43 protein-coding genes are annotated in these 51,550 nt (G+C 38.9%); 29 read left to right on the top strand and 14 right to left on the bottom strand.

Annotated elements, in window-relative coordinates; translation table 11 throughout:
* Positions 1-190 precede the first annotated feature (190 nt).
* Positions 191-976: an MFS transporter gene (locus tag DNK85_RS06265; protein WP_235842391.1), complete on the top strand. Its 786-nt coding sequence runs from the start codon at positions 191-193 to the stop codon at positions 974-976.
* Here the strand turns inward: DNK85_RS06265 and DNK85_RS06260 are convergent.
* On the bottom strand, positions 934-1,530 hold the full coding sequence (locus DNK85_RS06260) for a transglycosylase SLT domain-containing protein (RefSeq protein WP_119328721.1): 597 nt from the start codon (positions 1,528-1,530) through the stop codon (positions 934-936). The genes DNK85_RS06265 and DNK85_RS06260 overlap by 43 nt on opposite strands.
* A gap of 197 nt (positions 1,531-1,727) precedes the next feature.
* Here DNK85_RS06260 and DNK85_RS06255 point away from each other — a divergent pair, with 197 nt between their 5' ends.
* Together DNK85_RS06255 and DNK85_RS06250 are read left to right on the top strand one after the other, a co-directional pair.
* Positions 1,728-2,951 carry an MFS transporter gene (locus DNK85_RS06255; RefSeq protein WP_119328720.1) on the top strand — a complete coding sequence of 408 codons (1,224 nt, stop codon included), beginning with the start codon at positions 1,728-1,730 and terminating at the stop codon, positions 2,949-2,951.
* Positions 2,952-3,095: 144 nt separating this feature from the next.
* Positions 3,096-3,545 (top strand): Sbal_3080 family lipoprotein, encoded by a 450-nt coding sequence (locus tag DNK85_RS06250; protein WP_119328719.1) that lies wholly within the window; start codon positions 3,096-3,098, stop codon positions 3,543-3,545.
* A 231-nt stretch (positions 3,546-3,776) separates the two neighbouring features.
* Here DNK85_RS06250 and DNK85_RS06245 read toward each other — a convergent pair whose 3' ends face one another.
* The 6 genes from DNK85_RS06245 to rpsT all read right to left on the bottom strand — a co-directional run bounded on the left by DNK85_RS06245 (position 3,777) and on the right by rpsT (position 8,365).
* Positions 3,777-4,532 (bottom strand): cell division protein ZipA C-terminal FtsZ-binding domain-containing protein, encoded by a 756-nt coding sequence (locus DNK85_RS06245; protein ID WP_119328718.1) that lies wholly within the window; start codon positions 4,530-4,532, stop codon positions 3,777-3,779.
* Between the two features lie 75 nt (positions 4,533-4,607).
* A complete protein-coding gene (gene lpxB, locus DNK85_RS06240) occupies positions 4,608-5,744 on the bottom strand; it encodes a lipid-A-disaccharide synthase (RefSeq protein WP_119328717.1) in 1,137 nt (378 codons plus the stop codon).
* Entirely contained in the window at positions 5,744-6,517 is a 774-nt protein-coding gene (gene lpxA / locus DNK85_RS06235) for an acyl-ACP--UDP-N-acetylglucosamine O-acyltransferase (protein ID WP_119328716.1), read from the bottom strand. The genes lpxB and lpxA overlap by 1 nt, the downstream gene beginning before the upstream one ends.
* A gap of 2 nt (positions 6,518-6,519) precedes the next feature.
* On the bottom strand, positions 6,520-6,972 hold the full coding sequence (gene fabZ, locus DNK85_RS06230; protein WP_119328715.1) for a 3-hydroxyacyl-ACP dehydratase FabZ: 453 nt from the start codon (positions 6,970-6,972) through the stop codon (positions 6,520-6,522).
* 22 nt (positions 6,973-6,994) lie between these two features.
* Complete coding sequence (lpxD, locus tag DNK85_RS06225; protein WP_162896560.1) at positions 6,995-8,017, bottom strand: UDP-3-O-(3-hydroxymyristoyl)glucosamine N-acyltransferase; 1,023 nt, start codon at positions 8,015-8,017, stop codon at positions 6,995-6,997.
* A gap of 72 nt (positions 8,018-8,089) precedes the next feature.
* Entirely contained in the window at positions 8,090-8,365 is a 276-nt protein-coding gene (gene rpsT / locus DNK85_RS06220; RefSeq protein ID WP_119328713.1) for a 30S ribosomal protein S20, read from the bottom strand.
* 402 nt (positions 8,366-8,767) lie between these two features.
* On the opposite strand from rpsT, the gene glpD reads away from it, so the two are divergent.
* Complete coding sequence (gene glpD, locus DNK85_RS06215) at positions 8,768-10,300, top strand: glycerol-3-phosphate dehydrogenase (RefSeq protein WP_162896559.1); 1,533 nt, start codon at positions 8,768-8,770, stop codon at positions 10,298-10,300.
* Between the two features lie 164 nt (positions 10,301-10,464).
* Entirely contained in the window at positions 10,465-11,706 is a 1,242-nt protein-coding gene (locus DNK85_RS06210; protein WP_119328711.1) for a pyridoxal phosphate-dependent aminotransferase, read from the top strand.
* Here the strand turns inward: DNK85_RS06210 and ettA are convergent.
* On the bottom strand, positions 11,696-13,372 hold the full coding sequence (ettA, locus tag DNK85_RS06205) for an energy-dependent translational throttle protein EttA (RefSeq protein ID WP_119328710.1): 1,677 nt from the start codon (positions 13,370-13,372) through the stop codon (positions 11,696-11,698). The genes DNK85_RS06210 and ettA overlap by 11 nt on opposite strands.
* Positions 13,373-13,726: 354 nt before the next feature.
* On the opposite strand from ettA, the gene DNK85_RS06200 reads away from it, so the two are divergent.
* Positions 13,727-14,110, top strand: coding sequence for a hypothetical protein (locus DNK85_RS06200; RefSeq protein WP_119328709.1), 384 nt, complete (start codon positions 13,727-13,729; stop codon positions 14,108-14,110).
* A 14-nt stretch (positions 14,111-14,124) separates the two neighbouring features.
* On the opposite strand, the gene DNK85_RS06195 is transcribed toward DNK85_RS06200, so the two are convergent.
* From DNK85_RS06195 to DNK85_RS06180, 4 genes are all read right to left on the bottom strand, one after another.
* Positions 14,125-15,309 (bottom strand): M20 metallopeptidase family protein, encoded by a 1,185-nt coding sequence (locus DNK85_RS06195; protein WP_235842390.1) that lies wholly within the window; start codon positions 15,307-15,309, stop codon positions 14,125-14,127.
* Positions 15,299-16,513 carry a cation:proton antiporter gene (locus tag DNK85_RS06190; RefSeq protein WP_119328707.1) on the bottom strand — a complete coding sequence of 405 codons (1,215 nt, stop codon included), beginning with the start codon at positions 16,511-16,513 and terminating at the stop codon, positions 15,299-15,301. Before DNK85_RS06190 ends, DNK85_RS06195 begins: the two co-directional genes overlap by 11 nt.
* Before the next feature lie 91 nt (positions 16,514-16,604).
* The gene (gene lolA / locus DNK85_RS06185; protein ID WP_119328706.1) at positions 16,605-17,306 is read right to left on the bottom strand and encodes an outer membrane lipoprotein periplasmic chaperone LolA; all 702 of its coding nucleotides are present in this window, start codon (positions 17,304-17,306) and stop codon (positions 16,605-16,607) included.
* A gap of 5 nt (positions 17,307-17,311) precedes the next feature.
* Positions 17,312-19,699, bottom strand: coding sequence for a DNA translocase FtsK (locus tag DNK85_RS06180; RefSeq protein WP_119328724.1), 2,388 nt, complete (start codon positions 19,697-19,699; stop codon positions 17,312-17,314).
* 344 nt (positions 19,700-20,043) lie between these two features.
* Between DNK85_RS06180 and DNK85_RS06175 the strand changes: the two genes are divergently transcribed.
* The 3 genes from DNK85_RS06175 to DNK85_RS06165 all read left to right on the top strand — a co-directional run bounded on the left by DNK85_RS06175 (position 20,044) and on the right by DNK85_RS06165 (position 23,829).
* Positions 20,044-21,237 carry a glycine C-acetyltransferase gene (locus DNK85_RS06175; RefSeq protein WP_119328705.1) on the top strand — a complete coding sequence of 398 codons (1,194 nt, stop codon included), beginning with the start codon at positions 20,044-20,046 and terminating at the stop codon, positions 21,235-21,237.
* Between the two features lie 14 nt (positions 21,238-21,251).
* Complete coding sequence (gene tdh, locus DNK85_RS06170) at positions 21,252-22,301, top strand: L-threonine 3-dehydrogenase (protein ID WP_119328723.1); 1,050 nt, start codon at positions 21,252-21,254, stop codon at positions 22,299-22,301.
* 115 nt (positions 22,302-22,416) lie between these two features.
* The gene (locus DNK85_RS06165; RefSeq protein WP_119328704.1) at positions 22,417-23,829 is read left to right on the top strand and encodes a peptide MFS transporter; all 1,413 of its coding nucleotides are present in this window, start codon (positions 22,417-22,419) and stop codon (positions 23,827-23,829) included.
* 122 nt (positions 23,830-23,951) lie between these two features.
* Here the strand turns inward: DNK85_RS06165 and DNK85_RS06160 are convergent, their stop codons facing one another.
* Both DNK85_RS06160 and DNK85_RS06155 read right to left on the bottom strand, forming a co-directional pair.
* Positions 23,952-24,836 (bottom strand): DMT family transporter, encoded by an 885-nt coding sequence (locus DNK85_RS06160; RefSeq protein WP_119328703.1) that lies wholly within the window; start codon positions 24,834-24,836, stop codon positions 23,952-23,954.
* 196 nt (positions 24,837-25,032) lie between these two features.
* Positions 25,033-25,824: an SDR family NAD(P)-dependent oxidoreductase gene (locus DNK85_RS06155; RefSeq protein ID WP_119328702.1), complete on the bottom strand. Its 792-nt coding sequence runs from the start codon at positions 25,822-25,824 to the stop codon at positions 25,033-25,035.
* A 132-nt stretch (positions 25,825-25,956) separates the two neighbouring features.
* Here DNK85_RS06155 and DNK85_RS06150 point away from each other — a divergent pair, with 132 nt between their 5' ends.
* The 20 genes from DNK85_RS06150 to DNK85_RS06055 form a co-directional block, all read left to right on the top strand.
* Complete coding sequence (locus DNK85_RS06150; protein ID WP_119328701.1) at positions 25,957-27,780, top strand: RNB domain-containing ribonuclease; 1,824 nt, start codon at positions 25,957-25,959, stop codon at positions 27,778-27,780.
* A gap of 3 nt (positions 27,781-27,783) precedes the next feature.
* Positions 27,784-31,641, top strand: coding sequence for an ATP-dependent RNA helicase HrpA (gene hrpA, locus DNK85_RS06145; protein ID WP_119328700.1), 3,858 nt, complete (start codon positions 27,784-27,786; stop codon positions 31,639-31,641).
* Positions 31,642-32,117: 476 nt separating this feature from the next.
* Positions 32,118-33,398: a 3-phosphoshikimate 1-carboxyvinyltransferase gene (aroA, locus tag DNK85_RS06140; RefSeq protein ID WP_119328699.1), complete on the top strand. Its 1,281-nt coding sequence runs from the start codon at positions 32,118-32,120 to the stop codon at positions 33,396-33,398.
* 53 nt (positions 33,399-33,451) lie between these two features.
* A complete protein-coding gene (locus tag DNK85_RS06135) occupies positions 33,452-34,054 on the top strand; it encodes a methyltransferase domain-containing protein (RefSeq protein WP_119328698.1) in 603 nt (200 codons plus the stop codon).
* Positions 34,055-34,087: 33 nt separating this feature from the next.
* Positions 34,088-34,585 carry a ribonuclease HI gene (gene rnhA, locus DNK85_RS06130; RefSeq protein WP_119328697.1) on the top strand — a complete coding sequence of 166 codons (498 nt, stop codon included), beginning with the start codon at positions 34,088-34,090 and terminating at the stop codon, positions 34,583-34,585.
* 43 nt (positions 34,586-34,628) lie between these two features.
* Positions 34,629-35,603 carry an asparaginase gene (gene ansA / locus DNK85_RS06125; protein ID WP_407919664.1) on the top strand — a complete coding sequence of 325 codons (975 nt, stop codon included), beginning with the start codon at positions 34,629-34,631 and terminating at the stop codon, positions 35,601-35,603.
* Positions 35,604-35,636: 33 nt separating this feature from the next.
* Positions 35,637-36,335 carry an SIMPL domain-containing protein gene (locus tag DNK85_RS06120; protein ID WP_119328696.1) on the top strand — a complete coding sequence of 233 codons (699 nt, stop codon included), beginning with the start codon at positions 35,637-35,639 and terminating at the stop codon, positions 36,333-36,335.
* A 233-nt stretch (positions 36,336-36,568) separates the two neighbouring features.
* A complete protein-coding gene (locus DNK85_RS06115; protein WP_119328695.1) occupies positions 36,569-37,009 on the top strand; it encodes a DUF29 domain-containing protein in 441 nt (146 codons plus the stop codon).
* A gap of 149 nt (positions 37,010-37,158) precedes the next feature.
* A complete protein-coding gene (locus DNK85_RS06110; protein WP_162896558.1) occupies positions 37,159-37,590 on the top strand; it encodes a DNA polymerase III subunit chi in 432 nt (143 codons plus the stop codon).
* Between the two features lie 221 nt (positions 37,591-37,811).
* On the top strand, positions 37,812-38,201 hold the full coding sequence (sdhC, locus tag DNK85_RS06105; protein ID WP_119328693.1) for a succinate dehydrogenase, cytochrome b556 subunit: 390 nt from the start codon (positions 37,812-37,814) through the stop codon (positions 38,199-38,201).
* Positions 38,189-38,530, top strand: a complete 342-nt coding sequence (sdhD, locus tag DNK85_RS06100; RefSeq protein WP_119328692.1) for a succinate dehydrogenase, hydrophobic membrane anchor protein — start codon at positions 38,189-38,191, stop codon at positions 38,528-38,530. The genes sdhC and sdhD overlap by 13 nt, the downstream gene beginning before the upstream one ends.
* A 12-nt stretch (positions 38,531-38,542) precedes the next feature.
* Positions 38,543-40,330, top strand: a complete 1,788-nt coding sequence (gene sdhA, locus DNK85_RS06095; protein WP_119328691.1) for a succinate dehydrogenase flavoprotein subunit — start codon at positions 38,543-38,545, stop codon at positions 40,328-40,330.
* A 10-nt stretch (positions 40,331-40,340) separates the two neighbouring features.
* Complete coding sequence (locus DNK85_RS06090) at positions 40,341-41,045, top strand: succinate dehydrogenase iron-sulfur subunit (RefSeq protein ID WP_119328690.1); 705 nt, start codon at positions 40,341-40,343, stop codon at positions 41,043-41,045.
* A 77-nt stretch (positions 41,046-41,122) separates the two neighbouring features.
* Positions 41,123-43,978, top strand: coding sequence for a 2-oxoglutarate dehydrogenase E1 component (locus DNK85_RS06085; RefSeq protein WP_119328689.1), 2,856 nt, complete (start codon positions 41,123-41,125; stop codon positions 43,976-43,978).
* 218 nt (positions 43,979-44,196) lie between these two features.
* Positions 44,197-45,717, top strand: coding sequence for a 2-oxoglutarate dehydrogenase complex dihydrolipoyllysine-residue succinyltransferase (gene odhB, locus DNK85_RS06080; RefSeq protein ID WP_119328688.1), 1,521 nt, complete (start codon positions 44,197-44,199; stop codon positions 45,715-45,717).
* Positions 45,718-45,928: 211 nt separating this feature from the next.
* On the top strand, positions 45,929-46,879 hold the full coding sequence (gene dgt, locus DNK85_RS06075; protein ID WP_119328687.1) for a dGTP triphosphohydrolase: 951 nt from the start codon (positions 45,929-45,931) through the stop codon (positions 46,877-46,879).
* An 87-nt stretch (positions 46,880-46,966) separates the two neighbouring features.
* Complete coding sequence (locus tag DNK85_RS06070; protein WP_456236543.1) at positions 46,967-48,265, top strand: IS701 family transposase; 1,299 nt, start codon at positions 46,967-46,969, stop codon at positions 48,263-48,265.
* 88 nt (positions 48,266-48,353) lie between these two features.
* The gene (locus DNK85_RS06065) at positions 48,354-50,075 is read left to right on the top strand and encodes an AAA family ATPase (RefSeq protein ID WP_119328685.1); all 1,722 of its coding nucleotides are present in this window, start codon (positions 48,354-48,356) and stop codon (positions 50,073-50,075) included.
* Positions 50,072-51,319, top strand: coding sequence for an exonuclease SbcCD subunit D C-terminal domain-containing protein (locus DNK85_RS06060; protein WP_119328684.1), 1,248 nt, complete (start codon positions 50,072-50,074; stop codon positions 51,317-51,319). Before DNK85_RS06065 ends, DNK85_RS06060 begins: the two co-directional genes overlap by 4 nt.
* 43 nt (positions 51,320-51,362) lie before the next feature.
* A partial coding sequence (locus DNK85_RS06055) for a hypothetical protein (RefSeq protein ID WP_162896557.1) occupies positions 51,363-51,550 on the top strand: 188 nt, incomplete at its 3' end.

The raw sequence follows: 51,550 nt of genomic DNA, 5'->3' as shown, positions 1-51,550 counted from the left end.
CTAAAATAATGTAAGTTAGGTATTCTAAAGTATGACGAGTATCGTTAAAATAATGCTTAAGTAGCTGCTGAAGTTCCTTTGCGTGTTCCATGCTTCTTTTTATTACGTTTTTAGCAAAACAAAAATGACATGAAAACACTTAAAAATAAAGGGCTTCAGTGGCTACTGTCCTGTAGTGTGATTAAAATTATTGAGTAATAATCAAATATTACAATGGGGTTGGAGAATCCCATTTGTTTTTGGATTTATAATTATACTCTCTGGTTTATACATCAGGTATAAATCATCAGAAACTCGAGAATTTTTGAATCTTAAAATAGAAAAAAACATAGTAAAAAACCCTATTAGTAATGCCTTTAAATATCAATGGAGGAATATGCTTGTTACCTTTTTTCTTTCTTCTCTCGTAGCTGTATTAGTATTTATGGGCATTTCATATATGCCCACCTATGCAAGCCATTATTTAAATTATGATTTTAAGAAAATATTATTAATTTGTACATTTAGTATTATAGGTCTTATGATCTCATCCGTCATATTTGGATATATTGCTGATAAAGTTGGAGGAAAAAAAGTTTTGATTTATGCCGCAATAGTTTTATTTATAACATCTTTACCAATTTATCAAGTCATTATAAATTATCCTCAATATGTATCCATTGCAATTTTTTTACTTATGCTTATCAGTGGCGCTGTTATTGGTCCAATATTTGCAAATACTGCGGGATTATTCCCAGTACAAAATAGAAATACAGGTTTTGGAATAAGTTTTAACGTAAGCGTTTCATTATTTGGAGGAACTGCTGCATTTATTATGACTTTATTAATTACAGCTACTGGGAATTATTTAATTCCAGCTTACTATATCATGTTATTATGTATCCCTTTTTTCATTGCATCATTATATATTCCTAAAAAACCACCTCAACATGATTACCACCAACTTTGTGATGGAATATTACAGCGTCTTAGTTGAGAAGCGTAGCGATAAGCCATGTCTTGCGTCTCTCGTGCATACTTTAATAAAAACTGATTATTGCGGTAGCTTTTTTTTATATAGCCGTAAATGCCTTGGTTATAGGCTAAATATAATTGGTAGGCATTATCTTTGGAAATGCCGGCAATGCGCTGAGCGCGATTGGCATACCAACCAATAAAGTCAACCGCATCTGAAAAGTTAGTACGACTTGCCCATGAATTTCCCGTTTCTTTTTGATATTCCTCCCACGTGCCATCTAGAGCTTGGGCATAACCATAAGCCGTTGATTGTCTTCCAGTTGGAATAAAGCCCAGCACGTATTGCATTGGTGTTTGCGCATCAGCAATAAAGCTCGATTCTTTGCGAATAAACGCCCACTGTACACTGATCGGCACACCCCATTTTTTATAGGAATCTAAAGAGTCGTAATACCAACCAGGGTATTGCTGTGCGATTAAACATGCGTTATTAGGATTGTTTGGTGGCGCAGTAATACATCCGGCAAGTGGTAAAACAGCTAAAATAGCTAAGAACTTAAAATCAAATTTCATTAAATTAAATAGCAATTTTTACGTGACATTGGGTCACAGCCTAACGGATTTTTTAGCGAACGCGAACTATTTTCAACAATTTTTTACTCTAAGTAGATGTACAATACAGTATCTTGGTGATTAAGATACTTTTGCTTGCCGTAAAATCTGATCTTTGTCACAATGCTTAAGATTGACTATTGTAAAGAGGGGGGCGTGTGAAGTCATACTTAAAAGCGCGTATTGCATTGTTTAAAAATAGCTCATTTAGCTGTGCGTGTGTTATGAGCTTTTTTTCTGCGATTGCCGTTGGTGTGGCATATGTCTCGTTTAGCTGGCACTTACTAGCAATTTATAATAGTGTCAATGCGATTATTATTTTTATGTTTAGTTGGTGGGTCTCGGGTGCTGTTTTATCTCCTGTAACTGGCTATGTTGCCGATCGATTTCCTCGGCAAAAAATCATTATTGCGACCAATAGTGCACGTGTTATTGTTATTGTGGCATTTTTAATGTTTGGCTACCTTGATACATTAATTGAGGTATACTTTTTTACTAGTTTTTGGGGATTGATTTTAGCATTTTATATGCCGGCAATGCTCATTATGGTGCGTGAGATTTTTAGTGATGATAGTTATCTGCTATACGCCAATAGCACCATGGATGGTGTTTTTGAAATCGGCATGGTTATTGGTATGTCATTGGGTGGTTTGCTGGTGGTATTTTTTAATATGCATCAAATTCTATATTTTTTATTATTTGGCACAGTAGTCGCACTTGTCGCAAGCTTTGGTGTTAAGTCTAAACGCTATGTTAAACGCAAAGACAGCAGTTTTATTGAAAATTGGCGCATGGTCTATCGTTTCTTACGACAAAAGCGCTTTGTATTTTGGTTTTATGTGGCAGAAATTGGCTTTACCTGTTTGTTTATGACAGTGCCAATTTTTATCGCACCCTATGCTAAGAATATTTTACAGGCAACATCATGGCAGTTTGCATTGATTGAAACCGGTTTTTCCATTGGTTTTATTATTGGTTGTATTATCATGCCATGGTTTGCTGATCATTATAGTGAAGTCAAAACAATTATTAGTGCATTATTGGTATCCGTATGCTTGTACTTTATGTTGGCATTAGTCCATAGTATTTGGCTGGCATTGATCTTTTATCTTATTATTGGGATATGTGTTTCATGCTGGGCGATTTCGGTGACCCTTGCCCAGCGACATACTGATATCAGCTTGCAAGGAAAAACCCAAGGCTTAAGTTATGGCTTATCTGGTTTAATGGTAATGGTGATTTATACGATGTTTTTAATCATCAATAGCCAAATGCACTTCCCCAGTAACTATTGGTTTTACTTTATTATCGTCTTAGCATTAATGATTATCTATCCGCTGTTGCGAGGTCAAAGTTTGCAAAAAAATAAGGATGAAATTTGATCTTTTGAAATATTCAGATTAGAGAAATCAATGTCAAAGCCGTTTTGGCAGATTCTTGTGCGCTTTTTCTATAATAAACTGGCGTTAATGGGCTTACAAACTAGACTTATTAAAAAGTAAATATGATTGCTTAAGGTCTCAAAAATGAATAAATGCCTTGTGATTCTATGTTGCATAATTCTGTCAGGGTGCTCCGCACCCAAATATTTTGTTCAGCCAGTACACAAAAAAATGACAAATACATGTGTTATAGAAAACCCAGAGGTAACAGTTTCAGGATTTAAGTATTTACTTATAGGGAAAATTCGTGAAAAGGGAATTTCAGTGAAAGACGTTAATAAGGTAACAAGCTGGTGCCAATTTAGAGTTGATTATACTGCTCGTAGATCTTGGGATATTGGGGGGACATTTTTATCATTTGCTGTGGTAAATGTGTTTCAAGAAAGTGGCAATCAGAGAGTCGGTTATATAACATTGAAAGTATCAAATAATTTTAGGTTTGATAAATATAAATCTGTTGCTTCAAAAATGGAGCCGTTGTTGGACAATCTATTAATGTATCAAGAGAAAAATAAGTTCAATCTTGATCAGTAAAAAACCTTACACTATAGCTCAAACAAAAAGTAAGGGTTATTAATTTGAATGTTATAAAGGGGCTTTTTAGTATTTGCCAAGTATGGTGATTGTTTTATTTTTTGTGTCTCAGGGGCGTATTTTGGGTACTAACTGCTGAGCAGCCACCGAATGAAACGATGAGAATGAAATCAAGAGTGTACTTGCAAGCTCGTGGATGCCGAAAGGTGCTTAAAGTTGTAAGATGATAACTTAGTTTTTATTTTCAAACTGCTTAACATATTGCTTATAGGTACTTTCATCATGACTGGTAAAGCGGCGTTTGTGTTCGTTGAGCAAGGTGCCACCAAGACGCGTGTTAATTTTCTCAATGCTTTTTGTGAAATGCTCAAAACACACTTGCGCTTCATAAAATTGTATAAGGTCAACAATCTCACAGGTACATAACAGGCGGGTATAGTCTTTTTGTGTGAAGTTCTCGGGGTCAAAACCTTTAATGGGAGCGTCAGCCTTGATGCTAAATAATACATCTTTGTCTTGTGTTAATAGCTCAAAGCTTTGTTCTTCAGCATTAAAACTTAGCCCATTATGTTTAAATAAAGTATCTAAGTCTTCACCATTAAACACATAACCGCGGGGTGCACTAATAAAGTAACTAATAATGCCTTTTTCTAGCTGTGGATAGTCAGCGTGTGATTCCTCTAATACGCTAATAGGTGTATCAGATAGAGGGTCAACTTTGATATCGGTATCAAGTTCAATTTTTTGTGCGACATCTATCGCTTTTTTCTCAGGGGTTGATGTATTTTTGTACGGTTTTTTGGCTTCAACTTTTTGTTTGGTTGTTGCTTTTTCTGCTTTTTTTATGGTTCTTTCTTTTTCCTGAATGGCTTCTAGCTCTGCCATCTTACGCTTATATTTCTTGCGTTTGCTGCGGCGAAATGCATCAATCAACAGTAAAATCACAATAATAATACTAAGCAATAAAATCAATTGAACTTGCGTCATGTTTATAATCTATTAATCGTACTTCAATAGAGGCTTATTCTAATCAATGCATGCCTAATTAAAAAGACATATGCGCTAAGAATCTAATAAATTTATAATTTCATCCGTGACTTTATGATCAGTGTCAAGCATTAACAGTTTGTGTAAGGTGTAAAAGGTTGATTTAATTTGTTGGATATAAAGTTGATCATCAAAAAAGCGTTGCAACTCAAGGGTAAGCATATTTGCGGTGAAGTTTTCCTGTAATAACTCAGGTACTACCTTCCTGTCCGCAAGGATGTTGGGTAAGCCAACAAATTTGGTTTTTAGCATGTGCTTAACGATGGCAGCAGTAAGTTTTGACATTTGATAGCCAATAATCATCGGTTTTTTGTAGAGCATGGCTTCTAGTGTTGCCGTACCTGAAGCAATCATTGCAAAGTCACAGGCTTGAAGTACGGTGTGTGCATTGCCATCAAATTTTTGAATATTGAGTTTATCAATGAGCTCTTGATGCTTATTAACCTCGTGATATAAGCTTTTTTTAGCAACAGGTAGTAAGGTATCAAAATCGTAACCTTGACTTTTTAACTGGGCAATACTTTGCAAAAAAACAGGTAAGATGCGTACAATCTCTTGTGTGCGACTACCAGGCAGCAGTGCAATAACTTTTTTATTTGGATTTGTGTCGATATCTAGTTGTTTGCGCGCACTAATAGTATCTTCAGAGATAGGAATTTTATTCGCTAAAGGGTGTCCAACAAAGATCGCTTTGTGTTGGTGTTTCTGATAAAAAATTTCTTCAAAAGGTAAAATGGCAAAAACGACATCGGTGGCGCGTTTGATCTTTTTCATACGTCCTTCACGCCATGCCCAAACAGAAGGGCTGACATAGTGTGCAGTTTTAATGCCACGAGCCTTTAGTTTTGCTTCAATCGGGAGGTTAAAGTCAGGTGCATCAATACCAATATAGATATCTGGGGGATTATCTTGACAATGTTTAAGAATGCCTTTTCGCACCTTTAAAATAGACGGAAGATGCTTTAAAACCTCAAAAAGTCCCATCACAGATAATGTTTCAATTGGATAGAGGCTTTTGAGTCCTGCATCAATCATTTGCTCACCACCGATGCCTTCTACAATGGCATTGGGATAATACTTCTTTAATAAGCGTACAACACCGGCACCAAGCTGATCGCCGGAGAGTTCACCAGCAACAAGCATAATGCGCATTAGCGAATGATCCCACGTTTTGAGCTTTCCAATAATGTGACAAAGCGTTCAATTGCTGGTGTTTCTTGTTGCATGACTTTAAGCTTCTCAATCGCTTCAACCAACCGTAAACCTTGACGATAAATGACCTTATAAGCTTCACGCAACTGACGAATGTCTTGTGAGGAGAACCCGGCTCTTTTCAAACCTTCGACATTAATGCCACAAGGCGATGTGGTCGGTAATGACGCGACCATCAGATAAGGTGGTACATCCTGCGTGATAAGCGCCATATGCGCAATAAAGGCATATGCGCCAATGCGGCAAAACTGGTGAATTCCCGAATTGATACCTATGGTGGCAAAATCATCGACATGTACATGCCCGGCAAGGGCAGCGTTATTCACAAGTGTGACATTGTTACCAACACGACAGTCATGGCCAATGTGAACATAATTCATAATCAGATTGTTATTACCAACACGAGTAATGCCATCTTCTTTGGCGGTACCCCCATGGATTGTAACACATTCACGAATAATATTGTTATCACCCAAAATAAGCTGTGAAAACTCCCCATGAAAAGTACGATCAATGGGTTCTTCACCTACAGAGGCGAATTGAAATATGCGGTTATTTTTGCCGATAACAGCATTTTTACCAATAACCGCATGAGCAGAGATATTACAGCCTTCACCAATTTTGGTATTTTCACCAATAATAGCATATGGGCCTATCGTGACATCATCAGCAATTTCTGCTGTTTCATGGATAACTGCTCTGCTATCAATCACGTTTATATTTCCCTATAGGCTGCAAGGAACTCGGCACTAGCAACAAGCTCACCATCAACATAGGCTTCAGCTTCGCTTTTACACATACCGCGCTTGATTTTTCCCATTTTTGCATGAAATTTTAATACATCCCCTGGAACAACAGGGCGTTTGATACGGACATTATCAATTCCAGCAAGTACAAAAAGCTTCTTATGATCTTGTGAATCATGTTCATCGCCCATCATTTTAACACCCAAAATGCCAATTGCTTGTGCCATGGCTTCAACGATTAGAACCCCTGGCATAATTGGTTGGTTGGGAAAATGACCATTAAAAAACTCTTCATTGGCAGTGACATTTTTCTGAGCAATCGCAATGCCTTCCTCAACATTGATTTCAAGGATTTTATCAATCATTAAGAAAGGGTAGCGGTGCGGTAAAATTTCTTTAATTTGTTGAATGTTAAGCTGCATGTGTAATGTGCCTTACGTTGGTTTATTCAGAATCTTTGCATTTTTGCTCGAGCATTTTAACACGAGTTTCAAGTTTATCTAACCTAAATATGCGTGCACTAGTGCGTTTCCATTCCATATGGGGACGAGCGTTAAAGGCTGCAGTATAAAAACCAGGCTCGGTAATGCTCTTACTCACATTTGAGGCCGCAGCTAACAAAACACCATCGCAGATTTCTAAGTGACCACTAACACCAACTTGACCGCCAAGTAAGCAGTTTTTACCAATAGTAACGGATCCCGCTATGCCTGTTGATCCAGCAACTGCGGTATTCTCACCAATGATAACATTATGTGCAATCTGCACTTGATTATCGATTTTCACACCATCGGCGATGATTGTGTCATCAATAGCACCGCGATCAATGGATGTGCTAGCACCTATTTCAACATGATTACCAATTGTAACTCCCCCGATTTGCGGAATTTTAACCCAGTTACCCTTTTCATCTTTGGCATTACCAAAACCATCTGAGCCAATCACAGTATTGGCATGAATAATGCAGTGTTCACCAATATGCACACTGTGATAAATAGTGACATTGGGTTTTAGCTCTGTTTTTTTACCAATGCTGGAGTTATCTAAAATAACGCAATTAGCACCAATAATCGCATCTTCAGCAATGATGACGTGTTCACCAATAACAGCATTTGCACCAATCGATGCATTCTTGGCAATTTTAGCAGAGTTTGCAATCGTCGCATTTGGGTGAATACCAGTGTGCGCTTTAGGTGTGCGATTGAACAAAGCGGCAACCTTGGCAAAGGCAAGATAAGGATTATCCAAAACCACTGCATTGGTTGGACAAAGTTCAAGGGCTTCTTTTGTTAATAAAACTGCTGAAGCCTTGGTTTCTTTAAGGTCGCTGATATATTTGCTATTGGCTAAGAACGACAGATGCCCGGATTTTGCACCTTTAAGCGTTGCTAAACGATTAACAACAACAGAGTCATCACCATGGACATAGCCACCAAGATCTTCGGCAAGTGTTTTAAGTGAGTACATGTTTATATATCCTTATTTATATAAAAAAAAAGCCCCGTTAAGGAGCTTTTTAATCAACCAGCTGATGCATAATTACGCAGCAGCAACTTCCAATGCTTTGATTTTAGCAACAAGACGGCTCTTATGGCGCGCTGCTTTATTCTTGTGGATCAAACCTTTAGTCGCATAGCGATCTAGCACAGGTTGAAGTTTAGCAAAACAATCTTTTGCTAAAGGTAAATCGTTTGCTTCAATCGCTTTAATGGTTTTCTTCATAAAAGTTCTCATCATTGAACGACGAGACATGTTGTGCTGACGGTTTTTTTCTGCTTGTCTTACACGTTTTTTAGCTTGCTTACTATTAGCCAATGTTCTTCTCCGATTATTTAATTACACGCCCAACGCAAACTATTTCTGCAGTACTTCTGCCATTGAATTTCCCGTACTTTTAGGTGATTGGATTTTGCCAATAGTCTAAGCTATTACCTGCAATCCAATCACCCAAAATCATCAAAAATTTCTTTGACATTAAACACCGCAAAATGATTTACGATGGGCATGAAGTTGTTTTAGGTATCAAGTGGCAGATCATCACAATCAAGAAACGGACACGCTTTTCTGAAATAGGATCAACTGCTAATTTAAAATCGCAGCGTATTTTGAACCGATTTGAATAATATGTCAACACTGTGTTTTTAATCATTAGAAAAAAGGCTTAATTTTGGCTACAATAGCAAACTGCTTATTAACCTAACGGTGAAAAACACAGTCATGCAGGCACAAAAAGATAATATTATTCATACCGATGTTTTAGTGATTGGTGGTGGCGTTAATGGTACAGGTGTAGCCGTTGATGCCGCATTAAGAGGTTTAACTGTTACATTATGCGAAGCAAAAGACTTTGCCTCAGCAACATCATCGGCCAGTAGTAAGCTTGTACATGGTGGGTTACGCTATCTAGAGCAATATGAGTTTAAGTTGGTCAAGGAGGCTTTAAAAGAGCGTGAAGTACTTCTTAAAAAAGCACCACATATTATTCATCCTTTGCGTTTTGTCTTGCCACATGCTAAACATTTACGTCCGGTATGGATGATTCGTATTGGTATGTTCTTATATGACTTTTTAGCTGGTAAGATGTCATTAAAAAAATCGCAAAAGATATCATTAGTTAATACACTGGAGGGTCAGAATCTAATCGATGACTTTAGTGTTGGCTTTGTCTATTCCGATTGTCGGATTGATGATGCGCGTATGACCATGCTTAATGCACAACAAGCCAAGACGCATGGTGCTAAGATCTTGATGCCATATCAATGTGTTGAGGTGAAAAAAGTACAAAATAACTGGCAAGCAAAACTTATAAATGATAAGTGTGATGAAATAACGATAGTTGCTAAAGCAGTTGTCAATGCTGCAGGTCCTTGGGTTGCCAATGTGATCCACGATGTATTGGAGACAAATTCGCGCTCAGCGGTGCGCTTGATTAAAGGCAGTCACATTGTGGTGCCAAAGCTATATGAGGGAGATCATGCTTATATCCTTCAGAATGCAGATGGTCGTATTGTCTTTGCACTGCCATATGGTTTTACGGGTGAGCATAACAATGAATTTACGTTAATTGGTACAACGGATGTCGATTACCAAGGTGATCCACGAGATATCACCATTAGCCAAGAAGAAACCAATTATTTATGCCAGCTGATCAATGGTTATTTCAAGAGTAAAATTGCGCCAAAAGATATTATCTGGAGTTATGCCGGCGTGCGCCCGTTGTATGATGATCATGCTAAGAATCCTTCTAAAATTACGCGTGAATATCACTTGGAACTTGAAGATGATCACGGACGACTGCCAGTATTATCGATTTTTGGTGGCAAGATTACGACCTATCGCACTTTGTCCAAACATGTTGTCGATAAGCTTGCTCCTTTCTTTCCTGACATGAAAGACTGTACGACTGATAAGATAGCAACGCCAGGTGGTGAAGCCAATACATTTACTGAGATTTTGGCAAAGTTAACCTCTACTTATCCATGGCTTCAGGAGAAGCACATTTATCGTTTAGCGTCATCATATGGTATGCAAAGTATTGATGTATTAAAGGATGCACAATCTTATGATGATTTAGGTATATGTTTTGGTTATAACCTATACCAACAAGAAGTTGAATATTTGATTGAACATGAATGGGTACGTGATGTTGGTGCGTTATTGTGGCGTCGCAGTAAGCTTGGGTTATGGCTGAAGAAAGGTGAAGTTGCGCAATTGACGCAATGGTTGGACAATCATTTGAAATCACTGTAAATGCAAGTTGAAGGACTTTTTAGATAAATATTGGCTTAAGCGCAGTTAAAATGATTGACTTAACGTTCCCTGAGCATAGTCGAAGGGCGTGGTTAAAGCTTTGATAACAGATGTGAAATCCAAGCCAAATGTGAGCAGTGATGTAGAAAAACAAAGGAAATTAAATGGAAAGCAGTTTTAAGAAAGTTCCGAAAACTGGGGTGATTTACGTCATGTCCAAAGCGCAAGCGCATGGCTTTTATTATGGTAATCCTGAATGGTCGAATCTAGGACAAGGGGCTCCTGAAACAGGTGCTATGCCTGAAAGTCCAACACGTTTAAAAGATATCTCATTAGATCAAATTTCAGCTGAATATAGTCCAGTAGCAGGTGATATTGAGCTTAGAAAAGCAGTGGCGGAATTATATAATCAACGTTACCGCTTTGATAAAAAATCGCAATATACCTATGAAAACGTGGCGATTTCTTCTGGTGGGCGTTTAGCACTTTGCCGAATAGCAGCAACGATGAATAATATTAATCTTGGACATTTTCTGCCGGACTATACAGCTTATGAAGAGTTATTAAATGTCTTTGGTGGCTTTGTATCGATGCCAATATCATACCGCATTGCTGATGGCTTTAAGCCTGATGCCAATGAGATGGAAAAAGCAATGATTAATATGGGGTTAGGGGCAATGCTTTTATCTAATCCATGCAATCCAACAGGACAAATTATTATTGGCGATGAATTAAAACAACTTATTGATTCAGCGAAAAATATCGGTTGTTCGATGATTTTTGATGAGTTTTATTCACATTATTTGTATGCACAAAACCAAAAAACATTAAGTGCTGCAGCTTATATAAAAGATGTTGAGAGAGATAATATTTTAATTGTTGATGGGCTTACAAAAAACTGGCGTTATCCAGGGCTACGTATCTCATGGACACTAGGACCAAAAGAGGTAATTGAAGGTATTGCTTCAGCGGGATCATTTTTAGATGGTGGGGCGGTGCACGCGATACAAAAAGCAGTTGTACCATTATTGGATCTTAAACATGCTGATCAAGAAGCTGACTCTATTCAAAATGCGTTTGTTAAAAAACGTGATTATATGGTATCAAGACTAAAAAAGATGGGGTTTGTACTATCACGAGTACCTGAAGGTGGATTTTATTGTTTTGTGTCTTTAGAGAATCTTCCAGAGAGTCTGGCTGATGGTATGAAGTTTTTTAAAGCTTTATTACACTACAAAGTGATTTGTGTACCGGGCGAGTTTTTTGATGTCAACCCAGGGCAACGACGCAAGGTCATTAATACACGATTGAAGAAGTATGTGCGTTTAAGCTTTGGCCCAAGCTTTGATGAGATTAAGCTTGGTTTAGATAGGATTGAGCAGATGTTGCAGGAAACTATGCCGTAATTTTCTTGTACTTAATGCGATGTGGGTCGACAGAGTCATCACCTAAGCGTTTCTTTTTATCTTCGATATAGGCTTCATAGTTGCCCTCAAACCATACGACATTACTTTCGCCTTCAAAGGCTAAGATATGTGTTGCCACACGATCTAAGAACCAGCGATCATGCGAGATGATCATCACCGAGCCTGGGAAGGCAAGAATGGCTTCCTCCAGTGCACGTAATGTCTCCACATCAAGGTCATTAGTTGGTTCATCAAGTAATATAACATTGCCCCCCTTGCGCAAGAGCTTTGCTAAATGCACGCGATTGCGCTCACCACCGGAAAGTTGGTGGATAAATTTTTGCTGATCAGAGCCTTTAAAGTTAAAGCGTCCAACATATTGACGTGAGGCAATGGTGTATTTACCAACGGTGATGACATCCAATCCGTCAGAGATTTCTTCCCATACAGTTTTGTTGTTATCTAAGGTGTCACGTGACTGGTTAACATAGGCAAGTTCAACCGTTTCACCAAACTCGACATTGCCAGCATCTGGTGTTTCAATGCCTGAAACCATTTTAAAGAATGTTGATTTACCAGCACCATTGGGGCCAATAATGCCAACGATGGAACCAGCTGGGACTTCAAAGCCAAGCTGATCAATCAATAATCGGTCACCAAAGCCTTTACTAATGCCATCAATATTAATGACTTTATTACCTAAACGAGGCCCTGGTGGGATGTATAAGTCCTGTGTGGCATTGCGCTCTTGGAATTCCTGTGAGCTTAATTCATCAAAGCGAGATAAACGTGCTTTTGATTTGGCTTGACGACCTTTAGCATTTTGGCGTACCCATTCAAGCTCTTGCTGTAATGCTTTTCTATGCGCTGTTTGTTTTTTCTCTTCTTGGGCTAGACGTGCTTCTTTTTGCTCTAACCAGCTTGAGTAGTTGCCTTTAAAAGGAATACCTTCACCGCGATCAAGCTCAAGGATCCATTCAGCAACATTATCTAAGAAGTAGCGATCATGGGTAATGGCAACGACGGTACCTTTGTATTCTTGTAAGAAGCGCTCAAGCCAAGCGACGCTTTCAGCATCTAAATGGTTTGTTGGTTCATCTAGTAGCAGAATATCAGGAGATGATAATAGTAGTTTACATAGGGCGACACGACGTACTTCACCGCCTGAAAGCTTTGAAACATCAGCGTCCCATGCCGGTAGACGAAGTGCCTCAGCTGCAATCTCAAGTTTGCGATCGATCTCCCAGGCACCTGCGGCATCGATTTTGTTTTGTAGATCACCTTGTTCAGCAAGCAGTTTGTTCATTTCATCATCGGACATTGGCTCACAAAATTTCATGCTAATTTCATCAAAACGGGTAACCAGTGCTTTTAAGTCGGCTAAGGCTTCTTCGACATTGCCTTTAACATCTTTTGTTGGGTCAAGTTGTGGTTCTTGCGGTAAATAACCAATTTTAACACCCTTGCGAGGCGCTGCTTCACCGACAATTTCGGTATCAAGTCCTGCCATAATGCGCAGAAGTGTCGACTTCCCTGAGCCATTAAGACCCAGAACACCAATCTTAGCACCATCAAAAAAAGATAGCGAAATATCTTTCAAGATATAGCGATTAGGTGGTACTACTTTGCCGACACGATGCATCGAATAAATATATTGTTCAGACATTTAAGAATCCTTAATTTTATTTTTGCTGAAGTTAATCATAGATAGATTTTTGTAACGCAGGCGATTGTAGCAAAAAAACGATAAGCTTGGTATAGCACTTGCAAGATGTTTTGATATGAAACTCAGTGCAAAATTAAGTCTTTGAAGTAACTTTGGGTTACTAGCCAGAAATATGCTTACCTTGAGAGCAGTTATATCTCGATGATCACACAGTACATGAGTAGTATTGCAAAAAATCGCAGATATTCACATGAACAAACTAGCCAAAGATCAGGTTTTTAGGCTACACTTTTGATGGGAATGAAGTTAAAACAAGATTCCAAATAATCAACCTTTAAAAGGAGTTTAAAATTTATGAATAAAGTGATTAGACCAAAACGCGTGTATGCAGCCATTTGGATGCTTTATGGTGCTAGCATCTTGGGGCTTTTGGATTTGATGACCTCATCGACTTTGGTAATGGTGCCGATGGCGCATGTTTGGCTTGATGTAGTTGCCTATGTCTTGCTGATTCTGGTGGCGTTTGTAATTAGTTTGGGGGTTAAGGCAGCAAGATGGGTTTATATTGTTTTGGCCATTATTTGGTATGCATTTTTAATCTTTTATTTGCCAGAACATATGGGACATCCGCTTAACTTTTGGTTAGTGTTTATTGAAATTATTTTAATCATAGCGGCTTTTTATATTCTTTATCAACCAAAGGCATTGCGTTGGTTTAACAAAACACAAAAAGCATAATGTTTAAGCTTTCTTTATGATGACTTAGAATGATAGCTTAAGCACAATGCTAGATAATACTTCACACCATAGATCATAGCATCAATAGATAAATCAAAGGTCGGTTCGTGCACCATCGAGGTAAAGCCACAAGCCTCATTGCGTACCCCTAAAAATGCATAGCATGCAGGGATTTCTTTGGCAAAGTATGAAAAGTCTTCTGATGCCATCCATGGGATGTGCGATAACAGAGTATTTTTCTTACCCACAACTTTTTGTGCTGCAAGAATGGATTTTTGTGCACAGTTTGTGTCATTTTGCGTTTCAGGGTACCCTGGTAAATAATTTATTTCGACGGATCCAGCATAAGTATGCGCAACGCCACTGGCAATCTCATATAGTCGCTTTTTAACGAGCTCACGTGCTGGCTGGCTAAGATAGCGAATGCATCCCTTAAGCTTAGCTTTATCAGCAATCACATTATAAGCACTACCGATATTAAGTGCAGTGACTGATACTACTGCAGGGTCAAAGCTTGAAAGGTTTCTTGAAACAATCGTTTGCAGTGCATTGACAAACTGTGTTGCCATGATCATCGGATCATTTGTGGTGCATGGTGTACTAGCATGTCCGCCTTTACCAATAAATGTGAGATCAAATAGATCGACACCAGCTAGGGCAACAGGTTGGCAAATTTGCATTTTCCCTTCATCAATTGACGGGAATACATGAATACCATAAATAGCGCTAATGCCCACTAATGCACCATCTTTGATCATAGCGGGTGCGCCACCGGGTAAAACCTCTTCAGAAGGTTGAAATAAAAAGCGTACATTAATCTTCAATGCTGCTTTTTGCGTAATCAAGGTGTGTGCTGTGGTTAGCACCATCGCACAATGCGCATCATGCCCGCACATATGTGCTTTACCATTAATGGTTGACTTATAGTTACAAGTGTTTTGCTCGTGTATTGGTAATGCGTCCATATCAGCACGCAGTGCAATCATCGGATAATCAGGGTTGACGATCAAATCAGCGATAAGCCCTGTTTTACCGATATTACGTTTAACCTCTAGCCCAAGCTTTTGTAGTTTGTTCGCAATAAAATCTGCGGTATTCTCAACATCAAAGCCCAGTTCAGGGTGGCGGTGAATATGCTCACGTACTTCGCGTAAATAATTTTGATCAATCGTTAAGTGATCAATGATACTAGACATCATGAGACTCCTTTTTTGTCAATCGTTTGAGTGTGTTTGCAGTAACTAATGAGGCTGTTAAACAGCTGGTTAAAATCAGCAAAATAGTACTGTTTAAAATGGCATTACTTAAAATACCGGTTTTATAACCAACCAGGATGATAGCTAAAGTTGCAGCAGCGTGCGCGCTGCTTAAACCAAAGATTAAATTTCCATCAAGTGGGGATAGCTTAAGCATAAATTGAGTGAATTTCGCAGCAAGCCATTTACTTAAAAGGGCAACAATAATCAATGTAATAGCAGTATCTAAGACATAGTGAATATCAACAAGTATATGTAAATCAACGATCATACCAACGCTAATGAGAAAAACCGGAATAAATAAGGTATCACCGATAAAATGGATTTCTGCTTTTAACTTTTTCTTTTTGGCAACAAAACGGTTTAAGGCAAGGCCGGCAAAAAATGCGCCAATGATCGCATCAACACCGATGATCTCAGCAAGTAATGCTAAGAGAAAAACGACTAATAACACAAAAGTGTAATGTAGACTTTTCTTGCGTGCAAAAAGATAGAAAAAACCTTTAGCAATATAGGGAATAATAACAAAGGCAATCAGACTAAAAAGGATAAAACCAATCACAAGACTTATCAGCATTACAATGTTGCTGCCTTCTTGGTGAAGCCCGGTAACAAAGGCCAAAATAAGCAATACCACCGTGTCGGTAATAATCGTGCCACCCACGGCAATAGCAACTGCTTGACGCTTGGCGTGGCCTTTTTTGCTGACCATAGGATAAGCGATTAAGGTATGGGTTGAAAACATAATGGCAACTAAAATTGCCGCACTGGCTTGAAAATCAAATCCATAATAAAATACTGGGAAGCCTATGGCAAAAGGGATGATAAAGGTTAGTATGCCAAAGAGCATGCTTTTGCGTTTATGCAGTTTAAATTCTTTCATCTCAAGCTCAAGACCTGCTAAAAACATAATATAAAGAAGCCCAGTAGTTGCAAAAATAGTTACAGCAAGGTTTTGATCCAAGATATTTAGTGCATGAGGCCCTACTATGATGCCGATGATAATCAGTCCGATGATGCTAGGTATTTTGCTATAATGACAAATTACTTTAACCGTAAGAATAAGCACTAAAACAACGGCAAAAATGCTCACAGGGTTATCTAGTGGTAGAGCAAACAGATGTTTAAGCGTCTCAAGTGTGTGCATGAGTATCCTTGTTAATTATGTCTTGAAAGGCTTATGCAATGTGCCCCTACATAGTGATTTATCATGGAAAAAGATGCTGCTAAAGTTACTTTTAACCTAATACATCAACGCCTTTAGGTGGCGTGAAATCATAGGTTTTCGTCGGGATTTTTGCGGTTGAAATATCATAAAACTCAATGTGCGTTGATTGTCCAACCTCTGTTTGGATTAGCATTGATTTTGGTGTATCACCAGCGAAAGTAATGTCGATATATTTTATCAAAGACTGATCATTCACTTTAGGTGTCAAGCGATAAGTATGTTTGCCATTTTGTGTCATGCTAAAGAGCTTTTGTAATATCTTACTATCCCCAGTTAATAACAGTAAGTATGGTGCTTGCGAGATGTTTTTAGGCACTTCACTGATTGTGACTTGCTCTAAATCTTCGTCATAATTCCACAGCTTTTGACCATTAGATAACAACATCTGTTTTTGTGGGGACTCAACTTGCCATTTAAAGAAGCTTGGTTTACTGACCCATAACTCACCAGTGCTAATTTCTTTAATACCTTGTTGTGGATTGATCAAACTTTGACGAAACTTGGCATGCATGTTTTTAAGATCAGTTAATAGTTTAAATAGCACGCTCTCAGAGTCATTGCCCTCTTTTATTGCAGTTTTAGTTACTGTTGTGGTATTGCTTTTATCCTGTGCAAACGCAGGGTTAAGTAGTGCGCCAGAGAGTGCAGAAATTGATGCTACACTTAAGACACTGTATTTAATCAGTTGGCATATGTTTTTAAAGTCACTCATTTTTATCACCTTTTTACTAGTACTTCGCGCATACCATTGCTTTGCATTTCACTAACAAGACCAGCTGCCTCCATCTCTTCGATTAAACGTGCCGAGCGGTTATAGCCAATGCGTAATCGGCGTTGAATGTTTGAAATTGAGGCGCGTTGAGTTTCAAGCACGATTTTAACAGCTTCATCATATAGTGGATCAGAACTATCAACTCCTCCTTCTCCATCGCTACCTTCTTCATCCTCGCTAGCAGTGATGCTATCAATATACTCAGGTTCGCCCATTTCTTTCCATGCGCCAACAACACGATGTACCTCATCATCATCAACAAAAGCACCATGCACGCGTGTTGGCACGCCTGAGCCAGGTGGCAGATAAAGCATATCGCCATGACCTAATAGCTGTTCAGCGCCTTGTTGATCTAAAATGGTGCGTGAATCAATTTTGGATGATACTTGAAAAGCAATGCGTGTTGGGATATTGGCTTTAATTAAACCGGTTACGACATCGACGGATGGGCGTTGTGTTGCAAGGATCAAGTGAATGCCTGCTGCACGCGCTTTTTGTGCCAAACGTGCAATGAGCTCTTCAACTTTTTTGCCAACAACCATTATCATATCGGCAAATTCATCAGCAATAACAACGATATAAGGCAATTTTTCTAAACATGGTGCATCTTCATCGTGCCCAGGGCGCAGTTTAAGCCATAGTGGATCTTTCATCGGTTCGCCTGACTTTTCTGCTTCAAGGACTTTTTCATTTAATCCAGCGATATTTCTAACACCCGTTGCTGCCATAAGCTCATAACGTCGATCCATTTCTTTAACACACCAGCGTAGGGCATTGGCAGCTTCGTTCATATCAGTAACAACCGGTGTGAGAAGATGCGGAATTCCCTCATAAATTGATAGCTCAAGCATCTTTGGATCTATCATAATAAGACGCAGATCATCGGGTGTTGATTTATAAAGCATGCTGATAATCATCGCATTTACACCAACAGATTTACCTGAACCAGTCGTTCCTGCAACCAATAAATGTGGCATTTTGGCAAGATTAGCAGTCTCGGGAGTCCCTGCAATATCGACACCTAACCCCATAGTCAGTGGTGAGCTTGATTCAATAAACTTTTTGTGTGCGAGAACTTCTTTTAAACGCACCATTTCACGCTTTTGGTTAGGCAGTTCAAGACCAACATAGGGTTTGCCAGGAATCACCTCAACGACACGCACGCGTGCCGCGGAGAGTGAACGCGCTAAATCCTGTGCTAATCCACTTAATTTGCTGACTTTGACACCGGGGGCAAGCTCAACTTCAAAGCGCGTGATCACCGGTCCTGGGTAACTGCCAACGACTTTAACTTGCACACCAAAATCAGCAAGTTTTTCCTCAACTAATAGAGCCATCTTCTGTAAAAACTCTTTGGAAATCTGCTCTTTTTTCGCTTCGGGGTTATCCAATAAATCTAATGATGGCAGACCGGTAATCTTATCGGTTTTATTTTTAAATTTTTTAGGTTTTATTTCCTTATTAGATACTGCAGATGTTGTTGTAGGTGTAGGCAAAGGAGAGTTATCTAACTCAGTAAACGCTTCATCATCAAGCTCTTTTGTAAGTGATGTTGGTGTGAATTCATCATCAAAAGGAGCAAAAGAGATATCGCGATCATCAATACCCTGATTAATTCCAGGGTCATTGTAATTAAGGCTATCAAGTGTATCATTCTCAGCGATAAAGCCATCTTGATGTAATTGAGTCTTCTTTTCTTTGTCAGCACTTTTTGCCAGTAGCTTTTGCTCTTTTAGTGCTTTTTTTTGTTCCTTACGTTTAGCGCGTTCAAGTGCCTTTTGTTCTTTTTCTTCAGCAGAAGTTGTGAAAAAATCTTTTATTGTCATCACAATAAAACGAATAAGGGCAGCAAGCACGCGAATCCAAAAACCACCGGAGAATAAGGTTAAGCCTAAGGCAAAAGCAACGATAAGTACCAAAATACTTCCGGCGGTACTAAGATATAAGATTGCATATTTAGCGACTTCTTGCCCGAGAATGCCACCGGCGCCTTCAGGCATGTAAACACTAAAAAAAGACAGTGCGATTTGTGCTAGCCCACTACCTGAGAAGACTAATAAAATAGCACCGGCAAAGCGCATGAGCATCAGTAGAATACTGCTTTCAGCAAAGTTTTTACGCTCAAGAAAAAGCTGCCAGATGCCATAAACCAATAAAAAGGGAATTAAAAAACCAAAGACGCCGCAGATGCTCAAGATGACATTGGCAGTATAAGCGCCGACAATCCCTGCGTAGTTATAGACTTTATCTTGTGATTGAGCAATCGTCCATCCTGGATCATTACTGTTATATGAAAAAAGTGATAATAATAAAAACAAGGTGATTGCGCCCATCAATACAAGCCAAGTAATGCGTAAGCGATCAACCAAAAGTGGATGAAGCTCTTTTTTAGGTGTTGCTTGATTGGCAGATTGCTTTGCTATTTTAGCGGTTTTAGTTTTCTTAGAATCCGCTTTTGATGATGTGTTTTTTTTACTTTTACGCAGCAGCGCCACTATTCATTCCTCATGTTCATCAAGATTAAACGCTCTTATCATACCAAGGGCAAAACAATCCAAGCAACTCGTTTTGCCGGAATGTTAAGAGATTAACAGTTAAACTTGTCGCTTGTAGCTCTTCTCAGGTAGAATGGCGCAAGTGTATTTGGTATTAAAAAGCTAACAAAAGGAAACTTAAGATGAATAGTGCGTTTTATGATCATTTGCGTCGAGGGATTAATGAAATTAAAGAAGCGGGAACTTATAAAGGTGAGCGTATTATTAATTCACCACAGTCGTCAGATATTACGCTTAAAAATGGGGCACATGTTATTAATTTCTGTGCGAATAATTATCTAGGTCTTGCGGATAATAAAGACCTGGTAGAAACCGCTAAAAAAGCACTGGATCAATACGGGTATGGTGCGGCATCTGTGCGCTTTATTTGTGGTACACAAACGCCTCATAGAGAGCTTGAAGATTTGATTAGTCAATATCTAAAAATGGAAGAAACAATCGTTTTTCCATCATGTTTTGATGCCAATGGTGGTGTGTTTGAATCTATCTTAACCGCAGAAGATGCAGTGATTAGTGATGCGTTAAATCACGCGAGTATTATCGATGGTGTGCGTTTATGTAAAGCGATGCGCTTTCGCTATAAAAATAACGATATGCACGATCTTGAAACACAGTTAAAAGCAGCAGATGAGAAAGGCGCACGTTTTAAGCTGATTGTAACAGATGGTGTTTTCTCTATGGATGGTATTATTGCAAACTTGCAAGGGGTATGTGATTTAGCGGATAAATATAATGCAATCGTGATGGTTGATGACTCACATGCTACCGGCTTTATTGGTGAGCAGGGGCGTGGCACACCAAGTTATTGTGGTGTTGAGGGACGTGTTGATATTATTACCAGCACCTTAGGTAAAGCGTTAGGTGGAGCCTCGGGTGGTTTTGTGTCAGCTCGAGCGCCAATTGCAGAAATGCTAAAACAAAAAGCACGCCCTTATCTGTTTTCAAATGCATTGGCACCGATGATTGCAGCAACGTCAATGGCGGCAATTAAGCTTGCGATGAGTTCAGATGAGAGACGCGATGTGTTGCAACGCAACCAAAAACATTTCAGACAAAAAATGACAGCAGCAGGTTTTGATCTTATTCCTGGTGAGCATCCGATTATCCCAGTGATGTTATATGAAGAGAAAAAAGCGGCTGAAATGGCAGAAAAATTGCTTAAAAAGGGCGTCTATGTGATTGCATTTTCGTATCCAGTTGTGCCAAAAGGCTTAGCACGTATTCGTACACAGATGTCAGCAGCACATACGCTTGAACAGATTAACAAAACGGTTCAAGCATTTACTGAAGTTGGCAAAGAAATGGGGATTATATAAAAATGCACAAAACAATGAAGGCATTATCTAAGCTTAAAGCCGAGCCAGGTATTTGGATGACTGAGCTGCTTGTCCCTGAGGTTGGGCATAATGATGTATTGATCAAAGTCAAAAAAACAGCGATTTGTGGTACAGACTTGCATATTTATCTATGGGATGAATGGTCGCAAAAAACGATTCCAGTACCTATGGCAGTTGGACATGAGTTTGTTGGTGAGATCGTGAGTTTAGGTTGCGAAGTCAAAGGCTTTAAAATAGGGGATCGTGTTTCAGGTGAGGGGCATATTACTTGCGGGTTTTGCCGCAATTGCCGCGCGGGTAAGCGTCATCTATGCCGTAATACGGTCGGTGTTGGTGTTAATCGCCAAGGTGCATTTGCTGAGTATTTAGCAATTCCAGCGGAGAATACTTTTAAAGTTCCTGACTATGTTAACGATGATATTGCCAGTATGTTTGATCCCTTTGGTAATGCTGTGCATACAGCGCTATCTTTTGATCTTACGGGTGAAGATGTACTTATTACTGGAGCCGGTCCCATAGGTATTATGGCGGTGGCAATTGCGCGGCATGTTGGTGCTAAGCATATTGTGATTACTGATATTAATGATTACCGTTTAGAGTTGGCAAGAAAAATGGGTGCAAGTGTTGCTTTAAATGTCAAAGGCTATAAAACGGCGGCTGAGCAATCTCATGCACTAAAAGAAACAATGAAGAAGCTTGGTATGACTGAAGGCTTTGATGTTGGTCTTGAGATGTCAGGCCATCAAGCTGCGATTAATGCCATGATTCAAACGATGAATAATGGTGGAAATATAGCATTATTAGGCATTGGTGGAGCAGAAGTTACTGTGCCATGGAACGATATTGTTTTTAAAGGCTTGCACTTAAAAGGGATTTATGGCCGTGAAATCTATGAAACTTGGTATAAAATGGCAAGTATGGTTGGCTCAGGCCTAAATGTAAACCCTGTGATAACACATCAGTTCCATGTTGATGATTTTCTACAAGGGTTTGAACTGATGAAATCAGGGCAATGTGGAAAAGTCATTTTGAACTGGGCATAGAGTTTATAGGAAGGATAATAAGCTCTTGATTGTCAGTAATTTTTTTATTTCTTGCTTTTTGCTTACTTTTATTATCGAATGTTCACCTTTCTAGGGAAAATGATTAGAGAAACATATGAACGTATTGAAAGGGCAAGGTAGTGTTCTAACCATTGCAAGTTTGACTGAATTTGGCGAGCGCTATAGCTACTACGTAATTCAGTCATTACTGATTTTCTTTTTAATTCACAAATTTAATTTACCTGAGGCAAAAGGTGCTTCACTCGTTGGCACAGTGCTTAGCATGGTGTATATTTCGGCCCTTGTTGGTGGTTATATTGCGGATAAGCTTATTAGCTATTATCGTGCGGCAACGCTTGGCGTGGCATTTATGATTGCCGGCAGCTTAGTGTTAGCAATTGCAAACTCTGAGAATCTACTCTTTCTTGGCCTTTCGTTTATTTCAATTAGTACAGGGTTGATTAAGTCAAATATAAGCTCATTTATTGGTCGATTTTACGATAAGACCGATGCAACAGAAGGTCAGCGTGATTTTGGATTTAATATCTTTTATGTAGGCATTAATTTAGGTGGATTTGCCGCATTACTTGTCGCTTCTTACTTAAGTGAAGCCTATGGATTTGCGGCTCCCTTTTATTCAAGCTTGGTTGTATCGATATTAGTATTGATTAATCTAACTGTTGGTTTTTTCATTTTGGCAAGACACATTAAAGAGGTTAGGATCAATTTGGCAATTGTTGTTAAAACATCCTTAATCTTGGTGGTGTATTTTGTAGTGGTTTTTCTGGTGTTAAAAAATCCCATGATTGCCAATGTTGCCATTACTGTCGCTGGTTTGGGATGTTTTATCGTCATGCTCGTCTCAGCGCAAAACAAATACTGGCGTAATGTGATTGTTGCCTTTATCTTCTTTGCCTTATCCATTTTATATTGGGCATTATTTTTTCAGATCTTTATTTCAGTCTTGCTGTTTATTTCAAAAGGGGTAAGCAATGATTTCTTCGGTTGGCATATTTTAGCCTCGCAGTTTTTAAGTTTTGAGTCAGTTGGTGTGCTGATCTTTGGATTCTTTATGGGGAAATTATGGTTGTCATTAGAGCATAAGGGCAAGGCTGTGCAAGATATTGATAAATTTAATATTGGGTTTATCTTATTAGCTGTTGTTTTCTTGGTGATTTGGATCGGTATTCAGGTAACCTCTAAAGACCAAGGAGTCCCGGCAATATATATGATCATCGCGTTTTTGATTATGGCAGTGAGTGAGTTGTCATTATCAGCAATTGGTTTGTCACTCATCACAAAATTAGCACCGCCTAACTATGTCTCTTTATACATGGGAATTTGGCTGGTAACGCTTGGAATTGGTGGCAAACTTGCTGGTGTCATTGCCCAGTGGGCGCCTGTTTCAGGTAGTATTTATAATATTAAAACAGGGATGTCATCAGGCTTAGAATTGTTTATTGTATTGACTATTGTCGGTGCTTTCTTGTGTTTGTTGCTAAGAAGATTTGTGATTGCTAAGCGATGAATCAAGAATAAGTTGCGCTTTAATTTCCCCCTCACCCGTGCAGCTTAAGTCGCACGAGCGATCCCACAAGGGAAGAGGAACTAGCTGGTGCAATTTATTTATACATCGTTACTAAGCGATAATTAGCCTTTTCTGGCACCAAATGCAATAGACAGTAAAATCAGCAAGGTGCCAATGCCTTGCACTAGTGTGATGTGTTCGCCTAAGAAAATAAATGAAAATGCTAATGTCGAGATCGGCATCGCTGCGGTGACAAGTCCTGCAGTACTCGCACTGACTTGATCACACCCCATAAACCAGAAAAGATAAAATAGTGCTGAGGCAATTGATACCAAAAATAATACAAAACAAGCATTAAAACTCAAACCAAGTAGCTCATGCCAGTTAGCAAAAAATGACAGCGGAATCATTGCAATTGCATTGATTAGGTTCATCAAAAATGCAGATTTAACCGCAGGCAATTGATTGTTTTTAAATTTGCTAATCACATAATAAAGCGCCTCAGGGATCATCGCTAAGAAAATGATTGCATCCCCGATAATTGATAGTGCTGAAAAATCATTATTTGAGAGGTTTGCACCATTAATCGCAATTAATCCAATGGTGGCAAAAAGGATACATAATGCTTTAAAACGGGTGATGCGTTGGCGGAAAATAATGAAAGATAGAATAATAATCATCGCCGGCAGCGTGCTGGTGATAAGTCCTGCCATACTTGCACTGGTAAATTGAATACCCGAGAGCATTAAAAGATTAAAGAACATTCCCGCGCATAAGGCTTGCGCAATCAACACAAGCCAGTCTTTTTTGTTAAGCGATGAAATGGTGCTATGCGAGGTGTTGGTTTTCTTAATAAAGGGAATACAAGCTAAAAGTACAAGACTGCCGACAATGAAGCGTATTTCAAGCAAAGCAATAATTGATAAGTGTGACACCAAGAATTTGGAGCCGGTGATATTGGCTCCTGTCACCAGTTGAGCAAAGATTAACGATAAAATACTCCACATAAACTCTAACTCTCTCGCAGTACTGATTACAAGTGGTATTGTACACTTTTATGATTTGAATAGCTTCCAGTATAAGCCTTTTTATCTCTATTTTAAAATGAGGAAGTAGATGGTGATTGGCAAAATGATAAATGATTTATGATGGACATAGAAAGTAAGTATAAACCTCAAAAAAAAGCGTAATTCTAGTGTCTTGTTATGACCTGGCGATATTTAATGGCGCCCAACTCTGACAAGTTGGCATTACTTCTAGTGTGTTGATGTTAATGTGTTGAGGCAGCGAGGTGGTAAAGTAAACAATCTCAGCAATATCATGCGCAACAAGTGGTTCAGTTTGTTCATAAACTTGATTTGCCTTGTGCACATCCCCTTTAAAACGCACAATGGAAAATTCAGTTTGTGCAAGCCCCGGCTCAACATCAGTCACACGAATATTCTTGCCTTGAAGATCAGAGCGTAAGGCGCGCGAGAATTGTTGGACAAAGGCTTTACTTCCGCAATAAACATGCCCGCCTGGATATGGCCAATTGGCAGCGGTTGAACCAATGTTAACGATATGTCCATAACCATTCACAAGCATCAACGGTAATATGCGTTTTGTAACATATAACAGGCCATTGATGTTGGTATTGATCATTGTTTCAAAATCAAGCTCATCGGCATCTTGGAAAGAGGATAGACCCAAAGACAGCCCTGCATTATTGATCAAAATACCGATGTTTTTAATATGTTCAGGCAGGTTGCTAATAACTTGTTCAATAGCATTTTTATCGGTGACATTAAGCTCAGCAATATGGATTGGATAGTCTTGATTTAGCGTTTTAGCCAGTGCTTGTAAATGCCCAAAGCGTCGCGCGGTTAAAATCACAGAATAACCATTGGCATTATACTTGCGTGCCATTTCAGCACCAAAGCCGGAGCTCGCGCCTGTGATAAAAACAACAGGTTTAATGTTGGTGATAGATGTTTTAGTAGGTTTATTGTGCATGATGTATCGACCTTGGTTTGTCGCTGGACTAGAGTTAAAGTGTACGAAAAAAAAGTGCAACAATCATCCCTGTTGATGCGCTTTTTTGATACCATAGCGAGAATGAATAGTTAGCTTTGTTTAGTCAAATTAATGCAGCTTGATAGTTTAGTAATTTTTAAAAATCGCCCAGCGCGTGTGATTGGATTTGTTGATAAGAAAATTGAAATTCAATTAGAGGATGAAAAAACCGTTAAATTGCCCGAGAAAAATTTGCTGTTATTGCATGATGGTGGCTTTAAGAAGTTTGAGGTATTAAGTACAGATTTAGGTGAAGGTGAACTTATTGATGCCTGGGGTTTATTGCAAGGTGCTAAAACCAATTATGGTGAGTTGAGTGAGCTTATTTATGGTGAATATAATTGTGCAACAGTCTATGGTACTTGGCAGATTGTACAAAAAGGTTTACATTTCTTTGCGCTTGAGGATGAAATTGGTGTTAACACACCAGAGGTAGTAGATGAGATTACCAAGCAAGCACAAGAGAAAGCACAAAAAGCGCAAGCACTAGAGAACTTTATTACGCGCTTAAAACAAAAAACTTATGCACCAGAGGATGAACCTTTTGTTAAAGAGCTTGCCTCATATGCCTTGGGGCAAACGGCAGGATGTCGTTTTTTTAAACTAATTGACCGGGAAGAAACACCGGTAAATGCACATGCATTGCTGCTTGATATTGGCTATTGGGATACGTTTATTAACCCGTATCCAATGCGATTAGATGTAGCGTTACAGGCACCTGTTTTTGAGTTGCCCAAGCAGCAAGGAGAATCGCGCGTTGATCTAACACATTTGGCAAGCTATGCCATTGATGATGAAGACAGTCATGATCCTGATGATGCGTTAAGTTTTGATGAGACAACACAGAAATTATGGGTGCATGTTGCTGATCCTGCCAGTTTAGTGGCTGTTGATGGCGAAATTGACAAAGAAGCGCGCGCTCGAGGGAGCAATCTTTACCTACCTGAAGGGGTTATTCCGATGCTGCCACATCAGGTTACCGAGGATTTGGCATTGGGGCTTCATCCAACATCTCCGGCGTTATCGATTGGTTTTAAGCTAGTGGATGGGCAGGTTGAAGATGTTGAGATTGTATTATCCACCATTAAAGTGACACGCTTAAGCTATCAGGAAGCTGAGCATAAGCTTAGTGAGGCACCATTTAGTCACTTTGTGCGCTTTTCTAATGCATTTAGTAGCTATCGCCAAGTGCATGGTGCTATTGAGCTTCAATTCCCAGAGGTTAAACTAAAGCTGCGTGATAAAAAAGTCGATATAATTCCTTTGGCAACATTGCAAAGTCGCAATATCGTACGCGATGCAATGCTGATGGCGGGAGTGGCTGTGGCAACCTTTGCTGATGAACATGAGATTTCTTTACCTTTCTCAACGCAGCCAGAGCATGATTTAACCCAAGAAGAGCAAACACCTAAATTAATGTCTCAAATGTTTGCCGTTAGAAGACGCTTGCAAAAAGGACAATACAAAAGTAGTGCCGATAGACATGCAGGCATGGGATTAAATGCCTATGTACAGGTAACCAGTCCATTAAGACGTTATTTGGATCTTGTGGTACACCAGCAATTAAGACGGTTCTTAAAATCTGAAACGTTGTTCTCAGGTGAGGAGATCTTCATGCGTATTGGTGAGAGCGAAGCAGGTATAAAAGCTGCGCGCCAAGCAGAGAGCTTTAGCAATAATCACTGGAAATGCGTCTATTTGACACAAAACCCAAACTGGCAAGGTGAGGCTGTGGTGATTGAGAAACAGCAAGGCAATCGCGTCACTGTTTTTATCCCCGGTTTGTCATTGATCAAGAAGTTGACATTAGCGGAGTCTGCGGATTTAGATACAACGATCACAGTAACGCTAAGTGATGTAAAACTCGCAACACAGGATATTTATTTTCGGGTTTAAAATATGCAATCTACTGATTCATTAATAAAAGTTATTAACAATGTACAAACGCGAGATCGTGCGCGATTAGTGATGCGCTTCACTGAGCTTGCTAAAGCACATAATAAGGATGATGATAAATGGCAAAAACTGATCACTGATGCGGATCAGTCGAAAGAAAAGGTAGCATTTCGTCGCATTAGCATACCAAAGATCAACTACCCTGATTTGCCAGTTAGTCAGCGTGTTGATGAGATTAAAAAAGCCATTTGTGATAACCAAGTGGTGATTATTGCTGGAGAAACCGGTTCAGGTAAATCAACGCAATTACCAAAAATTTGCCTTGATTTGGGCTTAGGTGCTAAAGGCTTTATTGGTCACACGCAACCAAGGCGTCTGGCAGCACGCTCAATTGCCAATCGTTTAAGTGAAGAGACCAATATGCCACTAGGGCAAGGCATTGGTTTTAAGATTCGTTTTAGTGACCAAACCAATGAGGACACCTTTATCAAGGTGATGACCGATGGTATTTTATTAGCGGAAATTCAAAATGATAAATATCTCTCGCAATATGAAGTGATTATTATCGATGAGGCGCATGAACGTAGTTTGAATATTGACTTTTTATTAGGGCATATCCATCAGATTTTAAAAAAACGTCCAGATTTAAAGCTTATTATTACTTCAGCGACAATTGATCAGGCGCGTTTTGCTGAGCATTTTAATGCGCCAATTATTGAAGTCTCGGGACGGACTTATCCGGTTGAAGTTCGTTATCAAGACCCATTAGATTTTGAAGATGAGTTATCACAAGCTGAGCAGATTTTGCGTGCTGTGCATAGTTTACATCATGAAAAACCAGGCGATATTTTGGTGTTTCTAGCGACTGAGCGTGATATTCATGAAACTACAGAGGTATTACGAAAAGCGCAATTAAGGCATACCGAAATATTGCCATTATTTGCGCGATTATCCAATGCCGATCAGGATAAGATATTTAACCCACGTGGTGTTGGTAGGCGGATTATTTTATCAACGAATGTTGCTGAGACTTCATTAACTGTTCCTGGTATTCGCTATGTTATCGATAGTGGGGATGTGCGTATTAGTCGTTATAGTTATCGCACCAAAGTACAACATTTGCCAATTGAACCGATTTCACAAGCCAGTGCTAATCAAAGAGCGGGGCGCTGTGGGCGTGTGGCTGAGGGGATTTGTATTCGACTTTATTCAGAAGAAGACTTTCTATCACGTGCAGCATTTACTGATCCTGAGATTTTACGCACTAACTTAGCGTCAGTTATTTTACAGATGGAAACATTAAAGCTTGGCAATATTGAGAAATTTCCGTTTCTAGAGAAGCCTGATTCGCGCATGGTCAAAGACGGCTATCGTTTACTGCATGAGATAGGCGCGTTGACTGAGCACACAAAAAAACATCACTTACAAATCACAGCCATTGGGCGACAAGTTGCGAAATTCCCATTGGATCCGCGTTTGGCGCGAATGCTTGTCAGTGGCGCAAAGCTTGGTGTTTTGCGCGAGATTTTGATTATTGTCAGCTTCTTAAGTATTCAAGATCCACGTGAGCGGCCGATGCAGTTTCAACAAAAAGCAGATGAAATGCATAAGCAGGATCATCATCAGGATTCGGATTTTTTGGGTGTCGTTAATCTATGGCAACGCTTTCACCTTGAAACAAAGGAATTATCTCATCGTTTAACACGTGAGTATTGCAAAAAGAATTTCTTATCTCCTTTACGAATGCGTGAATGGCGTGAGGTTTATTTCCAACTATTAAATTTAGCTAAGTCATTTAAATGGACAATCTCAGAAAGCGAGTCAAGTTATGCGCAGGTTCATCAAGCATTATTATCGGGATTATTGGGCTATATTGGCTTTAATTACGAGCTTAAGGAATACTTAGGCGCTCGCGGTATGAAGTTTTATATCTTTCCAGGTTCATCACAGTTTAAACGCACACCGAAGTGGCTGTGTGCCGCTGAAATTACTGAAACAACAAAACTATATGCGCGAATGGTCGCAAAGATCGATCCTGATTGGTTAGAGTCTATTGCCGAGCATTTAACCAAAAAGCACTATAACGAGCCGCATTGGAGCCAAAAACGCAAAGCGGTGATGGCAAGCTTACGTATTACGTTATATGGTTTGGATATTGTGGTTAATCGCAAGGTGCAATATGGTGAAATTGACCCACAAGTCTCGCGTGAGTTATTTATTCGTCATGCTTTGGTTTATGGCGAGTTTGCAACGAATGCCGAATTTTTCCAAAAGAACTTGAGTCTATTAGAAGAAGTTGAAGATCTCGAGCATAAGGCTCGTAAACGCGATATTGTCGTTGATGAAGAAACCTTATTTAGCTATTACGATAAATTGATTCCAGAGGATGTTAATAATGGTGTTGTATTTGAAAAATGGTATCAATCCTTATCAAAGCCGGAGCGTGAGCAACTGGTCTTTGATAAAAAAAGCCTAATGCAGCATGCAGCGCATGAGGTGACCGACAATGCCTATCCTGATTTCTTTGACTTTGGCGGGTTTCAATTACCTTTGAGTTATCATTTTGACCCGACGGCAAAAGATGACGGGGTGACGATGACGATACCTTTAGTGCTCTTAGATCAAATCGATGTCAATCAATGTGATTGGCTTGTCCCTGGATTACTGGAGGAAAAAATTATTGCGCTTATGCGTGCATTGCCTAAGCATATTCGTAAAGCCTGTGTGCCAGTGCCACATTATGCAAAGGCGGTAATTGAGGCGATTGATATTGATTTAGCTGTCAACTTCTATGATATTTTGGTGCGACAATTAGTGCGCATTAGCGGTGTTTCTTTTGACTCAAGTGTTTGGCAAGATGCAACTATTGAGCCACATTTATTGATGAACTACCGTGTGGTTGATCCACAAAATAAAATATTGGCGGAAGGGCGTGATTTAAGCGTGATTCGGGATCAATTGAGTGGTGTTGAACGTCCACAAGTAAAGGTGGCTAAAAAAGACAGCGACACACTTTATCAAACGTGGGATTTTGGAGATATTGCGTTAACACGCGATGTCACAGAATATGGCATTAAACTGAGCGTTTACCCTTGTATTGAATCATGCGATGATGGTGTGGTACTAACTCAAAAGTCAACCTTACTAGAAGCCGAAATTGCAACAAGGCTTGCAACACGCAAGCTGTTAAAGCTTTCATGCTCACATATCAATCGCACATTGGTAGAGCGTATCGCGCATAATAAGAACTTACATTTGTTATTTAGCCTGATAAAAGAGGGCAAATGGCAAGATGAATTAATCGCCAAAGCCTATGATATTGCCTTTGCGATTGAAAAGAAGCCTGTCGTACGCTCACGTCAACAGTTCAATGCGATGTATGACTCAGGAAGAGGGCAATTAGTGTCGACAATTGAAAGTCTATGTAATGATATCGAAGCCTTAATGTTGAGTTATCAAAACTTGCATAAATTACTTAATCGTAAGAAGCTGCCACTTGATTTATTGGTACTTTACAAGGAAGTGCGTAGTATCGTTGATGGTTTGGTTTATAAAGGGTTTATCGTCAAAACACCTTATCAATGGTTAAAACGTATTCCATTATATTTACAAGCGCTTAGCAATCGTTTAGATAAGGCACCAAGAGCGACAAAACAAGATCGCCAATATCAAATTGAGCAAGAGGAGCTCACTCATTTGCTTAAACAAAAAATGCAGCAAAAAGGCGTGATTGATAAAGAAAAAATGGATGAAATTCGTTGGTTGATGTATGAGTTATGGATCTCATGGTATAGTCAGGATATTAAAACGACTGAAACAGTTTCAACAACACGATTGAAAAAAAGGATTCAAGCACTGTGATGGGTATCACTCAATAAAACTATTGCATATCATATATTTCGTATAATCTGGATTTAGATTCCAGATTATACGAAATATATGATTGTTCAGCGAACGTTACAGAGTATAGTACATAAGGCCGCGCAAAGTTTTCCTGTCATTTTGGTGACAGGGGCACGCCACATCGGTAAAACAACTTTACTTCAGTGACGCCATCACGAACGGCATCGAAACATTTTTCGGTGCTCAATAATCTTAACAAGAAGATTGCCGAAGGTGCTGTTGTATGTTTAAAAGAGACCGATGGGTTGTTATCAGAATCTGTTTCGTACTTGGGCTAAAGGTAAAAAATTCAAGCGGAGAAACTCTTTGGTGTACTATAGTATGACCACAAGCACCATTAAAGAAAAATAACCTTAGTGCCAAATTTATAATGACAACGCAATGTGAGGCTATACACTAACTAAAACGTTAGACTCTTTTTGTAACTATAAAATATGACACAACAATCATTACCATTAGCAACAAAGAAAATATCTGCAGAGGTATCGTTACCGGGTTCAAAAAGCTTATCAAATCGCGTGTTACTTATTGCGGCACTAGCAAAGGGTGAATCGGTGATTAATAACTTGCCGTTAAGTAAGGATGTGTTGGCGGGTGTTGATGCATTAAAAGCTTTGGGTGTTTCACAGCGGTTTGATGAAAGTTTAGGGCGCATTGTTATCCAAGGAACTAATGGCTCTTTTCCTAGGCAAAAGGCACGTATTTTTTGTAATGAAGCGGGGACATTGACGCGTTTTATCATTCCACTGTGTGCTGCACAAAAATCAGGTGAATATTATATCTATGCCGCGCAAAGAATGATGGCGCGTCCAATTGCTGAGCAGTTATTGATATTAAACTCACTTGGTATGCAAGCAAAGTATGAACAAAATCAATTGTCTCTACCCATGACTATTTTGGCAGAGGGATTAAAGCAGAAAGAAAGTTTAAGCATTGATGGCACTAAGAGTAGTCAGTTTCTATCTGGGTTATTAATTGCAGCGCCTTTGATAGATGGTGGTTTAATCATTCACTCAAACACTGATCATCCACAGCCTTATGTACAAATGACGGTGGATATGATGCGTGACTTTGGTGTGGCGATTGACGTTGACAACAATATGTATAAGATACAAGGCAGTCAAAGCTATCAAGCACGACATTATGCGATTGAACCGGATATTTCAACGGCATCGTACTTTTGGGCGCTTGCGGCGATTACACAAGGTGATGTTAAGATTAAACATGTAGTACGTGATGCTAAGCAGGGTGACATTCGTTTTTTAGACGTTCTTGAAAAAATGGGTTGCCAAGTGATCGCTGAAGAAGATGGTATTCGTGTGATTGGTGGCGATGTGCTACGTGGTGTGACGGTGGATATGCGCAATTTCTCTGATACGTTTATGACGGTTGCGGCAATTGCATGCTTTGCTAAGGGTCAGACGCATATCACAGGCCTTGCGCATACACGCTTACAGGAGTCAGATCGTGTCAGTGCGATGGCTGAGGGCTTAACACGCTTAGGTGTTAAAGTTACAACAACGCAGGATAGTATTCATATTTATCCTGAAAAATCAGCGCTTAGAGCAGCTACTGTTGAAGGGCATAATGATCATCGAATTGCAATGTCATTGGCACTTATTGGCTTAAAGCAGGAAGGTGTTATTATCAATGGGGCAGAATGTGTCAGTAAAACATGTCCTGATTACTTTGAACGGATGGCGAAAATTATTTAGTTCATGGTTAATTCACGGTAAACTACAGCCATTTTTGATAGAAAGGACGATTGATGCAAGATAGGCAGCTACTAGATTTAGAGGTGATTTTATCGCGCTTTAGCGTCAGACGCGCTTTTTATATAGGGAAAGTTAAAAAAGCGTATTTTGATCGTGTTTCGGCAGTGCATCATTATGCAGCAAGCGGCTTTATTTATGATGCCCAGTTATTTGGTGCAAGTTTTAATGTTGGCAATTGGCCTTTTTCTAACAAAAGCTTTGACTTGATTGTGCTTGATAATGTGTTATTAAATCCCAATGAGGTGCATGAAATACTGATGGAAGCCATTCGTGTATTGAGTGATGATGGTTGTTTGATTGTAGTGCAGTATAAAAAAAATCCTGGTATGGCCATTCCATTTCGATTAGTCAATAAAGAGATAAAATCCCATGGACTACACAAAATTGAAAGTCATTACTATGACGTGTTTAATATCAAAGATTTTAATAAATGGTTGCCGTGTTTATTGCCTGAGAGCTTTTCTTGTGAGTATATTGCAAGCTTCAGCAAACAGATTATTCCTCTAAGCCCACTTTTTTCAGGGGCAACGGAAATGGTTAAGTTGCCTGGGAAATATGCCATTGGTATGAATAAAGTATTTAAAGTGAAAAAGTGATGAAAGTTAAGAAAAGTAGATAAAACGAAACAGATGAATAGACAAAACGAGCAAGAAGAACAAAAAGTAAAAAAGCTAGGGCAAGCCAAGAAAGTTGTGATTTATACTGATGGGGCTTGTAAGGGTAACCCTGGGCGTGGTGGCTGGGGGGCGATCTTACAATACAAAGGCAAAATTAAAGAAATCTATGGTGGTGAAGACAATACAACCAATAACCGTATGGAGCTATTTGCTGCCATTGAAGCATTACAATTGCTAAAAGGGTCTTGTGATGTTGAGCTTTACACTGACTCAAAATATGTTCAGCAAGGTGTCAGTGAGTGGCTTGATAATTGGATACAGCGTGGTTGGAAAACCGCAAATAAGCAGTCAGTAAAGAATCAGGACTTATGGCAGATGCTTGATCAGTTGCGTCGTAAGCATCAGGTGAAATGGTGTTGGGTTAAAGGGCATAATGGGCATCCATTGAATGAACGTGCCGATGAATTAGCTAATAAAGGGGTGACGCATCGTGCGCGTGAAATCCATTAAAGATAAGAAGATCTATGTGATCTATACCGGTGGCACGATTGGTATGGTCAAAACTGATCAAGGCTATGCACCAAAGCAAGGGTATCTATTGGATAAAATTAAAACGATTAAAGATTTTTATCATAATGATGTGCCTGACTTTGAGATCAATGAGTATCCACAGTTGATTGACTCAGCAAATATCAAGCCAGAAGATTGGATCACCATTGCATTGGATATTGTCAATCACTATGAAAAATATGATGGCTTTGTAGTGCTGCATGGTACGGACACATTAGCATATACTGCATCAAGTCTATCGTTTATGTTAAAAAACTTAAATAAACCGGTAATTTGTACAGGATCACAGATTCCTATTTCTGAGCTAAGATCAGATGCATCTGATAACATCTTGCATAGTTTGATTTTGGCAACAGATAAACGTATTGCTGAGGTTTGTGTGTATTTTAATAAGCAGTTATTACGAGGTAATCGCTCGGTTAAGGTTAATGCATCAGGTATGGATGCATTTAATTCACCTAATTATCCGGTATTAGGGCAGGTGGGTATTGATATTGAATTAAATGAAGCCTATCTATACCCTAGTGATTACAATAAACCCGCTGAAATTGAATTTAAAACCTTAGGAGTGCCTAAGATTGCTGTCTTGTCAATTTTCCCCGGGATGGATGCAAATATCCTAAAAAAAGTATTACAACCACCATTGCAGGGTTTGATTCTTAAGACTTATGGAGCAGGTAATATTATGAACTCACCTGAAATTTTGCATGAGCTTATTGAAGCGTGTCAGCGTGGTGTGATTATCATTAATTGTACACAATGCTTAAAGGGTAGTGTTAAGATGGGAGCGTATGAGGCAGGTGTTGGGCTTGTCAAAGCTGGTGTTATTTCAGGGCATGATATGACCGATGAGGCGGCATTAACGAAACTTTTTTATCTTTTGAGTATTCCGGGACTAACACAAGACGAAGTGAAATTGGCATTACATAAAGATTTGCGAGGAGAAATAACGCTATGAAATATTTAACGAAGTTGATGGAGCAAAAAGGTAATGATAGATAATAAAGCTAAATTTTTTGGTTATTTAAGCATTGGTGTTGGCATGGCGTTAGCCGGTGGTTTTATCTCCTATGGAATTTTAAACTTTCACTCCTTTAATCGTTATGTCGCAGTTAAAGGATTGGCAGAAAAAGTTGTTAAGTCTGATAAAGCGATTTGGAGTATCAGTTACACGGTTAATGCCAACAGCTTAAAAGAGGTTTACCAAAAGGTTGATCAAGATCAATTAGCGGTAAAAAACTTTGTGCGTCAATCAGGTATTGATGCTAAGGCGCTGCAGTATGGCAGTATTTCATTAAACCAAAATACTCATAGCAAAGATCAGGTCAATACCTCAAATTATAGTGCTTATGGCAGTATGACGATCACGACAGATAAAGTTGATTTAGTGCAAGGCCTAGCACAAAAAACTAGTGATTTGGTTGCCAAAGGTGTTGTTGTTAGTAGTAGCAATGTCGCCTATAAATATACAGGTCTTAATAGCATTAAGCCAAAGATGCTTGAAGATGCTACACAGAATGCTAAAACAGCAGCATTACAATTTGCCAAAAATGCACAAACCGCCTTAGGCAGCATTCGTCAAGCATCACAAGGTGCATTTACTATCAGCAATCAAGATGCTTCTTATGGAGATGCCGACCCCTATAAACTGGTTCGTGTTGTGGTGAGCTCAGAGTATTTTTTGAAATAGAATGATGGTGACGATATTCTCACCTGTTTTCATTGGGTAAGGGTTGACTAAGCATAAATCAAAGCACAACTTGTTCTTGATTCATTACTAAAGTATAAATGGAATAGCTATATGTGGATAATGATTGGCTATTAACCCTCGTTTCTGCTAGCATTTTTATGATGCTTAATACCGCTTGTGAATCACTTTGCGGGAGGTATGTTAATATTTAACCTAAGTTTGGAGTTATCAATATGGCAAAGACACTTTATGAAAGAGATTTTTATGCTTGGACGATTCAGACTGTTCAAGCGCTAAGAGCTAAAGCATTTAATAAGGTTGATATTGAGCACTTAACAGAGGAGTTAGAAAGTATGGGCGCAAGTCAAAAGCATGCATTAAAAAGTAGGCTGCGTGTTCTTTTAGTGCATCTGCTTAAGTGGCAGTATCAACCTTCTTATAGAAGTAGAAGTTGGGAAAATACGATTATTGCGCAAAGGGATGACTTGAAGGATCTCATACAGGATAATCCTAGCTTGAAAAGTAAAATTGATGAAACACTTCCTAAGTCTTATAAGTTAGCATTATTGGACTTTGAAAATGAGACAGGCATTGATCCTAAAAAAGCTGAAGTGCCGGAGGTCTGTCGTTATAGTTTTAATCAGGTATTAGATGATGAATTTTATCCTGAATAACTTTAGTGGTTAATATATATACCGCTCGTAAAATGTTTTGTGGGCAGTATATTATGCAAGTGTTGGCTGAGTTTTTATAAGTATATGCATTTCCAAGCACCACCGTTAACTTATGCTCAGGGTGCAATAAATGCTAAGGGTTGGTTTTTTTGAATATAGATTTTTTTATATTGCCTAGTCAAGATGATGAGCGTTTTTATCAGTTTGTTAGCGTGCAAGTTAAATCATATTATGAGAATGGTAAAACTGTTGCAGTCTATGCAGAAGATGCATTGTGTCAGGAGTTAGACGCTAGATTATGGTTTGATGGCGATGATGAATTTTTGCCCCATGCTTACATGGCTGAGGTGTCGCAAGACTATGCAAAGCTACCGGTAGTGCTTATTAGTGAGCCAACTTCTGTTACGGGTGTTAATAAAAACATATTGATTGATTTAACGTTGAATAATATGCCCGCTAATAATGAGCTGAAGCATTTAGTGAAAATTGTTGATCAAGAGCCTTCAAGGCTACAGGCTTCAAGACGTTATTATAAAACGTTACAACAACAGGGATTTGTGGTTAATGTGCAGAAATTATAAGAAGTTGATGGTAAGTCTTTCAAACTTTATCAAATTGAAATTTATTAAATGAAGTGATATTTAAAAATATATAAGATGTTTGAATTTAATACATTTTTTTGCTGAGTTTGGATTAATTCCGCTTGCTTGCTTCTTCACGGTAGCACTTCAATTTATTTATGCTAGAATACGCAAGATTTTGTGTTTAACACGTTAAATTTCTTGATAAGCAGGAGAAAGCAATGAAACATCAAGGACCACGAAATATAGGGCTTGGCTCAATTAAGTCCTATTCGTTCCCTATTACTGCAATAAGCTCGATTATTCACCGGATTACAGGTGTATTAATGGTCGTACTATTGCCGTTTTTGTTATGGGGATTTAGTTTATCAATGCGCTGTGGTAGCGACTTTTATTATGTGCAGAACTTATTAGTTCATTCTGCATGGAGTATTGTTGTGTGGATTTTTATATCTGCCGTGTCATATCACGTGATTGCGGGTATTCGCCACTTGATTATGGATTTAGGTTTTGGTGAAGAAATGTGTGTGGCTCAAGCTTCTTCAATCGTGGTTTTAGTGTTAGGCGTATTGGTAACGATTTTCTGGGGGCTTTGGTTATGGGTAATGTAACTTCATGTACACGTTCTGGCTTGAAAGACTGGTTATTACAGCGTGTTACGGCAATTATTATTATGTTGTATGCGATATTCGTGGTGATCGTTGTCTTATCCCTATCGGATGATGGTTCATATCATACGTGGCTTGCGATCTTTCAAAATACTTGGGTGAAAATATTTACTATCTTAGCATTTTTGTCATTAATGGCGCATGCATGGATTGGTATGTGGACAATTTTTACCGATTATGTGAAATGCGCATGCATTCGTGGTTTTTTGCAAGTAGCGGCAATTGTCGGTTATTTGATGTGTTTTATTTGGCTTATTTGTATTTTGTTTTAAGGGGTGGCGATAATGAAAATTGCAGTACAACAATTTGATGCAATCGTTGTTGGTGCCGGTGGTGCTGGCATGCAAGCGGCATTTCAATTGGCGCAGTCTGGGTTTAAAACCGCCGCGATTTCAAAAGTATTTCCAACGCGCTCGCACACTGTATCAGCGCAAGGTGGAATTGCCGCGGCATTAGGTAATGTTGAATATGATGATGGTTTGCCATCAGATGATTGGAAATGGCATACCTATGATACGGTAAAAGGTTCTGACTACATCGGTGATCAGGAAGCAATTGAGTTTATGTGTGAAAATGCACCACAAGCAATTATTGAGCTTGAGCATATGGGTATGCCGTTTTCACGTTTAGAAAATGGCAAGATTTACCAGCGCGCTTTTGGTGGGATGTCACGTAATTATGATGTGGGTAATATTGCTAAAAGAACGTGTGCTGCTTCTGATAGAACGGGGCATGCGTTACTGCATACCCTTTATCAAGGTAATTTAAAGCATGAAACGAAATTCTTTAACGAGTGGTATGCCCTTGATTTAGTAAAGTCTTCAGAACACGCTATTGCCGGTGTTTTGGCAATGAATATGGAAAGTGGTGAAATTGTTTTCTTTCAGTCAAAAGTCACAATTTTAGCCACAGGTGGTGCAGGACGCATTTATGAATCAAGCACCAATGCGCATATCAATACCGGTGATGGTGTTGGCATGGCATTAAGAGCCGGTATTCCATTACAAGATATGGAGTTTTGGCAATTCCATCCAACGGGTATTGCAGGTGCTGGTGTTTTAGTCACCGAAGGTTGCCGTGGTGAAGGTGGTGTTTTGCGTAATAAAAATGGTGAGCGTTTTATGGAGCGCTATGCACCAAATGCAAAAGATTTGGCGTCACGTGATGTGGTGTCACGAGCATCTCAACAAGAGATTAACGAAGGCAGAGGACTCAAATTTGCTGGCGTTGATTGCGTGCATTTAGACTTGACACACTTGGATGAAAGTGTCATTAAAGAGCGCCTACCAGGCATTCGTGAATTAGCGATGACATTTGCTGGTGTCGATCCTTTAAAAGCCCCGATTCCTGTGGTACCAACTTGTCATTATATGATGGGGGGAATTCCGACTAATAAATATGGCCAAGCATTGACACAAAATGCCAGTGGCGAAGATGTCGTCATCGATGGTTTATATGCCGTTGGCGAGTGTGCCAGCGTTTCTGTGCACGGTGCGAATCGCTTAGGTTCAAATTCTTTACTTGATTTAGTGGTATTTGGCCGTGCTGCTGGCATGCATGCTGAAGAGGCATTGCGTGCAGGTATGCAACAACATGACGTAACAGATGAAGCATTAGATCAAGCGATGATCCGTTATAACCGCTGGGAAAATAACAAAGGCGGTGAAGGGGTTGCAGAGTTGCGTGCTGAATTGCAAAAGGCGATGCAGGTTGACTTCTCAGTGTTTAGAACAGAACAACAAATGCAAGATGGTTTAGAGCGTTTAAAGTCATTACGTGAGCGTGTGCAAAAAGCATCGTTAGCTGATCACTCACATGTCTTCAACACCGCAAGAATCGAAGCGCTTGAGTTGGATAACCTTATGGAAACTGCGATGGCAACTGCTGTCTTGGCATTGACGCGAAAAGAGTCGCGTGGTGCGCATTCACGTGAAGACTATCCAGAGCGTGATGATGTAAATTGGTTGAAGCATACGCTTTATTTCTTAGAGGGGGATCGCCCATCGACGCGTGAAGTGAATATGAAACCATTAAAATTAGAACCATTCCAACCAAAAGTAAGAAGCTACTAAGGAGATAACAGTGGAAGTTAAATTTAAAGTTTATCGTTATAATCCTGAAGTCGATAGTAAGCCTTACTATAAAGACTATACCGTGACAGTTGAGAATGAGGGGACAAAAGTTTTAACAGCGATTGAATCCATTAAGCAACAAGATCCAACACTTGCTGTTCGTCGCTCATGTCGTGAAGGTGTCTGTGGTTCGGATGGTATGAATATCAATGGTAAAAACCGTTTGGCATGCATTACCTCAATTGGCGAGTTATCACAACCGGTCAAGCTACAACCTTTACCTGGGTTGCCAGTCATTCGTGACTTGGTTGTTGATATGAATCAATTTTATAAAAACTACGAGAAAGTGAAGCCATATTTGATTCCAGCTGAAGGTGACACACCGGTTAAAGAACGTCTACAGTCACCAGAAGATCGTGCCAAGCTTGATGGTTTGTATGAATGTATATTATGTGCGTGTTGTACAACTTCATGCCCATCATTCTGGTGGAATCCGGATAAATTCATTGGGCCATCAGGATTACTACAAGCCTATCGTTTTGTGATTGACTCACGTGATGGCGCAACACAAGAACGTTTAGATGCATTGCAAGATCCATTTAGCGTCTTTAGATGCCGTACGATTATGAATTGCGTTAGCGTCTGTCCAAAAGGGCTTAACCCAACTAAGGCGATTGGTAAACTCAGATCAATGATGTTGAAAAACAACGTATAACGAATCAATCAAGTGCTGTAATCCAGTGCTTTTTTGTTTGAGCTAGAGAAAATTTAAAAGTATAAAGAGTAGAAACTATGAGTGGAACCCAAGAATCAATGTCTTCATGGTGGCAGTCTTCGCAACTATCTGGTAGTAGTAGCGCATACTTGGATGCTATTTATGAGGATTATTTACAAGACCCAAATTCAGTAGATAGTAGTTGGCGCCAGTATTTTGACGCGATTCGTGACAATAAACATGAAGTCTCACATGCGCAAGTCCGTGAAGATTTTGTTGCTTTGAGTAAAAATCCATTTCGCTTTGCTGTGGCGACACCTGAAGGTATGGTCGTTGACTCGGGTAATTATCCGGATGGTGGTAATAAGCTCTCGGCAGTGATGGATCTTGTTTACATGTATCGCAGTATTGGTCACAAGGTTTCACACTTAGATCCTTTAGGTATTAAGGAGCCGGAGGGCACGCCTGAGCTTGAGCTTGATTTTCATGGGCTTAATGCGGACAATTTAAATGAAAAATTTAATGTTGGTGTGTTTTCTGATTATCAGGCATTACCACTTAAAGACATCATTGCTAAATTGCAGCATGTTTATACTGGCAGTATTGGTTATGAATTTATGCATTTAAACAATATGGCTGAGAAGATGTGGCTTAGACAGCGTATTGAAAAACAGATTCCTAATTTGTCTGCTGAACGTAAAACTTGGCTGTTAGATCGGCTAACGGCTGCGGAAGGTTTAGAGAAATACCTTGGCATGAAATACGTCGGGCAAAAGCGTTTTTCATTAGAGGGGGGCGAGTCGATGATTCCTGCATTAAATGAGATGATTAATAAAGCAGGTGAAGTTTCTGTTGAAGAGATTGGTCTTGGCATGGCGCATCGTGGACGTCTGAACGTACTTGTTAATATCATGGGTAAATCACCAGAGAATTTATTTAAAGAGTTTGAAGGATCACAGGATAAAAAATTTCTATCAGGGGATGTGAAATATCACATGGGCTTTGCTTCTTGGCATAAAACACCTAAAGAAGAGCTGCGTTTGGCACTTGCTTTTAACCCGTCACACTTGGAAACAGTTGATCCTGTTGTTGAGGGTGCTGTTAGGGCAAAACAAGATTGCTTTACTGATGAAGAAAAACCCCATGCTAAGGTTGTACCTATCTTAATTCATGGTGATTCTGCATTTTGTGGTCAGGGTGTAGTGATGGAAACCTTTGCTTTATCACAAACCCGATATTATGGTACAGGTGGTACAATTCATATTGTGATTAATAACCAAGTCGGCTTCACTACCGATAAAAAACAAGATAACCGCAGTAGTTTGTATTGCACTGATATTGCCAAAATCGTAGAAGCACCAATATTACATGTCAATGGTGATGATCCTGAAGCTGTGTTAAGAGTTGCTGGACTTGCGATGGATTACCGTATGATGTTTGGCAAAGATATTGTAATTGATTTGGTATGCTATCGTCGTCATGGGCATAACGAAGCAGATGAGCCATCAGGTACACAACCATTGATGTACAGCATTATCAAAAAATTACCAACAACGCGCGCTATTTATGCTGATAAGCTTGCAAATGAGGGTGTTGTTTCAAAGGCGCAAGCCGATCAAATGGCTAAGGCGTATCGTGATCGTTTACAAAAAGGTGAAGTAGTTGCTGATATTATCACTGGCAAGCATGAACGCCATAGTAAATGTGTTGTTGATTGGCATCCTTATATCAATCAAAAATGGGACCAAGCAGTTGATACACGCGTTGATAAAAAGAAATTAATAACACTTGCCAAAGCCTTAAATACTTTGCCAGAGGATTTGACATTGCAACCGCAGGTTAAAAAAGCCATTGATGATCGCATTAAAATGGCAGCTGGTGATATTCCAGGAAACTGGGGTTTTGCTGAAAACTTGGCTTATGCCACATTGTTAGCTGAAGGTTATAATGTGCGGTTGTCAGGCGAAGATTCTGGGCGTGGAACGTTTTCACATCGTCATGCAGTATTGCATAACTATGATTACAGTAAAACGACATTGCCAGATTATACGCCGTTACAACACATTAATAAGGATGTACAATGCCATATTATTGATTCCATTTTATCAGAATATGCTGTACTTGGTTTTGATTATGGTTATAGCTGCTCAGCACCTCAAACATTAACTTTATGGGAAGCACAATTTGGTGATTTTGCTAATACAGCACAGGTGGTGATTGATCAGTTTATTGCTGCAGCAGAAGAAAAGTGGGGTATTTTGTCAGGTCTTGTGATGCTATTACCGCATGGTCAAGAAGGTCAAGGGGCTGAGCATTCATCCGCAAGGCTAGAGCGTTTTCTACAGTTGTGTGCATATGATAATATGCAGGTCTGTGTACCCACGACACCTGCGCAACTGTTTCATATGCTACGTCGTCAGATGTTGCGTCCATATCGCAAGCCATTGATTGTAATGTCACCTAAGAGTTTATTGCGTCATCCGATGGTGCATTCAACGCTGGATGAAATGGCGAATGGAAAATTCTATAATGTGATTGCTGAAGTGGAAAAGATAGAGCCAAAATCAGTGGCACGCGTAATTTTATGCTCAGGTAAAGTTTATTATGATTTATTGGCAGAGCGTAGTGAGAAATCGATTAAAGATATTGCTATTGTGCGTATTGAGCAACTTTACCCATTCCCGCAGGTCGATTTAGAAAAAGTACTTGCACCGTATGAGGCGGTTAGTGATATTGTTTGGACACAAGAAGAGCCAGAAAATCAAGGCGCTTGGTGGATGATTCAGCATGAATTGCGTAAAGTATTGCATAAAGATCAGCATTTATCTTATGTTGGTAGAAAAGCAGCGTCAGCGCCTGCGGTAGGCTATCCATCTTTGTTTCATGCGCAGCAGAGCGAGCTGGTTGCCAAAGCATTAAAATTAGATAAATAATTGGAGTTACGTACTTTTGCTTAACTACCTCTCCTTGCAAGTGAGGGGAATTTAAAGAATCTATTGCCTACATTCTCCTTCATTAGCGAAGAGGTAGATGCGAAGTAGGTGAGGTAGCTTTTGAAAAATCATGAAGTGTGTAATGCCATTAAGTAAGATAGTTTGAAAACTAAATGGAAAGTAAAAAGTAACATAAATAAAAAATTTAAGGGTGAACCATGATAGAGGTAAAAGTTCCTGTTTTTCCAGAATCAATAGCAGAAGGTACAATTGCAACATGGCATAAAAAGCCAGGGGATCACATCGAAGAAGGCGATGTGTTAGCAGAAATCGAAACGGATAAAGTTGTGATGGAAGTCCCAGCAATGACAGCCGGTACCATGGGTGAGATTACCAAACACGAGGGTGACACGGTACTTTCCCAAGAAATCATTGGCTCAATTGTTGATGGTGCTGCTGAAGTACCAGAAAAATCACAGAAAAAAAGTACAGCAGAAGAAACAGAAAAAACGGAAAAAGCAGAAAAAGCAGTAACTGCTACAGCGGTTTCAGAGGATGCTAAAGCGGTTACGGTTAATGCGCCAACTTTCCCTGAATCGATTGCTGAAGGTACAGTTGCGACATGGCATAAAAACATAGGTGACCAAATTGAAGAAGGTGAAACACTGGTTGAAATCGAAACCGATAAAGTGATGATGGAAGTCCCTGCAGCGCAAAGTGGTGTTTTGTCTGAGAAGCTTAAAAATGAAGGTGACACCGTGCTAAGTGCAGAAGCAGTTGCTAAGATGAGTGTGGGTGCTGTGAGTAACTCGGCATCAGTTGCTGCAGAGGACACAAACTCAAAACAAACTGAAGCACAAGATCATTTATCCCCTGCTGTGCGTCGTGCTGTTAAAGCCAATGATGTTGATGTGAATAATGTTCAAGGTACGGGTAAAAATGGTCGCATTACTAAGCAAGATGTCGTTAACTCGCCAGCACAAGTTGCAAAACAAGAACCCGTGGCTCAGGTAGCTGATGTGATGCATTTTGAAGGAGACCGTCCTGAGAAGCGTGTACGCATGACACGTTTGCGTCAAACGATTGCTAAGCGTTTAGTTGAAGTACAACATACTAATGCTATTTTGACAACGTTTAACGAGGTTGATATGAAACCTGTTATGGACTTAAGAAAGCAATATAAAGATCTTTTCCAAAAGACACATGATGCGAAACTTGGCTTTATGTCATTCTTCTTAAAGGCAGCAACAGAAGCGTTAAAACGTTTTCCTGAGGTTAATGCATCAATTGATGGCACTGATGTCGTGTATCATGGTTTCTTTGATATTGGTGTTGCGGTTGGTTCAGATCGTGGCTTGGTGGTTCCTGTTATTCGCAATGCAGATCAAAAGTCTTTTGCCAAAATTGAGAATGAAATCATCGAAAAAGCGATTAAAGCACGCGATGGCAAATTGTCATTAGAAGAAATGCAAGGTGGAACGTTTACGATTACCAATGGTGGTACCTATGGCTCGATGCTATCAACGCCAATTATTAATGCGCCACAAAGTGCGATTCTGGGTATGCACAATATCGTTGAGCGTCCAGTGGTTGTTAATGGTGAAATTGTTATTCGTCCGATTATGTATTTGGCACTATCCTATGATCATAGAATCATCGACGGCAGTGTATCTGTTAAATTCTTAAAAACAATTAAAGAGCTCATTGAAGATCCTGCAAGGATGTTGTTGGAGATTTAAGTAGATAAGTTTTCTAAAGAGCTTTCAAGCCTCTCTACCAAACGGTAGATTCATCTGTTTTGTGATAGGGTTTCTCGTTTAAAATCGCCAACATTTATCAGTTCTTGTTGTTTGCTATTCTTATGTTTCAGTGTTAGGCATATCATAGCTATAAATAATCGTTATATGTGATAAAATCCTTATTGGAAATCAATTGTAAAGGGAGTTCGTTATGACAAGTAGTGTTTGGTGGAGTAGGAACATAGGTCGAGAGTATACTCAGGGTAATGCTGATATTACTAATTATGGCATTGATAAAAGTCGAATTGTGCACTCAAAATTTTTTAGAGCATTGCAGGCAAAAGCTCAAGTATTTAATATAAATGAGCATGATTTTTTTAGAACTAGATTGACTCATTCAATCGAGGTGGCGGATGTTGGTATGCGTATTATTCGTGATTTAGAAAATAACGATAAGATACGATTTAAAGATACGCCAAATTTATCTATTGAACTAATTGAATCAATTTGTTTGGCTCACGATATTGGTCATCCTGCCTTTGGACATGCCGGTGAGCAAGTTTTGCAAGATAAAATGCTTTTAAAAGGAGGTTTTGAAGGTAATGGTCAAACATTTAGAGTGCTTACAAAACTTGGAGAGTATTATGAAAATAATGGATTTAACTTAACTCGAAGAGCTTTACTAGGTGTTATGAAATACCCAGCAAAACACGCTCAATTTTTAAATGCAGTTTTATCAGAGAGAGAAGAATGGTCTAAAGACAAAGATAAAGTTAAATGCAAAAAAGAGCAGCAAGAATGGATGCAGCAAAATTTATTAGTGAAGCAAAGAGCCTTTAAATGTATTCATGATACTGAAAGTAAGATATTTGATTGGATTCTCGAGCCATTAGCTTATAAAGATAAAAAACAATTCAATAGCATAAAGAAGTCTGGTGAAAAATGGAAAACTTCTTATAAATCGTTTGACTGTAGCATTATGGAATTAGCAGATGACATCGCCTATGGTATTTATGATCTTGAAGACTCTTTAGCTATGGGGTTGATCAGTAAAAATAAACTTGAAGAATTAGAAGATGACTTACAAATCATTGATGATAAAAATCTAGGAATTTTTCAAGATTTATGTAGTGATAATCTGAAGTTTAGAGTTTCAGATTAATTTTTTATTGTGTCTGGCTATTTTTAATCGACTTATGGCATGGTGATTGGCAGGCTATAAGTGCAAACAAAACAACAAGCCAATCACATGGAAGATTATAACGATAAACCAGCAAGATTTGTAAGCGAGTTCATTAATTTTTTAACAAAAGCACTACCGATTAGATCAATTCCGACTTTTATTGAATTGCTTGTAGGCTGTATGCTGAGCTCACAAGGCTTTGTTAGTGAGGCATATCTTGCCTCAGGATGTGTTAAACACTGGGGAAGCTATTATAAATGGATAGAGAAAGGTCAGTGGTCATGGTTAAATCTATCAAGACAACTGATTGGCTTTATTTTGCGGCAATTTCCAGCACGTTGGCGTTTTTGGGTAATTGACGATACCTTGGTTTTGCGTTTATCAACAAAAGCCCCTTCAAGTCAAACGCATTACGATCACAGTCATAAAGGGAATCGCCCTTATTATGTTCCAGGGCAGTGTTGGGTTGTATTAGGTTGTGTGCTTGGTGGATTATCACGACTTATTGGCATACCTGTTTTAGCACGCTTAAGCAAAGTCTCTGGCAATACAAATAAGCTGGACATTGCATGCACATTGATTAGAGCCGTGTCCTCGTTTTTCTGTAAACAAGATGTGCTGCTATTGGATTGTTGGTATATGAAAGCAAAAGTCATACTCTATGCGCTTCAACATGATCTGATCGTCATCGGTCAAGCGCGAATTGATACCGCATTATATTTTGTGCCAGTGACAGCAACTAAGCGACGTGGGCGTCCACGTAAGTATGGTACTAAAATTGAGAATGATGACATACAAAGTATGAGAAAGCAGTATATTACGGCGAGATTATATGGTCGCAAACAGCGATTGAGATATTGCGAAATAGCGGCAGTTGCTAGATTTTTAAATGGTCGAATCGTTCGAGCTGTTTGGTGTGAATTTGAATTAGCCGATGGTATTTGGTCACAACCACGCCTACTGTTGTGTAGTCATGCTGAAGTTAGTGGTGTTGATGTTATTTTAGGCTATGCCAGACGCTACTATATTGAGCCTGTCTTTGATGATGTGAAGAACAGATGGGGTTGGAAAAATGCTTGGCAACAAACCAGACAGGTATTACATCGCTGGACGCATTTGATCTTTGCAGCCTATGCGCTACCCAAATTACTTATTTTGAAGCTTGCTGAGTGGAAGCTTGACCTTAATGCTATTCCTTGGAGGCAGAATCAACCAATGACCGCTGGATTGGTACGCATTTGGCTTTGTCGTATTTTTTCGCAGTTTGGGATTAGAGATGCATGGTGTGCAAAAGCAAGAAAATTCACTATTCCAATTTCGCAGATAAATCGTGGCAGGCATAGAAAAGTAGATAAAGCCGCTTAAAAGCTAAGTTATATAATCTGACAATTAGATAAAGTTATCAAAGATTTAATGTTTAAAACTCTAAACTTCAGTAAGAGAGCTAAGAGAGATTAAATTAGATGAACTACAGGCAAGAGCAAAGACTGTTTTTAATGATGTATCACCGCAGCATATAAATGAACTGATAACGATTAACTTTGATAATGGTATTGCTATTATTGAAAATGGGATATGGCAAAAGAGTGTAATTGGTAAAAGTGACGTTGATATTGCTAAATTAATCCAACAACTTAATATGAATGATTGGGTAGATAAAGGACGTGAATATTTGTTAGAAAGTTCAAATACTTGTCCATTTTGTCAACAAGATACGGTAGATGATCAATTTAAAAAGAAATTAGAAAACTATTTTGATACTGAATATAAGCAGAATATCGATACAATAATGCAGTTATATGACCGTTTTGAGCAATATTGTAATAATTTGCTCTCAAAGCTCAATCCAATTGCACAACAGGAGACGGAGTATAGTGACTATTTTGATAAAGATATTTTTTCTTCTTATCAGTTGGGGTTAGAAGCGGAGTTGAGAAATATAGGATCTGCTATGGTAAACAAAAGAACTGAACCAAGCAGATCAATATCTTTAGAGACTCCTTCTTTAATAATATATAACATGAATCAATTGATTATTCAGACAAATGAAAAAATTAAACAGCATAATGATATTGTACAAAATTATGAACGTGAAAAAGAAAGTTTAATTTTAGATGTGTGGATGTATATTATAAGTGTTAACCAGTCCCTAATTAGAAGTTATATAGGCAGGAAAAGCGGCTTGAACAAAGCAATTGAGTCAATAGAGGAACAATTAAATAATAAAAGGAAAGCATCTTCTGAGTTAAAAGCTGAGATCAAAAATTTAGAAAAAAATATTACCAGTGTACAGCCAACCGTTGATGAAATTAATAGGCTATTAAGAAATATGGGTTTTGAGAACTTTCAATTGGTTTCAGCAAAAGAGCAAAAAAATCACTATCAGATCCAGAGAGAAAATGGTGAGCTTGCAACCGAGACACTCAGTGAAGGGGAAATGACATTTATTACTTTTTTATATTTTTTACAGCTAGCCAAAGGCTCTGTTGAAAAGACTGACGTTTCTGAGAAGCGCATTTTAGTTATTGATGACCCGATTTCTAGTTTGGACAGTGATGTTCTTTTTGTAGTAAGCACATTATTGAAAGATTTCATTCATGACTTAAGGCAACAAGAAAATAAATACCCAATTAAGCAGTTAATTTTATTGACGCATAATATCTACTTTCATAAAGAGGTTTCATATAATGGGAGTGGGCAACAGACTTGTAAACATACAAACTTTTGGGTTTTGAAAAAGCAGGATAAAAAAACCACGCTTAAGGCATATAAACAAATAAACCCTATTCAAACTTCCTATCAATTGTTATGGGATGAGCTAAAAGATCGAGATAAACTCTCTAGCATAACTCTTCAAAACACGATGCGCAGAATTATAGAGTATTATTTTAAGGTTTTAGGAGGTTTTGAAGATAAAAATTTAATTTCTCGATTTGAAAACTATCAGGATCAACAAATCTGTCGATCATTGCTTTCATGGATAAATGATGGTTCGCATACTATTTATGATGACTTATACATCTCTGGTTTAGAAAATACTATTGGGAGATACTTTGAAGTTTTTAAACAAATCTTTATTAATGAAGGACATAAAAAGCATTTTGATATGATGTTAGGTATTAATAATAAACAAGATGACCCTATTAATATAAGTCAAGAAGCTATAACACCATGAAAATCCTCCACACCTCTGATTGGCACTTAGGGCGCATGCTTTATGGCAAAAAGCGTTATCCTGAATTTGAAGCCTTTCTAAATTGGTTAATTGAAACCATTAAATTGCAAAAGATTGATATCTTATTAATAGCTGGTGATGTCTTTGATACCACAACACCAAGCAATTATGCCCAAGAGCTGTATTTTCAATTTTTAAGTGATGTCGCTAAAAATACGGATTGTCAGCATGTGGTGGTGATTGGTGGTAATCACGATTCACCAAGTTTGCTCGAGGCGTCCAAAAGTGTGTTAAAAGCGCTTAACATCTACGTTGTAGGGGCGGCTAATGAAAACCCACAAGATGAAGTCATCGTCCTTAAAAATGACAGCAGTATTCCACAAGCAATCATTTGTGCAGTACCTTACTTGCGTGATCGTGATATCAGAAAGGTAGAAGCCAGTGAAACGTTGGATGATAAGAATAAGAAATTAATCTCAGGCATTAAGCAGCATTATCATGCAGTTTGCGAGTGTGCTAAAGAAAAACAGGTTGAGCTTTGCAAAAAACATAAGCTTGAACACTTGCCAATGATTGGTATGGGGCATTTGTTTGCCGCCGGAGGCAAGACTGAAGTTGATGATGGTGTGCGTGAGCTGTATGTTGGCTCGTTAGCACATGTTGATGCGAGTGTATTTCCTGATTATCTTGATTATGTTGCCTTGGGGCATTTGCATGTGCCGCAAATGGTTGCTAAAAAAGATCATATTCGCTACAGCGGCTCCCCGATTGCTATGGGCTTTGGTGAGGCTAAGCAGCAAAAGCAGGTGTTAATGATCGACTTTGAAGATGGCAATAGCGTCATTACACCTATTGCTGTTCCATGCTTTCAACCGTTAGTTAGCATTAAAGGTAATCTGGAAGGTATCTTGGCATCCTTGTCACAGTTAATCACTGATAAAAGTAATAGTTGGCTTGAGATTGAATATATAGGTAAAGAAATCATCAGTGATCTGACAGAGCAAATTAATGCTCACATTCAAGGCAGTGAACTTGAGATCAGACGCATCAAAAACAAACGCATAATTGATAAAGCAATAAGCCAATCTCAAAGTAGTGAAACACTAGAGGACCTCGATGAAATAGAAGTATTTGAGCGCTGCTTAGCTGCGCATGATATTCCAAAAGATCAGCAAGCTGTTTTGATGGGTTGTTATCAGGAGATTATGATGCAGCTTGTTGAGGAAGATGTGCAGGCAGAATAGAGGTTAATTTCCTAAGAGAGTGATATTTAAGGAATATGCATAAATGGCAGATGGTAAAGAGTCAAAAGAAAAGCTACAGAATGATGATAAAGAAGTATCAATAGTTAATGAGTTACTACCAACTAAAGCTTTAGAAAAAATATGGTTGTTTTCAAAAGTCTCGTTTATTTTAGGCGTTATCATAGGTTTTGTAATTATTTTTTTATATCTATTACGCCATGTTCAACTTTT

Origin of the sequence: Cysteiniphilum halobium (assembly GCF_003574425.1) — a bacterium.
Classification (GTDB): domain Bacteria; phylum Pseudomonadota; class Gammaproteobacteria; order Francisellales; family Francisellaceae; genus Caedibacter; species Caedibacter halobius.
The sequence above is the reverse complement of the archived record's forward strand: the minus strand, read 5'-3'. Positions and strand labels throughout refer to the sequence as shown.

Excerpts from the sequence above, each read along its gene's own strand:
- DNK85_RS06070 (WP_456236543.1), top strand. The coding sequence starts at position 46,967 with ATGGAAGATTATAACGATAAACCAGCAAGATTTGTAAGCGAGTTCATT.
- lolA (WP_119328706.1), bottom strand. The coding sequence starts at position 17,306 with ATGAGTGACTTTAAAAACATATGCCAACTGATTAAATACAGTGTCTTA.
- DNK85_RS06200 (WP_119328709.1), top strand. The coding sequence starts at position 13,727 with ATGAATAAAGTGATTAGACCAAAACGCGTGTATGCAGCCATTTGGATG.
- sdhA (WP_119328691.1), top strand. The coding sequence starts at position 38,543 with ATGAAAATTGCAGTACAACAATTTGATGCAATCGTTGTTGGTGCCGGT.
- hrpA (WP_119328700.1), top strand. The coding sequence starts at position 27,784 with ATGCAATCTACTGATTCATTAATAAAAGTTATTAACAATGTACAAACG.
- lpxB (WP_119328717.1), bottom strand. The coding sequence starts at position 5,744 with ATGCGCATTATGCTTGTTGCTGGTGAACTCTCCGGCGATCAGCTTGGT.
- DNK85_RS06190 (WP_119328707.1), bottom strand. The coding sequence starts at position 16,513 with ATGCACACACTTGAGACGCTTAAACATCTGTTTGCTCTACCACTAGAT.
- DNK85_RS06195 (WP_235842390.1), bottom strand. The coding sequence starts at position 15,309 with ATGATGTCTAGTATCATTGATCACTTAACGATTGATCAAAATTATTTA.
- rnhA (WP_119328697.1), top strand. The coding sequence starts at position 34,088 with ATGAATAGACAAAACGAGCAAGAAGAACAAAAAGTAAAAAAGCTAGGG.
- lpxD (WP_162896560.1), bottom strand. The coding sequence starts at position 8,017 with ATGTACTCACTTAAAACACTTGCCGAAGATCTTGGTGGCTATGTCCAT.
- DNK85_RS06160 (WP_119328703.1), bottom strand. The coding sequence starts at position 24,836 with ATGTGGAGTATTTTATCGTTAATCTTTGCTCAACTGGTGACAGGAGCC.
- DNK85_RS06085 (WP_119328689.1), top strand. The coding sequence starts at position 41,123 with ATGAGTGGAACCCAAGAATCAATGTCTTCATGGTGGCAGTCTTCGCAA.
- DNK85_RS06210 (WP_119328711.1), top strand. The coding sequence starts at position 10,465 with ATGGAAAGCAGTTTTAAGAAAGTTCCGAAAACTGGGGTGATTTACGTC.
- DNK85_RS06115 (WP_119328695.1), top strand. The coding sequence starts at position 36,569 with ATGGCAAAGACACTTTATGAAAGAGATTTTTATGCTTGGACGATTCAG.
- DNK85_RS06245 (WP_119328718.1), bottom strand. The coding sequence starts at position 4,532 with ATGACGCAAGTTCAATTGATTTTATTGCTTAGTATTATTATTGTGATT.
- DNK85_RS06155 (WP_119328702.1), bottom strand. The coding sequence starts at position 25,824 with ATGCACAATAAACCTACTAAAACATCTATCACCAACATTAAACCTGTT.
- sdhD (WP_119328692.1), top strand. The coding sequence starts at position 38,189 with ATGGGTAATGTAACTTCATGTACACGTTCTGGCTTGAAAGACTGGTTA.
- DNK85_RS06135 (WP_119328698.1), top strand. The coding sequence starts at position 33,452 with ATGCAAGATAGGCAGCTACTAGATTTAGAGGTGATTTTATCGCGCTTT.
- ettA (WP_119328710.1), bottom strand. The coding sequence starts at position 13,372 with ATGTCTGAACAATATATTTATTCGATGCATCGTGTCGGCAAAGTAGTA.
- fabZ (WP_119328715.1), bottom strand. The coding sequence starts at position 6,972 with ATGCAGCTTAACATTCAACAAATTAAAGAAATTTTACCGCACCGCTAC.
- DNK85_RS06120 (WP_119328696.1), top strand. The coding sequence starts at position 35,637 with ATGATAGATAATAAAGCTAAATTTTTTGGTTATTTAAGCATTGGTGTT.
- DNK85_RS06060 (WP_119328684.1), top strand. The coding sequence starts at position 50,072 with ATGAAAATCCTCCACACCTCTGATTGGCACTTAGGGCGCATGCTTTAT.
- ansA (WP_407919664.1), top strand. The coding sequence starts at position 34,629 with ATGGTCAAAACTGATCAAGGCTATGCACCAAAGCAAGGGTATCTATTG.
- DNK85_RS06150 (WP_119328701.1), top strand. The coding sequence starts at position 25,957 with ATGCAGCTTGATAGTTTAGTAATTTTTAAAAATCGCCCAGCGCGTGTG.
- DNK85_RS06180 (WP_119328724.1), bottom strand. The coding sequence starts at position 19,699 with ATGGGCGCAATCACCTTGTTTTTATTATTATCACTTTTTTCATATAAC.
- tdh (WP_119328723.1), top strand. The coding sequence starts at position 21,252 with ATGAAGGCATTATCTAAGCTTAAAGCCGAGCCAGGTATTTGGATGACT.
- glpD (WP_162896559.1), top strand. The coding sequence starts at position 8,768 with ATGCAGGCACAAAAAGATAATATTATTCATACCGATGTTTTAGTGATT.
- aroA (WP_119328699.1), top strand. The coding sequence starts at position 32,118 with ATGACACAACAATCATTACCATTAGCAACAAAGAAAATATCTGCAGAG.
- dgt (WP_119328687.1), top strand. The coding sequence starts at position 45,929 with ATGACAAGTAGTGTTTGGTGGAGTAGGAACATAGGTCGAGAGTATACT.
- DNK85_RS06250 (WP_119328719.1), top strand. The coding sequence starts at position 3,096 with ATGAATAAATGCCTTGTGATTCTATGTTGCATAATTCTGTCAGGGTGC.
- DNK85_RS06260 (WP_119328721.1), bottom strand. The coding sequence starts at position 1,530 with ATGAAATTTGATTTTAAGTTCTTAGCTATTTTAGCTGTTTTACCACTT.
- sdhC (WP_119328693.1), top strand. The coding sequence starts at position 37,812 with ATGAAACATCAAGGACCACGAAATATAGGGCTTGGCTCAATTAAGTCC.
- DNK85_RS06175 (WP_119328705.1), top strand. The coding sequence starts at position 20,044 with ATGAATAGTGCGTTTTATGATCATTTGCGTCGAGGGATTAATGAAATT.
- DNK85_RS06165 (WP_119328704.1), top strand. The coding sequence starts at position 22,417 with ATGAACGTATTGAAAGGGCAAGGTAGTGTTCTAACCATTGCAAGTTTG.
- odhB (WP_119328688.1), top strand. The coding sequence starts at position 44,197 with ATGATAGAGGTAAAAGTTCCTGTTTTTCCAGAATCAATAGCAGAAGGT.